This window comes from Rosistilla oblonga (genome assembly GCF_007751715.1).
Classification (GTDB): domain Bacteria; phylum Planctomycetota; class Planctomycetia; order Pirellulales; family Pirellulaceae; genus Rosistilla; species Rosistilla oblonga.
Genome location: NZ_CP036292.1, coordinates 173,015 through 230,685 on the forward strand (window position 1 = coordinate 173,015; position 57,671 = coordinate 230,685).

General features: G+C 56.9%; 31 protein-coding genes, 1 tRNA gene and 2 pseudogenes (2 of these 34 running past the window's edge). 15 read left to right on the top strand and 19 right to left on the bottom strand.

Annotated elements, in window-relative coordinates; translation table 11 throughout:
* Positions 1–2,092: the 5' portion of an efflux RND transporter permease subunit gene (locus tag CA51_RS00590; RefSeq protein WP_145117216.1), read on the bottom strand. 1,184 nt of this gene lie to the left of the window's left edge; the window shows 2,092 of its 3,276 coding nt (coding positions 1–2,092); its start codon is at positions 2,090–2,092; its stop codon lies beyond the left edge, outside the window.
* A gap of 121 nt (positions 2,093–2,213) precedes the next feature.
* Positions 2,214–3,443: an efflux RND transporter periplasmic adaptor subunit gene (locus CA51_RS00595; protein WP_197451492.1), complete on the bottom strand. Its 1,230-nt coding sequence runs from the start codon at positions 3,441–3,443 to the stop codon at positions 2,214–2,216.
* Positions 3,444–4,100: 657 nt separating this feature from the next.
* On the opposite strand from CA51_RS00595, the gene CA51_RS00600 reads away from it, so the two are divergent.
* Positions 4,101–4,174: transfer RNA gene (locus tag CA51_RS00600), tRNA-Arg, on the top strand.
* Between the two features lie 425 nt (positions 4,175–4,599).
* Here the strand turns inward: CA51_RS00600 and CA51_RS00605 are convergent.
* The gene (locus CA51_RS00605; protein ID WP_145117218.1) at positions 4,600–5,421 is read right to left on the bottom strand and encodes a glycerophosphodiester phosphodiesterase; all 822 of its coding nucleotides are present in this window, start codon (positions 5,419–5,421) and stop codon (positions 4,600–4,602) included.
* Positions 5,422–5,592: 171 nt separating this feature from the next.
* Here CA51_RS00605 and CA51_RS26040 point away from each other — a divergent pair.
* The 8 genes and pseudogenes from CA51_RS26040 to CA51_RS00635 form a co-directional block, all read left to right on the top strand.
* Positions 5,593–5,834: pseudogene (locus tag CA51_RS26040) on the top strand (IS3-like element ISBlma5 family transposase); the annotation flags it as partial.
* 861 nt (positions 5,835–6,695) lie between these two features.
* The gene (locus CA51_RS00610) at positions 6,696–7,421 is read left to right on the top strand and encodes an outer membrane protein (protein WP_145117219.1); all 726 of its coding nucleotides are present in this window, start codon (positions 6,696–6,698) and stop codon (positions 7,419–7,421) included.
* 1,532 nt (positions 7,422–8,953) lie between these two features.
* On the top strand, positions 8,954–12,625 hold the full coding sequence (locus CA51_RS00615; protein WP_231745912.1) for an AAA domain-containing protein: 3,672 nt from the start codon (positions 8,954–8,956) through the stop codon (positions 12,623–12,625).
* Positions 12,626–12,870: 245 nt separating this feature from the next.
* Positions 12,871–13,785 carry a ParA family protein gene (locus tag CA51_RS00620; protein WP_145117220.1) on the top strand — a complete coding sequence of 305 codons (915 nt, stop codon included), beginning with the start codon at positions 12,871–12,873 and terminating at the stop codon, positions 13,783–13,785.
* A gap of 459 nt (positions 13,786–14,244) precedes the next feature.
* Positions 14,245–16,350 carry a GNAT family N-acetyltransferase gene (locus CA51_RS00625; RefSeq protein WP_145117221.1) on the top strand — a complete coding sequence of 702 codons (2,106 nt, stop codon included), beginning with the start codon at positions 14,245–14,247 and terminating at the stop codon, positions 16,348–16,350.
* Positions 16,351–16,353: 3 nt separating this feature from the next.
* Positions 16,354–16,512, top strand: a pseudogene (locus CA51_RS26045) (ASCH domain-containing protein); the annotation flags it as partial.
* 27 nt (positions 16,513–16,539) lie between these two features.
* Complete coding sequence (locus CA51_RS26050) at positions 16,540–16,794, top strand: hypothetical protein (RefSeq protein ID WP_231746243.1); 255 nt, start codon at positions 16,540–16,542, stop codon at positions 16,792–16,794.
* Between the two features lie 555 nt (positions 16,795–17,349).
* On the top strand, positions 17,350–18,828 hold the full coding sequence (locus tag CA51_RS00635; RefSeq protein ID WP_145117223.1) for a sulfatase: 1,479 nt from the start codon (positions 17,350–17,352) through the stop codon (positions 18,826–18,828).
* A 1-nt stretch (position 18,829) separates the two neighbouring features.
* Here the strand turns inward: CA51_RS00635 and CA51_RS26320 are convergent, their stop codons facing one another.
* Complete coding sequence (locus CA51_RS26320) at positions 18,830–18,961, bottom strand: hypothetical protein (RefSeq protein ID WP_261343044.1); 132 nt, start codon at positions 18,959–18,961, stop codon at positions 18,830–18,832.
* A gap of 575 nt (positions 18,962–19,536) precedes the next feature.
* On the opposite strand from CA51_RS26320, the gene CA51_RS26055 reads away from it, so the two are divergent.
* Positions 19,537–21,489, top strand: coding sequence for a BPSS1187 family protein (locus tag CA51_RS26055; protein WP_231745913.1), 1,953 nt, complete (start codon positions 19,537–19,539; stop codon positions 21,487–21,489).
* A 111-nt stretch (positions 21,490–21,600) separates the two neighbouring features.
* Here the strand turns inward: CA51_RS26055 and CA51_RS00650 are convergent, their stop codons facing one another.
* The 3 genes from CA51_RS00650 to CA51_RS00660 all read right to left on the bottom strand — a co-directional run bounded on the left by CA51_RS00650 (position 21,601) and on the right by CA51_RS00660 (position 25,976).
* Complete coding sequence (locus CA51_RS00650) at positions 21,601–22,857, bottom strand: M14-type cytosolic carboxypeptidase (protein WP_231745914.1); 1,257 nt, start codon at positions 22,855–22,857, stop codon at positions 21,601–21,603.
* A gap of 880 nt (positions 22,858–23,737) precedes the next feature.
* The gene (locus CA51_RS00655; RefSeq protein WP_197451493.1) at positions 23,738–24,910 is read right to left on the bottom strand and encodes an MFS transporter; all 1,173 of its coding nucleotides are present in this window, start codon (positions 24,908–24,910) and stop codon (positions 23,738–23,740) included.
* 154 nt (positions 24,911–25,064) lie between these two features.
* The gene (locus CA51_RS00660; protein WP_145117226.1) at positions 25,065–25,976 is read right to left on the bottom strand and encodes an HAD-IB family phosphatase; all 912 of its coding nucleotides are present in this window, start codon (positions 25,974–25,976) and stop codon (positions 25,065–25,067) included.
* Positions 25,977–26,216: 240 nt separating this feature from the next.
* On the opposite strand from CA51_RS00660, the gene CA51_RS00665 reads away from it, so the two are divergent.
* Both CA51_RS00665 and CA51_RS00670 read left to right on the top strand, forming a co-directional pair.
* On the top strand, positions 26,217–27,422 hold the full coding sequence (locus CA51_RS00665) for a GntR family transcriptional regulator (protein ID WP_231745915.1): 1,206 nt from the start codon (positions 26,217–26,219) through the stop codon (positions 27,420–27,422).
* A 109-nt stretch (positions 27,423–27,531) separates the two neighbouring features.
* A complete protein-coding gene (locus tag CA51_RS00670) occupies positions 27,532–29,982 on the top strand; it encodes a serine/threonine-protein kinase (RefSeq protein WP_197451494.1) in 2,451 nt (816 codons plus the stop codon).
* Between the two features lie 71 nt (positions 29,983–30,053).
* Here the strand turns inward: CA51_RS00670 and CA51_RS00675 are convergent, their stop codons facing one another.
* The 11 genes from CA51_RS00675 to CA51_RS00725 all read right to left on the bottom strand — a co-directional run bounded on the left by CA51_RS00675 (position 30,054) and on the right by CA51_RS00725 (position 52,597).
* Positions 30,054–32,111 carry a serine/threonine-protein kinase gene (locus CA51_RS00675; protein ID WP_145117229.1) on the bottom strand — a complete coding sequence of 686 codons (2,058 nt, stop codon included), beginning with the start codon at positions 32,109–32,111 and terminating at the stop codon, positions 30,054–30,056.
* Positions 32,112–32,308: 197 nt separating this feature from the next.
* Complete coding sequence (locus CA51_RS00680) at positions 32,309–33,811, bottom strand: S1 family peptidase (RefSeq protein ID WP_145117230.1); 1,503 nt, start codon at positions 33,809–33,811, stop codon at positions 32,309–32,311.
* A gap of 371 nt (positions 33,812–34,182) precedes the next feature.
* The gene (locus CA51_RS00685; RefSeq protein ID WP_145117231.1) at positions 34,183–36,255 is read right to left on the bottom strand and encodes a tetratricopeptide repeat protein; all 2,073 of its coding nucleotides are present in this window, start codon (positions 36,253–36,255) and stop codon (positions 34,183–34,185) included.
* The gene (locus tag CA51_RS00690; protein WP_145117232.1) at positions 36,252–36,833 is read right to left on the bottom strand and encodes a hypothetical protein; all 582 of its coding nucleotides are present in this window, start codon (positions 36,831–36,833) and stop codon (positions 36,252–36,254) included. Before CA51_RS00690 ends, CA51_RS00685 begins: the two co-directional genes overlap by 4 nt.
* A complete protein-coding gene (locus tag CA51_RS00695) occupies positions 36,830–38,407 on the bottom strand; it encodes a serine/threonine-protein kinase (RefSeq protein ID WP_197451495.1) in 1,578 nt (525 codons plus the stop codon). Before CA51_RS00695 ends, CA51_RS00690 begins: the two co-directional genes overlap by 4 nt.
* A 140-nt stretch (positions 38,408–38,547) precedes the next feature.
* The gene (locus CA51_RS00700; RefSeq protein ID WP_197451496.1) at positions 38,548–39,939 is read right to left on the bottom strand and encodes an FHA domain-containing protein; all 1,392 of its coding nucleotides are present in this window, start codon (positions 39,937–39,939) and stop codon (positions 38,548–38,550) included.
* A 221-nt stretch (positions 39,940–40,160) separates the two neighbouring features.
* Complete coding sequence (locus CA51_RS00705; protein ID WP_197451497.1) at positions 40,161–41,990, bottom strand: caspase family protein; 1,830 nt, start codon at positions 41,988–41,990, stop codon at positions 40,161–40,163.
* A 239-nt stretch (positions 41,991–42,229) separates the two neighbouring features.
* Complete coding sequence (locus CA51_RS00710) at positions 42,230–46,048, bottom strand: CHAT domain-containing tetratricopeptide repeat protein (protein ID WP_145117236.1); 3,819 nt, start codon at positions 46,046–46,048, stop codon at positions 42,230–42,232.
* Positions 46,049–46,069: 21 nt separating this feature from the next.
* The gene (locus CA51_RS00715) at positions 46,070–46,261 is read right to left on the bottom strand and encodes a hypothetical protein (protein ID WP_145117237.1); all 192 of its coding nucleotides are present in this window, start codon (positions 46,259–46,261) and stop codon (positions 46,070–46,072) included.
* Between the two features lie 111 nt (positions 46,262–46,372).
* The gene (locus tag CA51_RS00720) at positions 46,373–48,817 is read right to left on the bottom strand and encodes a caspase family protein (protein ID WP_231745916.1); all 2,445 of its coding nucleotides are present in this window, start codon (positions 48,815–48,817) and stop codon (positions 46,373–46,375) included.
* Positions 48,818–49,456: 639 nt separating this feature from the next.
* The gene (locus CA51_RS00725; RefSeq protein WP_145117239.1) at positions 49,457–52,597 is read right to left on the bottom strand and encodes a CHAT domain-containing protein; all 3,141 of its coding nucleotides are present in this window, start codon (positions 52,595–52,597) and stop codon (positions 49,457–49,459) included.
* A 309-nt stretch (positions 52,598–52,906) separates the two neighbouring features.
* Here CA51_RS00725 and ahr point away from each other — a divergent pair, with 309 nt between their 5' ends.
* Together ahr and CA51_RS00735 are read left to right on the top strand one after the other, a co-directional pair.
* Entirely contained in the window at positions 52,907–53,911 is a 1,005-nt protein-coding gene (gene ahr, locus CA51_RS00730; protein WP_145117240.1) for an NADPH-dependent aldehyde reductase Ahr, read from the top strand.
* Between the two features lie 131 nt (positions 53,912–54,042).
* Positions 54,043–54,900, top strand: coding sequence for an SDR family oxidoreductase (locus CA51_RS00735; protein ID WP_145117241.1), 858 nt, complete (start codon positions 54,043–54,045; stop codon positions 54,898–54,900).
* Positions 54,901–54,940: 40 nt separating this feature from the next.
* On the opposite strand, the gene CA51_RS00740 is transcribed toward CA51_RS00735, so the two are convergent.
* On the bottom strand, positions 54,941–55,984 hold the full coding sequence (locus CA51_RS00740) for an AI-2E family transporter (RefSeq protein ID WP_145117242.1): 1,044 nt from the start codon (positions 55,982–55,984) through the stop codon (positions 54,941–54,943).
* Between the two features lie 323 nt (positions 55,985–56,307).
* On the opposite strand from CA51_RS00740, the gene CA51_RS00745 reads away from it, so the two are divergent.
* Positions 56,308–57,671 carry the 5' portion of a bifunctional aminoglycoside phosphotransferase/ATP-binding protein gene (locus CA51_RS00745; protein ID WP_145117243.1) on the top strand. It continues 166 nt past the right edge of the window, so the window shows 1,364 of its 1,530 coding nt (coding positions 1–1,364); its start codon is at positions 56,308–56,310; its stop codon lies off the right edge, out of view.

Here is a 57,671-nt window from a genome sequence, read left to right on the forward strand (position 1 = left end):
TGATTGCAAAGTCGATATCGACGGGGGCTCCCTGCCGCAGCGAAGTCAGGTTGCGGACCGATAGCCGCAGATCTTTGATCGGAGACAATCGCTTGCGGATCTCTCCCATCTTTTCGCGTTGAGTGAAGTTTCCGCGGAACGCAGCCTTCGGATCGCCAGTCAGCAAACCGTCCCACAGTCGTCCAAACGAAAACGTTCTCTCGCGGCTGTCCTGCAATCGCACGAACATCTTTGCGCGGTTGACGTCGCCGTAGCCGCCGGTGCCGACGGTCGTCATCACCGCCTCGATGCCGTCGATCTTGTCGAGTTCCGCCTCCACGCGGTCGATCGTCGCTTGCATCGCCAGCAAGCTCGCTCCCGGTTTTGCCTCCGCTCGAATCTCGAATTCCGATTCGTCGACGTTCAACGGGATGTAGTCGCGGCGCACCCATTGGCTCAGCGGAATGTTCGACGCGATCACCAGCACCACAACAACTAACACCAGCCAGCGGAACCGCAGCGCCCGGGCCAGCATCCACAGATAAGCTCCCTCGATCCAGGAGTAGACGCCGCCACGGGATTTGACCGCCGCACTCTTTTTCGACTTGCCGGACTCGTCTTCGGTCGGCTTGTCGATCGGCCGCAACAGCTTGCTGCACATCATCGGCGTCAGCGAAAAACTGACAAGCATCGAGATCAGGATCGCCACGGTCGCTGTCACACCAAACTCGAACAGCAACCGTCCCGTAACGCTCGACAGGAACGAGACCGGCAGGAAGACGATCACCAGCGAGATCGTTGTCGCCAGGACCGCAAGTCCGATCTCTTTCGTTCCCGTCACGGCGGCTTCCGCCGGCGCCATCCCCTTCTCTTCGATGCAGTGGAAAACGTTTTCGAGAACTACGATCGCATCGTCGATCACCACGCCGACCATCAACACCAAAGCCAGCATCGTGACGTTGTTCAACGTGAAGCCGAACCATTTCATGAACGCAAACGTCGCGATGATCGATGCCGGGATCGCCACCGACGCGATGATCGTCGACCGCCACGATCGCATGAACAGCATCACCGTCAAGCAGGCCAGGATGCTGCCGGAGATCAGGTGGCGTTCGATCTCGTGCAACGCTTCGACGATGTAACGCGATTGATCTTGAATGACTTCGACGCGGATATCGTCGGGTAACAGTTCCTGGCTGCGCGGCAATTGCTCTTTGATCGCGTCGATCACCGCGACCGTGTTCTCGCCGCTCTGGCGTTGGATCTCCAACAGGACCGCCGGCTGGCCGTTGAGCCGAGCGAGCGTGCGGACCTCTTTGGTTCCGTCGGTCACCGTCCCTAATTCGCTCAACCGCACCGCGGTGTCGCCGACCGTGGCGACCGTCAGATCGGGAAACCGGTGCGATTCGGAGATTCGCCCCAGCGTTCGCAGCGACCGTTCGCGTTGCCCTTCGTTCATCAATCCGCCCGGCACCTCGGCGTTCTGACGCACCAAGGCGTCCCGAACCTGCAGGATCGACAGCCGGTGTGCCGCCAGCCGCCGAGCGTCGATGTCGACCTGGATCGCCCGGTCGGCCGCTCCGGAGATTTTCACCTCACCGACGCCGCTGGAGGATTCGATCACGTTTTTGACATATCGATCCGCCATCACGTACAGTTCCCGAGCCGACCGCGGGCCCGAGACGGCCAGCGTCATGATCGGCGACGAATCGAGATCACGCTTCTGCACGATCGGTGGATCGATCCCCGGCGGCAACAGATTGGCGACTCCCGCCACCGCATCGCGAACGTCTTGAATCGCCGCATCGATGTCGCGATCCAGTTCGATGGTGACGATCACAAACGAGCGACCGTTGGCCGAGATCGATCGCAGTTCGTCGATCCCCGCGACCGTCGCAACCGCGTCTTCGATGACGCTGCTGACCTCCGATTCCACCTCCTCTGCCGCCGCGCCGAGATACGTCGTGCGGACAAAGACCTGCGGCATGTCGAGGTTCGGGAACCTGTCGACGCCCAGCTGTGGAAACGCAACAGCTCCAGCGACGACCAACGCAGTGATCAACATCAAAGCGAAGACCGGACGCTTTACGCAAACTTCAGCTAGCCAATACAAAGCTCTCGTTCCCTATGAGCGACTATTTTGAGTGGGGTATTAGCCCCAGAGAAATTACACGGCGGGCGGGATTCCGAAGAGCGTTGAAAAACATCGCCCACCGGTTGATCGTCTTGTTGCGTTAAGGCTTGATCTTCGCGATCCGACCCTGCGACGCGTCGCGCAAGATCACGTCTCCCGATTGCAGCCCTTGCAGAACTTCCAGCTGTCCGTTACGGCGTTTTCCGATCAGCACCTCCTGCTCGACAAGTTCGCCGTCTACAACCTTCCAGGTCTTTTCCGCTCCCGCGAATTCGTTGATCGCCGATTGCGGGACGACCAAGCCGGTGGCGTCGTCGTCGACCACGATCTCCGCTTCGGCAAACAGTCCGCCTCGCAGCTCCTGGCCCTCGTTTTCGATCTCCGCCTCGAAGACCAACGAACGACTCTGCTGATCCAGCATCGGGCTGATTCGCGTGATCGTCGCCGTCCGCGGCTCCGGGACCGATTCGATTTGCAGCCGTACCTGTTGGCCCAACGAAAGTGCCTGAGCGCGTCGCTCGGGAACCGAGCTGCGGAAACGCAGCGGCGAGGTGCGGACGACGACAGCGATACTCTGGCCTACCGAGATGTAGGACCCTGGTGCGGTCAGCCGTTGGTGAATGAAACCCTCCAGCGGCGAGCGGATGATCGCGTCGGTCAACTGGTTGCGGGCGAGCGACAGTTCGGCTTGGTAGCTGCCGATCGCGGCGATCTTTTCGTAGACGCCGTTCAGTGCCGAAGCGTAGCGAGCTTCGGCGACCCGTTCCGCAGCCGCGGCGAGTTCGTATTCGCCTTCGGAGACAGCCTTCTGAACTCTCAGGCTCTCGAGTCGCTTGAGGCTGCTTTGCGCTTCTTCCCACAGCGCCCGCTGCTGGCGGACCGGCGGAGCGTTTTCGGGATTTAATTCGGAGACCGGCACGCCGGCTCGCAACCCAACCGCCGCGCGAGCTTGTTCCAATTGAGCTTCGGTCTGGTCGACCTTCAGTTGAAATTCGGCTTGGTCCAGCGTCACCAACGGATCGCCGACGTTGACATAATCGCCCAGGTCGACATGCACCTCCGCCACACGGCCGGCGACCTTCGCCCCCACGACCGATTCTTCGTCGGCATCCAAACTCCCCTGGCTGCGAACGATCGTCGGCCACGGCTGCAGTGCCACCGTCATCAACTCCGCCTCGATCGTCTCCAGCGGTTCCGGCTTCGGTTCGGACTTCATTGCCGCTGCGGGAGAATCGCAGCCCGTCGCCGCCACCAGCAGACTCAGGCAGGCAGCAACACCGATGCAGTGCGCGCGAGGGGAAACGATGGATGACAGCGTGGGAACATGCATGGCAGGCCGGTGGGAGCGAGGCGGGGAGAGCTTTTGCAGCGGGGGGCGTTCTCGCCGATGGAATCGCAATCGGCACCACATCCCTGCAGTGGGTAATCTTAAACAACCCCGCAAGACGTAAATCAGACCGCGCAAAAACCCAAAAACGGCAAAAAGCGAACCTCTATTTAAATCGTTTAGGAGCGATGAATCAAGCAAATCCCGCCGCGAACTTATGTCCTCGGCTGCACCTGGAGTTACATGCCTTTGCTAGCGATTAGCCCCCTCCCATTGGAAACGCAGTGCCAACTGCCAGGCCCCCCCAGCAGCGAAAATCCCGATTTCTGCGAACCGCCACCGGCGGCAGCGTCTCTTCTGGATCGCAGGCGAACCGAGCAGTTGCGTTTGGGAACCGCCGATCCTAGCGGCAACGGCGGTCATTACGGCACCATCGCTCCAAGAAAATCCGAAATGGGCGATCGAATCGGGGGAAAGCACTGCTTGAGTCGAGGGATTGATGGCAACCTGCCGCGTAAGCGAGGGCACTCTGAAGCCTCGCGTACCCGTCGGGTTACCACTTCCCGCAACGTGCCCGTTTGAAAAAGAGATTTGCCCCAATAGAATCGGGAGTCCGGCTTGCCAGCGTAAATCAAAAAAGCTATGCTTCATCGCAGCAACGCACCCCTAGCTCAATTGGATAGAGCATCGGTCTACGGAACCGAAGGTTAGAGGTTCGAATCCTCTGGGGTGTATAAATGCCCACTCCTGACGTGTCTTGACATGTCTCGGGTGGGTTTTTTCTTGGCTTTTTGCCATCGTGCCCCCTCGGGACACTTCCCGCCCCGGCAGAGTTGTTACCACCGGCGTTACCACCGGCGTTACCACGGCGCGGGGGTCGATTCGCTTCATTTGTGCCGGGTTTCTCGGGTGTTTTCACCGCTTCGGCAAAGTCGGCTTCGGTCGTTTGCAGGTAGTGCGTTTCAGCAACCGCACCGGAGTGCCCGAACCAGTCGTTTAGGACGTGGTTAGCGTGGCGGCCAGGATCTTCTTTATCACCGCGCCATCTATATCAGTCTAAAAAGAGGATCGCGGTGAACGACCATAGGGTGGACTCCTCGTCAGTACAGACGCCTTTCAAGTGATGCTTGATCGCACCTTCGCAAGCAACGTTGCGAAACTACAGTTCACGTTTTAGCGCCAGCAACGCACTGGGGTGATCCGTATAGATACGCTGGACTCCAATATCGAGCAATTTGGACATCATGGACTGATCGTTGACAGTCCACGCTCCGGCTTCCAGCCCCGCAGCTTTGATCTTTTGAACCTTCTCCGGGGTGATAGCGCTGTACTGAAGCACAAGGGATTCAAAACCGTGTTGTTTGGCGATGCGAATGTCGTCGTCGATGTTCGTTCCGGCACCCCGATCCCAGAAGACTGGGATTTCTGGAGCGAGTTGCTTTACCTCGGTCATGAATTGCAGGTTGCCGTCGTTAAAGCCAACCCAACGCTCGGCCTTTAATTCCTTTACCAGTTCAACGGCCTCGGCCACACAATCCATCTTGGGCTGTATCGAGACCCGAGTGCGGTTCTGCTTCATGACCAGCCGCAGTACATCTTCCAGCAGCGGAATACACTGCGCCGGACATTCCTCCACCGTATTGCCGGATCGTCGCCGGAACGCCGTGGCAACATCCACCGCCAGCAATTCCTCGTAGGTTGAATCAGGTACCCTAACGTTTTTGTCGCCAACACGCTCTGTGGTCTTGTCGTGGGTCACAACCAGTCTGCCATCCTTCGTGCGAAAGATGTCGAGTTCGATCCAATCAGCCCCGACTTCCATACCACTCTTGAATGCAGACAGCGTGTTTTCGGGGAAATCACCGGAGTTGCCGCGGTGAGCCGTCACTCCATTTGCAAGAAATTCGTCGGTAGCGTCCACAGCAAAAAACACCTGCCCGAAGGCTAGTAGCAAAACCGATAGGAATTGAGTTGCCGTCATTACTTTTCTACTTCCTTAATCGTGAACCCGGATTCGTCACCTTGATGAAAGAAGATCATACCATCGATCGTGTCTCCTTCGGTGGTCGGGCAGTCAGGGTGGAATGCTCCCTAGCTCCTGATCCACGTACCATGAAAGTCTAAAGCCAGCCCTGGCCGAGGACTTTCTATCATGAAGAAACGACGACACGATCTCGAACAGATCATCAAAGATCTGCGCGACGCAGATGCCATGCATGCCGCTGGCGCAGCCAGTACGGCGGCGTGAAAAGGTGAAGTGGCTAAGCGTCTCAAGGCACTTGATGAAGTGATCAACCGGCTCAAGAAGATGGTGGCCGACCAGACCTTGGATATATTAGATGATGAAGTAAATCACCAAGGGAAGCCGACGCCCCCGCAATCGCGCCGCGCGGCAGTGGCAACGTTTCAACATAAGTTCGCTCTGTCGCAGCGACGTGCCGTCCGCATGCTCGATCAACCGCGATCGAGTTAGCGATTTGAGGTGCCCCCAAAGTCGAAGACTTACGCTTGAACACTGTTCGCGATTCGCAGGGCTGCTTCCGTACGGCCTACGGCCTCACTCCAACAGCACTGCGGATCTTCCATCCCTGCATTCCAACCCGATCTTTCATAACGCTTCGTACAGAAACCTGAGGTACCCCGCTCTGACTCCGATCCCCGTAGCTGGTGCGGTCGGTTTGGGCGGGGGCACGCGAGCAGCCCCGGACATCTTGCTGAGGGAAGTCGGTGCGTCGCGGGTAAGGTTGGCTCTATGTCTGTGACAGCATACTCGGGCTGCTTTCGGTTTGATCCTTTCGGGAGCTGTCTCCCGCACCTCCGTTTCAATTCTATCGGGCGTCGCTGCTGCGCTGACATTGGAAGCTCGGATTGGAAAGTTAGCCGGATGATCGTTGGCCGCATTCTGCGGGGCGTGAGTGAGATCCAAATCGGCTGAAAACCGAGCCGCAGGACTCTGGCTGAAGTGGGGGCGTATTCTCGTGGAGACTTGCTGTGGCCTTCGTCTGAGCGGGTAGCGGTTGCTGTGCCGCGGCGTAGAGCCGGGGTATTTGTTCCACTGGTTGTTTTTGGGTGTCAGGGAGTGGGGGTTGTGCGGGTCAGGACGCGCGCGAACGAAATACTCATTTCGCACGCTTGTTTTCGCGGATTTATATCTAGGTGTGGCAGGATCGCACACTTGCGCGACTGCGGTTGAGCTCGCCTGGACGGCTGGTTCGCGTTAACGGATCGACAACCCTCATTCAACGGAAGGATAAAATGCTGGTACAACTTCATCAAAATTCGCTTTCAAAGTGTCTTGTTGCCCTCGGCGGACTGTTGCTGAGCGTATCTGGCATGTCGAGTTTCGGGCACGCGCAGCAACCGCGATTTTTCGGTACATCGAAATGTGATTCCTATTGCGATGCTGATGGGCGGGAATGCTGTGACTACGACTGGTCGGGGGCCTACGTGGGGCTACAAGGCGGCTGGTCGTTCCTTGACCCGAACCCCGTGGCGCCAAACCATGTTCAAGAGGATTCCGATGGATTTTCTGGCGGTGTTCACGGTGGGTTCAATCGTCAGAGAGGGAAACTCGTCTATGGAATCGAGCTGGACTACACACTGACTGATCTCGATGCCACGGCGCCTTGCTTTAATCCCGCTTTTGTCTGCGGAGCCTCATCTGACTGGAATGCTTCGGTCCGCGGACGATTTGGCATCGCCTTCGACAGGCTGCTGCTGTTTGGCACCGCAGGATTTGCGTTCGCCGACTACGAAGGATTTACTCGATTGATCGCTACTGGCGTCACATACGACGACGAAAAAACGCTGACAGGTGGGACGTATGGTGGCGGCCTCGAGTACGCTGTTTCCGAGCGTTTGCGTGTAAGAAGCGAATATCGATACAGCAACTTCGGCACAGAAGATATGAGCTATGACAGCACGTATACCGTCGACCCTGACTTGCATTCGGTAATTTTCGGAGCCAGCTTCGCGTTCTGAGCATTTGTTTCATGAGCGTCAGAAGAGGCGAAGAGCGGATCGGAGGCAGCTGTTATCCATCGGTCCGCTCGTCTGTTTGCTAGGTGGTTCCGCCAGAGTCTTGGTCGCCGCAGCAAGCAACCGTTTGCCAATCTTTATTGCGTGCCGTTGGGTGATCCTTTATGGAGGTCGAGGCGGTCGATGGTCTTGATGTCCACGTGCCGCATCCGTTGGCAAACCAGCTCTTACGGCATATCGGCATCGGTTAGTCGCTGAGTAAAGGTTCGCCGAAGGTCGGTGGGAGCTGGCGCATTTGGCTGGCGATCCTGTTCTCGAGTTGCCTTCGTCTACGATGGTGATGAACCTCACGCCAATCTTGCTGTCGGTGGTGTCGGCACATCATTCCGTTAGTCGCGTTGTGCGTCGTCCGCGTTCGCAAAGGTGCCAGAGCGCTGCTGAATGCAGTCTGGCACGCGGCTGCGAAACCAAGTGTTGGCGATGCGGGGCTCTCAGCAGCAAACCACTCTCGCTGCGCATACATTATTCTGCCAAATACGAGCTACCGTTTCGGTCTCGGCAGGCAACGCGGCCGCGCAACGAAAGAATGGCGTGAGTCGTCGCGGTGATCGTTTTGCTTTGTGTACGGTAAAGCGTTGGCAGGATGATGAGGACAGAATGATTTCGTTGGGGATTTTTAATTCGACAGGCGTTCGCTTATTTGATTGAGACCGCTTTCGCTGCTCTCCGAATTATTCTGCCCCCATCATTCTGCCAAATATCAATCGCCGTTTCGGTCTCGGCAGACAACGCGGATGCACAGCGAAAGAGTGGCGTGAGTCGACGCGGTAATCGCTCTGGTTTGTGTACGGTGAAGCGTTGGCAGAATGGTGAGGACAGAATGATCTGGATGGGGATTTTCAATTCGACAGGCGTTCGTTTATTTGATTGAGACCGCTTTCGCTGCTCTCCGAATTATTCTGCCCCCATCATTCTGCCAAATATCAAACGCCGTTTCGGTCTCGGCAGACAACGCGGCCGCGCAGCGAAAGAGTGGCGTGAGTCGTCGCGGTGATCTTCTGCTTTGAGAAGGCAGAAAGGGGACACGCATAAAATGCTTGCCTTCTCCATGTCTTGAGGCAGGAATCCGAGAGGGGGCGTGTAATCGCGAACGGGAGGTGGGGAGTCGGTATCGGCCCCCGGGGCGCGATGGCTGTCCCCAAATTGCATCGGACCGCACCGATAAGCGTCCGGCGAATAACGGCTGCTCCTGGACCGCTGTCACGCTTCGAAAGCAGCCAGACCGGCAAAGGTTCGCAAGACGAAAGGGGGCACGAATTTGTGAACAACGCCGGGGTGCAGGGTGTACTGATTGCTTCCCCTCCGCAAGTTGCCTAGGATTTGCGAAACGAGATTGCACGCCATTGGGGTTGCCATCTAAGACTGCATTCGCTGAGTCGACTTAAGCACCTCGGCAAGTAAACGGATGTCCCAGGGGGACCGTGCAACGCAACGTTATTCAAAGTTGGAAAATTTCAGAATAGGCGGATCAAACCATGTCAGTTGATGATTCTCAATGGGGCGCTGGGATCAAAGGCCCGCTTGAATTTTCGCCTGCCAGCTATGCTATCGATTTGAACTTGCCTGATGCCGACAACCAGCTTCTCAGAGACGCTGCCCGGGCTATTCGTCGAGAATACCGCGACTCGTCCAAATGGAAAGAGATGAAATGTCGCAATGTTCGGGGCATTTCGGAAAGTGACACGGGGACGGTGTTCGAATTGCAGATCGGTCATGCAATCGAATTCGACTGGTCTTGGGAAGGGGCGTTGGCCTTCCGACCTTTGCGCACGAAGGATTTCAAGAACTCCGATGGTTCTCTATATCACAATCCGTCACTCACCCCCGAGATCGACGATTCCATTGTCTGGACGGGCGAACTGCTTGAGGTCGACGAAGCTCAAGGGCGGATTTTCGTTGCGGTTGCAGATCCAGAACACCCACCACGACGCGGATCGTTTTACGTTCGCCCATTCGAGTTCCTTCAGTTTCTAGACCGCATCTTCAACGGGCCGGAATTCTGCGACGCACAATCTCAACTTGCCGAGCGATTATTGGCGGCACAAGGAAACATGCATCCACAGGTTGCGGAGGCGAACGATGTCGGGCTACCCTCCCTCGTCGATTGGTGGCAAAAATCATGGAGTGTGCTGTGGGGACCCCCCGGAACCGGCAAGACATATACTACCGGCCAGCAGGTGGCGGCAGTTCTTAATGACCCCACCGAACGCATCCTGGTTGTCTCGACGACCAACCGTGCAACCGATGCAGCCGCGATTTCTATTGGCAGAGCAGCGCGAGAGGCTGGTTTTGATCTCGATGATGGTGACATTTTACGGATTGGCAAAGGAGCGTCACTCAAGAGCTTTGAACGCGAACGTCTTGAGGCAATGCTGCGAGGCACGGAAACGGACTATTTGGCTCAGATCGACGCGTTGGCACAGCGACTTGTTAGTGTGGAAGATTTCGAAGAGAAAGCTCTGATCCGAAAAGAGATAAAAAACTTGCAGGGGAGCATGCGGGACGCCGCCGCACGGAACTTTCTTGACGATAACGTCAGGGTTGTGGTCGGTACTTCATTCAAGGCGATATCCAGCCTCTGCTATGAAGAAGTCAAAGAAGACTTTGGACGTGGGAACGCCCCCTTCACGACGGTGTTCATCGATGAAGCGGGGCTGATGTCGAGAGTTGCGGTTGCGGCATTGTCGCTTTTGGCAAGTCGTCGGGTGGCACTTGTCGGCGACTCAAAACAGCTTGCTCCTATCAGCCGGATCAGCCGCATTCTCGAACCGGCGCAAGGCAACTGGCTGGCCCGAAGTGGCCTGAGTCATCTCGACAATATCAACCGCGCGGTCGATGGCGTACATGTGCTCAGCGAACAGCGGCGGATGCACAGTGATGTTTGCGATGTCGTTTCCGCTTTTCAGTACGATGGGTTCCTGACGACGGCACCGGAAGTAGACGAACGGGCGTTCACCTTACCCAGCACACTTGCCGAGCAACCGCGTGCCATTTGGTATGTATTGGATGATGACACCGATGATATCCCATCAATTCGCGCTGGACGGGGGCCGGGCAATCGAAGCTGGGTGCGTACGGCCACGATCAAAGTGCTAAAGAAGCTCTTCGCCGACAAAAGCCTGCGGTCGGCAAACGGCCTGTTCATTTCACCTTTCAAGGCTCAAGCGAAGTCGATTCATTCGTTTTTTGTTAAGAACGAAATGGACTCATGGATGGCGTCCACGGTTCACAGCCAGCAGGGTTCAGAAGCAGATATCGTGATCTTTGATTCTGTCAACGCTGGAAGCTATGGATGGCCGTTTGATGAATGGAAGCGTTTGGTGAACGTTGCGTTGAGTCGTGCTCGCGAATCGATCATTGTCATTTCCAGTCGAGCAGAAATGGAGGAGCCGTATCTGCGCCCGTTGATGCGACATCTCTCACCTAAATGCGTACGCAGGAAAGGGAACCGTCTTTCATGGGATGATGTTTCAGTCGAGACAGAGTTCAAGTTGCCAGAGCAAATCGCTGAAAAGTCTGCTGACTACAAAGTAGAGGAGCCAGTTTCGATTGGGGGGCAGCTTGCCAAACGAAAGGAACTTCGGCCCGTGTTGTCCCACGAGCAGGAGAGACTCTGCGGACTGGAGCTGGACGGCAAGCCAAGGCTGGTGCGTGGTGTTGCTGGTAGCGGTAAGACGGTGGTGTTGGCGCACTGGTTGATGAAGACGGTCAAGCGTTTGCAAGACGAACCAGACGTTCGCATCTGGGCTGTGTTTGCGAATCGATCGCTTCAATCGCTTATCGAAACGTCAATCCATCAGGAATGGGACAAAGAAACGAACGGCAAGCCGTTTCCCCTAAGCCGCGTTGAGCTTCATCACATTCGAGAGATTCTCGACGTGATGCTGAGGGACGTTGGGCTTAACGCTGAGAGTTACGGGTTCGAGTATGACGATGCTGCTGCAGCATATCTTGAGCATGCTTCGGCGTCCGACATTCGCCCCCGATGTGACGCTCTCTTCATCGATGAAGCACAAGACATGGGGCCAAACACGTTGAAGTTGCTGTCTGCCATCGTCAAGCAACAAGACGAGGAAGACGAAAACAGCCGAGCGATCAACATCTTCTACGATAACGCCCAAAATATTTATGGCCGGAGCACGCCCAAGTGGTCTGAGTTTGGCTTGGACATGCGTGGACGATCCACTGTGATGAAGGAGAGCTTCCGTAGCACGAAGCCCATCACGGAATTTGCGCTTAATGTGCTGTACCGACTTCAGTCACCTGAATCGAATCCTGACCACAAGGAACTTGTCACAAGAGGGCTGGTTGAGAGAACGATACGAGGCGATTCTGACTGGTGGAATGTTCGCTTCAATCAAGTGGATGGTCCAAAGCCAAAATTCAAACAATACGGAAACCTCGAACAGGAATTTGATGCAATTGGTGACTACTGCCGTGAATTGATTGTCGATCACGGGGTTCAGCCATGCGACATCTGCCTGATCTACAACGGAAGCAATATCCCCGGCTGGCTCAAGAGAAGGACTGCTCCAAAGCTTGGAGGATTGGGCGTGGAGTTGTCTGTGCAGCGGAACAGGCCATACCAGCGTGGCAATCACGTTTTGCTGGCGACCACATCTCACTCATTCAAAGGTTACGATTCCGAAATCGTGATCGTGCCGGGCGTTGATCAGTACAAAGCAAACGGCGTCGGCGTGCTGGCAAACAATCTCTACGTTGCAATGACCAGAGCACGTTCGGTACTGACGATGTTCTCTCAACGCATGAACGACCCCAACTCGCAATTGCTTTACGAAGTGCTTGGCGACTGCCTCGATCAACTCGAAGAGCGACCTGACGTCGAAACGGATACGAGCGGCCAAGACGACCTTTTCGATATCCTTGATCAAATCGGACACAGCCACCGCACGTGGCTGACAGAAATCTGGAACAAGCACGGCATCTCGCAGGAGCCACTGCAGACCGACAAAGGCGAGATCGTGGCTGATCCACTCTTTTCATTTCGAGTCGCCACGCAACGTTACGCCTGCTTTGGAAAGCAACCACCACGGAAACGAATTCGCCAACGACTTGAAGATTTTGGAATAAAGTTGGTTGAGCCGGGCCAAGACGTCATGGACTCTGCCAATGGAGAGAAGCCATGACGGAAACAGGATCCTCCACGGCGCGTGGTCGAATGGGTTCTCCTGCGTTTTGAGTCTTAAAGGCGGTTTGCAGCTATCAGGATGGGACCTACTCGCTCGTTTGTCTCAACGGTCGCTTCCTTGATCCAGTTGCCCAGTCCCCAGTTGCCTCACGCATCTGCTATCATCGCTCGTTGTTTTGGTGGGGCATGTCCGTCAGGTTGATGGGCGAGGTTTGTCGATGTGGGTGCTAGGAGGAGCGGAGGATGGCGGTGATCCTGTTTACCAACTTAAAGGGTGGTGTGGCGAAGACGACCAACGCTATCGCGGTTGCCGAGTGTTTGGCTTCTTCGGGCAAGCGGACGCTGTTGATCGATGCCGACCATCAATGCACCGCCAGCGAGTTGTTGCTTGGCGAACAGGCACTGATCGAGCTGGATCGGAAGAAGCGGACGCTGCACGATCTGTTGTCGGAGATGTTGAAGCCGGAATTTGAAGCGAAACAGTTTGATGCCTACGTGAGGCCGAGCGCTTCGAACATCGGCGGCGGGATCGAAGACCTGTCCGTCATCCCCTGCTCGGTCCGGATCGACGACTTTCAAACCAACTACGCCAAAGGGGGCCACGGGTTCCATACCTGGCAAGACTTCCGCAAGTTGTTCAATGCAAACCGTCTGCAATTCCGCCGCTGGCTGAAGCAGTTTGCGTATGTGATCGTCGACTGTCCGCCAAGCCTCTCGCTGCAGGTCAAGCTGTTCCTGGGGATTGCCGACGGCTACGTCGTCCCGTGCCAGCCGAATCGATTATCGATCCGCGGCCTGCTGTGGCTCAGCGACCGAATTCAGAACTACCGCTACAAAACCGTCTGCCTCGGCACGTTGTGGTCGATGTGTCGCGGCAACGATCGAATGCACAAAGCGATCATCGAAGGGGCCGCCAATAATCACGCTCAGCTGCGCGACTTGCCCACCCCCTTCGAAACGACGGTCCCCTTAGCAGCCAACATCGCCCACGCTGGCGAACTAACTGACAAGCAACCCAAGACGTTCCGAGCGAAATACGGGACCGAGTTTGGCAGGATCTACGAGCAGATCTGCGAAGAGCTGATGGAGCGGGTCGAGGCGTTGGAATCGGAGCGAGCTGAGAAGCGGAGAGGTAGGCCAGTGACGGCTAGGGCCTGACCGAAACGGAGAAGCTTCGTGAGTCGGCCGGCCACGTTTTTTTACATGGCGTCGATATAGCACTTTAGGCGAGTTTCCTCGACCGCACCCTCGTAGTCGAAAAGTGCCTGGACCCGAAAGCACCGGTGTTAGCGAGGAATGAGCGAGCCGAGGGTAGCGTTTTTGCAAGCAGGATCACCGTCACCTGGACGATGCTTCAGCTCCTGATCGGCTGCACTCGCCTCTCCGGCACAAAAGATATTCACACGTTCGAAAGACGATTAGAGCGTATCGACGATGACGCACGACATTTCCTTCCCTGCAAGCGATTCTGACGCGTTCATTTAGTTGCATCCGTGGTTTGCTAAGTGACGTTTAACGTTCACTGGTGGCTGCTTGCTTCACTCGCAAGCATTACACTAATGTTCCATCAATATCGAAAGTCGGAAGCCAAAAGTTTGAGCTAGTGGGGGCAAGGTTTTGACGGATCACGAAATTGTTGTTCGTCCAATTGAAACGGCTGACGAACTTGATGCGGTGAAGGAAATTTACCGCACGCAAAAGGCACTCTTGGGTTTCTTTCCTGATGAAGCGTTTCAACAGCGTGCCGATGCCAAACAGATTTTGATCGCGTGGTCCGATAGCGACGCAGCTGGCTACGTGTTGTTCGCGACCAATCAGCGGTATGAGGTTCGGATCACTCATCTATGCGTGAAGCCTGATTATGGAAATCGGAAAATTGCAAAGCAGTTAATCGCGGCGTTAGTGGAGGCATACCCGAACCGTTCTCGCATCCGCCTCAATTGCAGAGTCGATTACGAAGCCGCCGGCAGATACCGTCGGATGGGTTTTTCGGAGCTGCGTCGTTTTCCAGGTAAAAAGCAAGGTGGCAGCGAGCTCATTGCTTTTGCGCTGGCAATAAATGAAACTCCTCTGTTCGACGCACTAGACGAGCCAAGCGAAACAGCAACCGTTGTGTGTGACACGATGGTTTGTATCGACATTGAGGATCAAGACCGACCGCACCACAAAGCAAGCAGCGGGCTACGAGCTGATTGGCTGGTTGATGAAATCAATTTGAAAGTTACGCCTGGAATTTTTGCTGATCTCGGTCGTCAGGCGGAGCCGCTACGGAGCGACATGATTTCGGCCGTGAAGACCGGTTGGGACCAGGTGGCAGCGGATCATCTGGAGGTAGAGCGACAGTTGAGGGAGGTCCGCCAGATCATGGGCGAGCCAAAGGATGATTCAAGTGCTTCGGATCAAAGGCATATCGCCATTGCCGCAGCCATTGAGGCCGCAGCATTCGTCACTCGTGATGAGGAAGTCCTGAGCTTCCGCGAACAAATCCAAAGCTCGCTTGGTTTACGCTTGCTTCCGCCTGCCGAGTTTATAACCGAATACGATGCGGTGCTGAACTCGCATCGCTATCAATACCGTGAACTGTCTCGATCCGGAATCGAACGACGCCGAGTAGCTTCGATAGACGAGTTTGATCTGAAGTGTTTTATCGACTCAGCAGGTGGCGAGAGTCTGAAAGTGTTCCGTGCTGAACTAATCGCGATGCTCGCCGCTCCACGTGAGTGGGAGATTTATCGTGTTTGTTCGCGAAGCGATGAGTGTATTGCGTTGTTCGCCATTCGAATTTTGGACGGCGGCGCCCGTGATATCCAACGACTTCGCTTGAGTCGGCGTCTAGTTGGCACTCGTTTCGGTCGCATCCTTGCGGAGTACTTTGCCGATCAACCGCTCGGGGCATGGCGAAGCGGACAGCGCAGAACAGTAACGATTTCGGATCGTTTTGCGACGCCGCTTGTTTTGGGTGCATGTTCGCGGCGGGGCTGGTGTCAAGCCGATGGAGCGCTGTGGAGGCTTTCGTTGCCAGGACAGTGGAGCCAAGACAGTCTGAGTGCTGAACTTTCGGCGATGAGTGATTCGGGAATTGTTCCGGTGGAGTTTGCAGAACAGATTTCAAGATCGGTTGATATCGATCACAATCGCTTAGGCAACGAAGTTGAAACGCAGCAACTTGAGCGTTTGATTCATCCAGGCAAGGTCACTTTCGGTCAACTACCAACATGGGTAATACCGATACAACCCCGTTGGGCACAGGAGCTTTTCGACTTCCGGCTCTGGGATTTGCCTCTTTTTGATCCAGAAACATCATTGGTAATCAACCCGGACTCGGCCTATTACAAGAGCCCCCGGCAGGGGCCTAGCACCCCATTTGGACGGATTTTGTGGTACGTCAGCGGTGACAAGCGAAAAGGTGGTGGTCGGGTTAGGGCATGCTCGACTTTGACCAAACGTGTCCAAGGTACAGTCAAGAATCTGTTTCGTGAGTTTCAACGGTTCGGTGTCTACGAATGGCGTCATCTGATGGAAAACTTCAAAGACGCCGACGCCCAAGGCTTGGCAATTGAATTCACAAGTACGGAGTTGTTCGAGACCCCGATCACTTTCGAGGTCGTAAACGACGTTTTAGAGTCTCACGGTATGAAGCGACAACAGTTCATTTCCGCCGTTCTGATCCCCGATTCTGCTTTTCAAGAAATCTATTCGCGATCCACACAACGTGAGCATTGACCTATGTTGTTTCTGTCTATCCATCCAGAGCACGTCAAAGCGATTGTTGAAGGCCGCAAGACGGTTGAGCTTCGCAAACGCAAACCAAGCATTGACCCTGGATCCGCGGTAGTCATCTACGCGACAATGCCGAAGTGTGAAGCGGTCGCGGTCGCCACTGTCGAGGCAATTCAGGTTGGGGAACCAACGATGATTTGGCGAAATTGCGGCAAGCTGACTGCTGTTTCAGTGCAAGCGTTCAACGACTACTTCGACGGTGCTGGCAAAGCGGTCGGCATTCACCTGTCGAGTATCGCTGTTTTTAAAGAACCCGTTTCTCTTGGGGAGCTTCGCCAGCGTTGGGGCGGTTTTCAACCGCCCCAACAGTATCGCTATCTTGACTCAAAGCAACAGAAGTTTATTACAGCTCGAGAAACGACTGTTGGCGGTTGTCCGCTTTCCTAGCTATCTAAGATCGCTTGTGAGTGCATGGTGGCATTCGCGGTGTTGGCGTGATTCGTGGGCCGGGTTTGAGTCGTGGAGTTCTGTCGTCGCTCCGCGACTTTAGGTTGTAAGGGGGCCCCGTTACCTGGGACTTGCGTCCCAGGCTTTATCCTGCCATGGCTTCGCCATTTTGCGATTCGCGGGCCCGTTTGGGCGTTGTGGATCTGCGCCCCCCGTCGGGGGCGGCGATCGATTGTTGGTTGGATTTCCGGTGGTGTTCGCTACGCTCAAACCACCGGCTACCGTTTGGGATCCCGTCGGGATCCGGTGGGGGCGAGCGATTCGTCCGTTTCGGCTGAAGCCTCGATTCCAGCGGGTCGCTGCGCTCGGGCCATCAACTGCCGTTTGGGATTCCTGCGGGATCTGGTGGGAGCGAGCGACTCGTCCGTTTCGGCTGAAGCCTCGACTCCAGCGCTGTATTGGTTTTGTAGGAATTCGTTTTGGGGAATCGGGCGATGTACAATCTCCTCTGTGCCTGATTCCTCCCGAAATGAAAATCATCTTATGGCGGTAACGATGCAGCTTTTGAAATTTGTCGTTCGCGATTCGCTCGCGCTGTGGGTTCTTGTCTCGATATGCGTCGGCTTTGGTGGGTTCGCTCGCGCTGCCGACGACGCTCGACTTCCCAATGTCGTCGTCTTTCTTGTCGATGACTTGGGCTACATGGATATCGGAGCGAACAACCCGGACTGTTTTTATGAGACGCCGAACATCGACGCTCTGTCGAATACCGCGATGCGTTTCTCCGATGGGTACGCGGCCAATCCGGTCTGCTCACCCACGCGATACAGCATGATGACGGGCAAATACCCGTCGCGCGTCGATGCCACCAATTTTTTCTCCGGCAAGCGAAGTGGCACCTTTGAACCGGCTCCGTTAAACGACAACATGCCGTTGGAAGAAGTGACGGTCGCCGAGGCGCTGAAGACCAAGGGCTATGCAACTTTCTTTGCCGGGAAGTGGCATCTGGGAGAATCCGAAAAATATTACCCTCAGAACCAAGGCTTCGACGTCAATGTTGGAGGCCACAGCAAAGGGGGGCCTTATACGGGTAAGAAATATTTTGCACCGTTCAAGAATCCGCAGATGGCGGTCGAGAGTCCGGATGGGGACCATCTGCCCGATCGCTTGGCTCGCGACACCGCGCGATTCATCGATGCTCACAAAGCGGGACCCTTTTTCGCTTACTTGTCGTTCTATTCGGTTCACACGCCGCTGATAGGGCGTCCCGATCTTGTCGCCAAATACAAGGCGAAGGGGGCGAAGGTCAACGGGCAGGAGTTTGGTGACGAAGAGCAGGTCTTTGGCGATCAGCCGCGGAAGGTTCGGATCTTGCAGAAGCATGCGGTCTATGCCGCGATGGTCGAGGCGATGGACGAAGCGGTTGGCAAGGTGCTGGCGCAGATCGAAGCGTCGGGCGTGGCCGACAATACGATCGTGATCTTCACGTCGGACAACGGTGGCCTGTCGACTAGCGAAGGTTCGCCGACCAGCAACCTGCCGCTGCGTGGCGGGAAGGGCTGGGTGTACGAGGGAGGGATTCGAGAGCCGTGGATCGTTCGCTATCCCGGAGTGACGGAGCCCGGTTCGGTCAGCGACCAGCCGATCTGTTCGATCGATCTGTTTCCCACGGTCGCAGCTGCCGCAGGAGTCGAGTACCAACACGCGGTCGATGGAGTCGATCTGATGCCGGCGCTGCGAGGCGGTTCGCTCGATCGCCAATCGCTCTACTGGCACTATCCTCACTACAGCAATCAAGGGGGCATTCCGGCGGGCGCGATTCGCGAAGGGAATTTCAAATTGATCGAACGCTACGAAGATGGCCGCGTTCATCTGTATGATCTCAAGTCGGACATTGGCGAGCGGAATGATCTGGCCGCCGAAGATCCCGACCGCGTCGATCAAATGCGCCGTCGGTTGCACGCGTGGTACAAAACGGTCGACGCGAAATTCCTCCAGCAAAAAAAGAATGGCCCCAAACCATGGGCTCCGTAATTTAGTGCGCCGGTGAATCGGTCGTCGGTGATTCGATTACGCGATCGTTTCCGACGGTGTTCATCGCGCGGCGGTTGTGCTGGACGCGATGGATCCCGAAGGGATGCAAGAAGGTAGCCGGAGGTCGTCGCACAGCGGCGTGCCTCCGGAACGTGAGGCCCCGATGCGCGATGATCCCGGAGGGATCGTAGATCGATGTTTTTGCCACAGAGAGCCCAGAGGCCACCGAGGGTTGCGGCGAGCGAATTGGGATGCGGGGTTCGTTTAGGTGTTTTGTTTTCAGCTCCGTTTGTGAATCGATAATATCATTCGCGGGGTGTGATGCGCGTGCTGGTTTTGAGGCGTGGAGTTCTGTCGTCGCTCTGCGACTTTGCGTTGTAATGCGGGGCCCCGGTACCAGGGACTTGCGTCCCTGGCTTTAACCTGCCATGGCTTTGCCATTTTGTGATTCGCGGGTTGGTTTGGGCGTTGTGGATGTGCGTCCCCGTCGGGGGCGGCGATCAGTTCTGCGATATGGACCGGTGGTGTTCGCTGCGCTCAAACCACCGGCTACCTTCTTGAGAATCCCTGCGGGATTTCCGTTTCGGCTGAAGCCTCGACTCCAGCAAACGGGGCGTCTCCAATTGGGATCGGTTTTAGTTATCATTGTTGGACCCCGCGGGGGCTCCGCACCACTCTCCTTTCTCCTACCCCACAGCAGACGACACTATGTTTCGAGCACGCATGTTCTTTTGGCTCTTCGCCCTCACCACGATCGGGATCGGCGAGTCGGTGGGTGCGGATCCGAAGACTGACGATTCGCCCAAGCACGTTCGCATCCTCACGATCGGCAACAGTTTTACTAATAACGCAACGCGTTATCTGGATGAGATCACCGAGGCGGCTGGCCACAAGCTGACTCACAAATCGCTGACGATCGGCGGGTCGCCTCTGGAGCTGCACGCGGCGAAAGCGATTGCGTTTGAGAAGGATCGCAGCGATCGCTCGGCCTTCTATTCGAAAGGCGAGAGTTTGCAGCAGGCGTTGCAGAGCGAGGACTGGGATTTCGTCACGATCCAACAACTGAGCGTGCGGAGTCATGACGTCGAGACGTATCGTCCGTACGCGGCCCAGTTGGCTGATATCATCCATCGCTACGCGCCGCAGGCGAAGCTGTTGGTGCATCAAACATGGGCTTATCGAAGCGATGATCCTCGCTTCCGTCGTTCGCGTAAATCCAATGGCGGACCGACGACGCAGCAGGCGATGTACGAAGGGTTGAGCGATGCGTACCGGACGATTGCTGCCGAGCTGTCGGCGAGCCGGATTCCTGTCGGCGATGCGTTTTGGATCGCCGATAACGATCCCAAATTTGGGTATCGCGCGGCGGAGGACTTCGACGCCGGGAAACTGGAATACCCCGAACTGCCCGCTCAAACGCATTCGCTGCACACCGGATACCGCTGGAACAATCGCGATGGCAAACGAACGCTCGGAATGGATGGCCATCACGCCAACTTGGCGGGTGAATATCTGGGAGCCTGCGTTTGGTTCGAGGGCTTGTTCGCCGAGAGTGCGGTCGGCAACGGATATGTTCCCGAAAAGCTCGACCGCGAGTACGCCGCGTTTTTGCAAACCGTCGCTCACAAGGCGGCTCAGCAAGGTGGCGATGTCGTCCGTGGCATCCCCGCAGAGCCGAAGATGGTGAAAGATCCGTCGCCGCAGCGGTATCAGTTTCGTGTCCGCGCCAGCGAGATCGATTCGCGAACCGGGGAATATCCGGCGATCGGTTTTGTTTCGGGCACCGACGAGAAGCCTGCCGATTTGGAGTTCGCGTCGGTCGATACTCGCGTCGCTCCCAAGGGCAAATTGGCGATCTGGTTGATGGGGCACAACGGCGGACTGTTCGAGCGTTGGAACGAATATGGAATCCATGCGATCGGAGTCAGTTACGCCCGCGGATGGTTCGGCAAGCTAGCTCAGCCCCAACCTTCGGATGCGTATGCCCGCGGACGGATTCGGTTGGAAGCAGCCACCGGATTGGATTTCAGCGATGAATTGGATCTGTTGCCTCCCGATGGAGCCGCCGAGCGAGCGCGTCAATTGTTGTTGTGGTTGTCCAAGGAGAATCCGCAGGGGAACTGGCAGCAGTTTCTGGCCGACGGTGGATCGCGATTGCGTTGGGACAAGATCATCATGACCGGCGCGTCGCACGGCAGCACCACCGCCGCTCGGTTCGCCAAGCATCAACGCGTCGATCGGGTTGTGATGTTGTGCGGGCCGCGAGACCAAGATCAGGATTGGCAGAGCTTGCCCTCGGCCACTCCCGCCAATCGATTCTTCGGGTTCACTCACGTCCTGGATGGCGGTTGGACCGGCGACCATTATTGTCGCTCTTGGGAGATGTTAGGCATGAATGCGTTTGGCCCGATCGTCGACGTCGATTCCACTACGCCTCCCTACGAGAACTCGCGCAGCTTGATCACCGCAGCGGATGTGGGAGGAGACGCAGGCCGCGCCCATGGCTCGGTCACTCCCGGTCGCTCTTCGCCTAAAAACGAAGTCGGCAAATTGAAGTTTGATCCCGTCTGGCGTTATTTGTACACGCACCCCGTCGATGAAGTCGGCGTGGCGACCGAAGAAGATCCCGGTTGCAAACGCGTCCACGTGAAGTACGACTGACCGGCCGCTCGGTGCCGCTGCTCGGTGCCGCTGCTCGTCTGCGTCGCGTTATGCGCGGGCACTTTCGGTTGAGGAGCGAGATCGCTTATCGATCGTCAGTCGCCCGCGAGGCTACGGCTTCTTGGGTTGTTTGGCCAGGAACTGTTGCGTGGCGATGGCGAGGTTTTCGCCGACAGCTTTGTAGCCCGTCGGCGTGCTGGTGGGAGAATTCCAGGCCGTTTCCAGGCAGACGCTGACTGTGTTGGGATTGCCGTTCAGGCTGACCCAGTTCGTGCTGATCTGTCGCCACAGTGGATGATAGGTCGATCCCGTCACCCTCGGCTTGTTGCTCATCGGAATCGAAGGCTTGATGCTGCTGATCCGTTGGTGAGCAAGTTCCATGAAGTCGTCGGTTGAATCCGCAGCCTGGGGCTTCAACAATTCCCGCGACGGGACGAAGAAGAATGTCGAATCTCCGGGGCCTGGGTTGTGGAGATCGATGAACAGATCCATCCGGTTTTGGTCGATCAGTTCGCCCACTTTTTGCTGAGCCGCGAGGATTTCGTTCCAATGAGGCTTGGCCGCCCAGTCGCGGTTGTGGTCGCGCGGGATCGCGTTTTTACCGCCGTTGCCGGTCGCTGTGTTGTCGATGTCCATGATCGGAACCAGATAGACGTCGGCGTGTTGTCGCAACCAAGCCGCTTGGGGATCGTCGCCAGCCAACCAATCAGCGAAACCCTCGGCGACCCAGCTGGAACCACTCTCCCAAGCATGCTGCCGAGCCTGGATCCAGACGCCAAAGCGCTGCTCCGCCGTGCGCGTTCCCTCGTGGAAGTGGAGCATCGGAACCTCGCGATCTTCGCGCGATCGGCACAACTGCATCGCTTCGACGTGCGGTGAGGCTTCGCTTAAGCGAGTCGCAAGTCTTTCGGCAGTCTTGGGTGTGTAAGGCGGTCCCCAGGCGACGTACACCGACGATGCATCGGGGGTGAGTTTGTAGGTCATGATATGACCGTCGCGCTGCCCCGGATCGGTTTGTTGCCATGTTTTGCCGTCGGTCGAATAGGTCGCTCGCTTCGGCATTGCCCAGGACGCCCCCAGCGGTGGCTGATTGCCGACGGTAGCTGTCGAGCCACGCAGTTGGAGCGTGATTGCTTGTCCGGGTTGGATACCATCGATGCGAAAGTACCACCAACAAGGCCAACCGCGAGCGGGATCTCCGCCGGGCATAAATCGAATGCTGCCAGCCGCCGGATCGATTTCGACCTCCGCAACCGATCCCCCTTCGAAATCAGCAGCGACCGACAGCAGGTCGTCGGCGAAGAGTTGCTCGCCGGCAATCGCAAGCGACAGGAAGGCAAGCGGGACAAGAAGTTGTCGCGGGTTCATCGGTGGGGACTCCATCGTTCTCTCGGCCCATCAGGCCGATGCATTCATCGGATTGTGAAACGCGTAACGATACCATCGGTGAACCCAAGAGTCGAATTATCCCATCGAAGCGGCGGTGAGAGTGTGGGCCTACGGTAATCTCAGCGTGAGGTGATCCCGAAGGGATACGAGATGGTAGCCGGAGGTCGTCGCGCAGCGGCGGACCTCCGGAACCTGAGGCCCCGAGGCGCGATGAAGAACGATCCCGAAGGGATGCAAGATGGTAGCCGGAGGTCGCCGCACAGCGGCGCACCTCCGGAACCTGAGGCCCCGAGGCGCGATGAAGTACGATCCCGAAGGGATGCGAGAAGGTCGCCGGAGGTCGCCGCGCAGCGGCGCACCTCCGGAATCTGAGGGCCCGAGGGAGATGGTCCCGGAGGGATCGCAGATCGGTGGTTTTGCCACAGAGGACTCAGAGGCCACCGAGGGATACAGCAAGCGGATTGATGTTTTGTTTTCAGCTCCGCTTGTGAATCGATAATATCATTCGCGGTGTTGGCGTGATTCGCGGGCCGGTTTTGAGACGTGGAGTTCTGTCGTCGCCCTGCGACTTTGCGTTGTAATGCGGGGCCCCGGTACCAGGGACTTGCGTCCCTGGCTTTAACCTGCCATGGCTTTGCCATTTTGTGATTCGCGGGTTGGTTTGGGCGTTGTGGATGTGCGCCCCCGTCGGAGGCGGCGTTCAATTGCGCGATCTGGTCCGGTGGTGTTCGCTGCGCTCAAACCACCGGCTACCGTTTGGGGTCCCGTCGGGATCCGCTGACTCATCCGTTTCGGCTGAAGCCTCGACTCCAGCCGTTCGCTTCGACAACCTGCTTGCCCTCTAGGTGGCCGAGCGTGATCATGCGGCGCATCGATCGTGTTGGCTGTTGTCGTCCGTTGCGGTGGCGCGGGGCGTTAGGGTTGTCGCCAGCAGAACCGCCGCCAGGGTTGTCACCGACAGGCATCCCAACGCGATCCGGAGGCTGAACAGTTCAGCGACGAATCCGATCAACGGAGGTCCCAACAGGAAGCCGAAGTAGCCGATCGTCGATACCGTCGCCAAGGCCACGCCTGCCGGGACGTTGTCCAGCCGTCCGCAGGCACTAAAGACGGCCGGAACGATCGTTGCAAAGCCGCCACCGATCATCGCAAACCCCAACAATGCCAACGCGAGATGGGACGAAGTGACGACGATCAACAACCCTGCCAACGCGACGAGCCCGCTGATCCGAACCTGATTCATCGGCCCCAGCCTCATCGACAAGCGATCGCCGGCAAACCGTCCCGCCGCCATTGCGATCGCAAAGGTCGCGTAGCCCGTTGCGGCAAGCCCTTCGCTGACTCCCAGAACTTGGTTCAATAGCACTGCGCTCCAATCGGCCATCGCGCCCTCCCCCGCCATGATGCAAAACGCAATCGCGCCCAACAGGAGCAAGGCCCGGTTTCTGCCGCGCGGCTGGGACGGTGCTCCGGTTTCCTCGTCCCGCGCGTCCGATGCGGCGGTTGACGATTCGATCAACAGGCGGGTAACGATTGGTACGATCGCAAGCGAAAGGAGCGCCGAGACCAGGGCAAAGTGCAGGCCAGCCGCGAGGCCCCAGAGTCCAATCACGCTACCCGCGATCGCGCCGGACAATCCGCCGACACTCCAGAGCGCATGGATCGATGAATTGATCGGCCTCTGCCACCGCCGCTCCACCTCCACCGCTTGGACATTCATCGACACGTCCAACATGCCGTGCCCGACGCCAAACAACAGCAACGCGATAAAGAACGCGGTCAAGCTAGGCATCAACGCCACCAGCGGCAGGCCCGCGATGTAGAGCAGCAAGCTGATCGCGACAACGCGACGACTGCCCCAACGCGAACAGAGCCAACCGGCGGTGGGCATCGCAACGACAGCTCCCAACGCCACCATCATCAACGCAACGCCTAAAGCAGCGTGCGATAGTTGGAACTGAGACTGGATGGCGGGGATTCGCGTCGCCCAGGTCGCATACAAAAAACCGTTCAGGAAAAACAATCCACGCACTGCCCAGAGAGAGGCCGTTAGCGGATTTCCCGACTCGTTACGCACAATCCATTGAGGTACGGCGATATTGTTCATAGGAGAATCGAATCGTGGATCCAAATTGGTGTTGATAATTGGCGACGCCAAATGTTGGTCGTCGACGAAGCATCCATGCTCACGAGGCGGCAGCCGCGGACGACGCATCTCGGGTGTCGGCATCGGTCGGCAGAATCGTCAGCCGATCGACTTGCGATTTTTCCCAACCCTGGACATCCAACCCGCTCGCTTCGAACAGCTCGCGAATCTTCGTCCGATCGGTCCAGCCCATCACATCTTCCAGAATCGGGATCAAAACGCTGAAGGCGTTGTCGCTCAGAACCGTCCGGCGGGCGATCGGGGCAAGGTGTTGGTTTTCGGAAACCGCGATCGTGTACCCGTCGCAGCGATTGACGTGCAGCATCACATGGACATCGGAACTGCCGTCGCCGACGTAGACGATCCGGTCCCAGCTGACTCCCAGCTGCGATTGCAGTTCGTCCAAGGCGGTCACCTTGCCGTAGCCCGCCGTCAATTGGGCGACCGAGCTGATCTCGCCCGAATCGGGGTCGAAGTTCAACCGGGTGCCGAAGATCCGATCGGCTGGCACGATTCCCTCGAGCGCCGACCGCACCACCTCTTCCGGCGATGCGGAGACGACATAAAACGTAAACCGATGGCCGTCGATGCCTCGATCGAGCAGGTCCATCAAAGGAGCCAGGTTCTTTTTCAGCCGAATCCGCCGTCCCGCTTCGACCAGGTGTTCGCGGCGGACCTGGCGGTAATCGGGATCGTGCAACAGCAGATAGGTCAGTTCGCCCCCCTGTTGAACCAGGTGGGAGCTGGCCAGTCCTTTGACTTTGCGTTCAAAGTCCGGCAGCCCCAGCATCTCGCTCAAAACTTCCCCCGAATCGTTGAAGCTAAGTGTCTGATCAAAATCGCTGGCCAACAGATAGTGCTTGGCTCGTCCTCCCTTTGCCGGTTCGGGCAGCTCGCTGCGCGTGTCGCTATCCAAATGGAAACGATCGGATTGGGTTACCGCGATACTCATCTTTGCCTCCGTTGAGGTGGTGTCTTCGATTACGTGGTGTTGCGTCCCTACGTCGGCAATCCTACGCAGGTGACGACCGGTTACCATGGACAGACTCGCCGAGAATGTCACAATAGCTGTAAGCACGTGCTGGCAACCTGTTAGTGACAAGCCCTTGAGGTCAGTTTGTGCCGGATTCACATCCAATGACATCTTTTGCAATCAATGCTTTGCAGGCATTCGGGAAACGTAAGGGGAATCGTGGCCGATACAAAGTACCGTCAAATCGCCGATGAATTGCTCGCCGACATTACAGCTGGGAAGTTCCAACCCACCGGTAGGTTGCCAAGTGAAACGCAGCTTGTCAGGCGTTTCGACGTCTCGCGTCCGACCGCCGCCCGGGCCCTTCGCGAGCTGCAGAATCAGGGGCTGATCGAACGGCGAGCCGGTTCGGGAACGTTTGTCCGTCAGCAGGCGGCGGTGGTCGAAGAGGGGCAACGAGTGATCGGGCTGCTGGCGCCGGAGATCGGTTCGACCGAGATCTTGGAAGTCATCTGCGGCGACATCGCGCGACTCGCCCGGCTGCATGACTGTGCCTTGCTGTGGGGCAGGGAAGGAGTGCACCCCAACGTCAACGAAGCCTTTGCCGATCCGACCAACGCCCAATCGGTGACCGTTGGTGCCGATCCGATCGAAGCTTCGCGACAGCTGTGCGACGCGTTCATTCAGCGGGGTGTTCCGGGAGTCTTTTTTGTTCCGCTGGAGCACCATCCCGACAGCCAAAACCTAAATTTCCGAATCACCGATCGATTGCGGCAGGCGGGGATCGCTGTCGTCTTGGTCGACCGCGACATCCATCCCTTCCCGCAGCGCAGCGAATTCGATCTGGTCGGGATCGATAATTTTGCCGCTGGATTTACCGCGGCATCACATCTATTGAAGCTCGGTTGCAACGGGCTGCTGTTTTTGGCGCCGCCGCAAACGGCACCGACCATCGCTCAACGAATCGCCGGAGCGCGGGAGGCGGTGATCTCCCAAGAGCCGTCCGCCCGCCCGCTGCAGGTTGCCCGGTTCGAACCGGACGACGTCGATGAGATCGAAAAACTGATCGCCCGGTTCCGTTTGGTGGCCGATGCGTCGGCCGCTGACGCTCGCGATCCACTGGACGCCATCATCTGTTCCAACGACCGCGTTGCCGCCACGTTGATGCAAACGCTGGCGAAGCTGGGGATCGAAGTGCCCCGCGACATCCGGCTGATTGGATTCGACGACGTGAAGTATGCGCAACTGCTGACCGTCCCGCTGACAACTATCCGGCAACCGTGCCGCGACATCGCGATGGTCGCCTTCCGATCGATGCTCGACTGCATCGAGAAGGTGGTGGTGCCGCCGCGTCAGTACCTGTTGGCAAGCCAATTGATCGTCCGCGAATCGTGCGGAGCCTACATGAAACCGCAGCCAATGTGACTCGTGCCGGCGTTTCGAAGCGGGCGTTGGTGCGAGGAAACAATGCAAAACACGGGTTGGGATCGCGAACACGCCCCTTTGCGAACTACAATCTCTTGGGAGAGACATGATGAGCGATTTGATGAAAACAACCGACAGCAGTGCGACCGACGAGGGTTCGACGGCGATGCCAGAACTGGAGCAAACCTTGGCGCACGATGGAGCGAGCCCGTCGGCGGGGGGAGACGCGGACACTGCGAAGGGGACCAAACAGAGTCGCGATTTGGCGTTTGCCGTTGCGCTATTGAAGATGGGGCACGCCAACGTGCGAACTCTTGCCGGAGCGGCGAAGAGTTGGACGACGCACGGCAATCTGTCGTTGGCCGATCATTTGTTCGAGCAGAAGACGATCTCGGCCGACCAGCGAACGGCGGTCCAACGCCGCTCTCAACAGATGCTGACGTCGATCGCCAAACTGGATCGCGATGCTCGCAGCAACGGCGCCAACGGAAACAAAGACCCGATGACCAGTTCGGATCGCGAGCGGCACTGGCTGGCTCAACTGGATCCCAACGGCAAGGTCGCCAAGTTGCTGGGGATCGCCGATACGTCGGTCCTGTCGCAGGACGAGGTCCAAGATCGGCAGGTCGGTTCGCGCTACACGTTGCTGCGTAAGTTGGGGCAGGGCGGTCTGGGGATCGTCTGGCTGGCTCGCGACCAAAACCTGCAGCGTTATGTGGCGGTGAAAGAGATCTCCCGCGAAGTGGCTCCGGGCGATGTCGCTTTGGACCACTTCCGCCGCGAAGCCGAGATCACCGGCCGGCTGGAACATCCCGGGATCGTTCCGGTCTATCAATACGGCGAGGATGAAGCGACGGGCAAGTCGTTTTACGTGATGCGGTTTCTTGGCAAGCGGACGATGCAGGATGCGATCGCCGAATACCACGAACGGCGCGAAGCGGGAAACGACGACCCGATGATGCTGCACCGGTTGCTGTCGGCGCTGATCAATGTCTGCAATTCGGTCGGGCACGCGCATTCGCGAAAGGTGATCCATCGCGATCTGAAGCCGGAAAACGTCGCTCTCGATGAGTTCGGCCAAGTGACCCTGTTGGATTGGGGCTTGGCGATGATCAACGACGCGTCGGGGATGTACGAAGTCAACGGCCGGACTGAACCGGGCGATTTGCACAGCGTCGGTTCGACGCAGGTTGGCCGCGTGCTGGGAACGCCCCTCTACATGGCTCCCGAACAAGCGTCGGGGCGGCTCGATGAAGTCGATGAACTGACCGACGTGTTCGCGCTTGGCGGGATGCTGTACGCGATCCTGACCGGCGTCGCGCCACATCAGTCGGCGATCGAAGACGCAGAGACGGGGAGCAGCCGTTCGGACATCATGTCGCAGATCGTTGCTGGCGAAGTCGTCCCGCCGATCAAATTGGTGCCGTCGGTGCCGCCGGAATTGAACGCGATCTGCGTCAAAGCGCTCTCGAGCAAGCGGTATCTGCGCTACGAATCGGCCAAGGCGTTGGAGATCGAGATCGAGCGATTTATCGCCGGGACACCGGTGCATGCCTACAAACCTCCCACCAAACAACGCCTCAAACGCTGGATGGCCGATCATCCGACGGCAACGCAGTCGCTGTTGTTGGCCACTTCGCTGCTGTTGATCGGTGGGGCGGCGATCGCTTACACCGCGCGTCAAGGCAGGTCGGCGCTGCAGCAGGCTCGTTATGCTTCGGCTCAGGAATTCACACGCGAACTCGAAGTGAATTTGAACTTCGAGACCGAGGGGATGGTCCGCAACCTGCACTTCGTTTCCGAGCTGCCGCTGATGGAAGCTGTCGTTGCATCGCATCAAGGTGGCACCGCAATCGCTCCGCAGCCGGACGGATCGATGGCCGAAGTCGGGCCAGTCGAATTGCTGAACCGCCAGGCGCATCTGTTCGGCGGTTTGCTGAAGGCGAACCCTGCCTACTTGGTCGCGTATTCATGCATCGAAGAGGAGGGAGGGGGGATCCGCGAACTGATTCGATCCGAACGCAGCGGAGTCGGGCGACGCGTCTTTCGTGTGCCCGAGCGAGATCTTTTAGCACGCGAGGCGAGCGAGCGCGACGAGGAGGGAACCCAAGTGATCCATTCGCTGCGTCCCGACGACGTGGTGCTGATCACCAACGACCAAATAAGCGAGAACGTGCCGGTCAACAACCGATCGCCGTTGGTCGTCAGTGGCGTCCAGGCGACCTTCGACAGCAACGGCCTCCTGTTTGGCTTGAACATTATCGAACTCGATCTCCGCAGTCGCTTGGAGGAACTGTTCACCGCCGTCGCTCCCGAACGGGTGACGATCTACGTGACCGATGTCGCTGGCAGTATCGTGTTGCAGTTCCACAATGGACGCGTCCAAGCTGTCGATAACGCTTCGATTACCGACGAGTTTACTCAGCTGAAAACCTTCTTCGCCGAAGGTGCAACGGCCAGCGAATTTGGTGATGGCTCCAAGGTCTTCGCCCGCCGAGTTCAGCTGGGCGGATCGCCAAAAGCTCAGCTGGGAATCATCGCCCACATCCAGCAAAAGTAGCTGCCCGCCACGCTTCGTTGCAAACCATCGCCGAGCACCGTTTGGCTGACCGGTGAGTTTGCATTGCGAGGTTAGTGGGCAAGATGTGGGATGGCCAAGTAGTGCACGTATCCGACGTCGCGCGGCCATTGCGATCGCCACTTGGCGAGCACGCTACCTGCAGATCCGGCCGCGAGTGATTCGGCGCGACCGATCACGCGGCTCGGTCCACCCAGCATCGCCAAGCTCGCCTCTTGGTTTTCCGACTGAGAAGTATCGGTGGCGGGCGGTTGGTAGGCCCGGCCGTCGGCCAACGCAAACCGCAGCTCGGGGAGCGAGGGGAACGCTTCGATCGAGAAGTCATTTACCAAGCGTTCCGGTTGGTCCAGCGGTTCGCTGCGGGTGACCAGCACACAGATCTCCATCCCCGATGGGCCGGAGATAGGGAAGACTTGGCCTTCGGTGGAAGGGAGCGATATGCGGCTGACCGGATGATTGGGAGGCCCGTCGCTATCGATCCATTGCGCTGTCCCGTCGCTGCCGATCCAATAGGCATAGACGTAGCGTGGTTCTTCGAGAGTGACATCGATCCGCACGCGATCACCCTCCTTGATCGCACTTTGGAACGGCGCTAGTTCGACACCGTTGGGCTCCTTTGCGACTTGCAGGTTCCAGGTCAGTTGCACATCGCGATCGGCGAGTATCGGCGGAACGTCAAGCGCTGGATTGGCGGCGGTGTTTGTCGGATCGATCGAAGCGGTGGAGTCCAGGCTCATTCGCGAAGGCAGAAATAAAGCAGCTCCCACGAGAGCGATCGCGACGACTGCGGCCGCCGGTGCAAGCCATCGCGAGCGAGTCGGCCGGTGGGAGTCGACCGGCGATGCATCGGATGATTTCAGCCAGTCCGCCAAACGCTGCTGGACCGCGGCAGCTGTCGCAGGCCGCTGGGAGGGCTTTTTTTGCAAACAGGCCAAACAGATCGCATCGATCTCCGATGGGATCTCGGCACGCAGTTTCGACGGCGGCTGGATCGGCCGTTCCGACATCAGTTCGGCAATGGTTTGCATAACGGAATCGCCTTGGCACGCGGGGCGACCGGTCAGTAAAGCATGCAGGACACCGCCCAGGCCAAAGACATCGGTCACGGCGGAAACCGATCCACGCTTGGATTCAAGCTGTTCCGGCGCCATGAAGCTGGGCGTCCCCAGCACGGCTCCGTCGACCGTCATCTGGTGCTCGCTGTCCGCCAAAAGTTTCGCCAACCCAAAGTCGACGACCATCACACGGCCATCGCGATGCCGCATGATGTTGCTGGGTTTGAGATCGCGATGGATCAACTGGCGTGTGTGCGCGTAATGAACGGCCGCCGCCGCGTCGCGAACGATCTCGGCGGCGGAGCGGACATCCAAAGGGCCCTCCGACAACTCATCCTGCAAGCTTTGGCCGTCGACTAAATCCATCACCAAGAAATAACCGCCATCGGGACAGCGACCGACCCCATGCACCGATACGATGTTCGGATGTTGCAGCGATGCGGTAACGCGAGCCTCTTGCAAAAAGCGGTCGACCAATCTTTGCGGCGCATTGTTCGTGCGAAGCATCTTGATCGCGACAGGCTTGTTCAAGCTCTTTTGAATCGCTTGGAAGACCGATCCCATGCCTCCCTGGCCCAGGCAACGCTGCAATTCAAAGTCATCCAGGCTGAGCGGTGCGGGGTTGAATTCCGATGTGTCGCGTGCCGAATCGTTTGCAACCGATCCGACGATCGTGCCAAACACATCGGCCTCGGCATCGATCCCCGACGGGACGGACAACTGGCGATCCACATCGGCCTGCAAATCGGGGAAGCGGCTGACAAATTCCTCTCGCAGCCCGGTCGCTCCGCCACGTGCACGGAACTCGCCAAGGACCAGTTCGGACCGCAATTCGGGTTCGCTATCGATATCGGGGCAAAGCTTGAGGTACTTCTCGGCGGCGATCGAATCACCGCGTGCCCAGCGGTATTTTTGATCGACAAGAATCGCATCGGCGCGGTCGCGTTGCGAGCAGTCGGCGATCTGCACCAACATTCGATCGAGCGACGGCGGATCGGTTGCGTTCTCCCAATCGTCGATGATTTGAGATAGCAGAGATGGCTCAAGCGAACTCATTGCTAGAACGACGCTCCTCGTTTGTAGTTGAGGGCGAGATTTCGAATTGCTTCACTCAGCCCGTTCGGAATCTCAATCAAAGCACTATACCATCGTTAACGCGATGGGACGCAGCGGCTCTTTGGATCTCATCCGCCTGACGCGCGTAGCATCAGGCGACGTCTGTTACCAAGGCGACATTCAGAGACTGCTTCGGATCACTTCTTGGAATCAGCAGCCTCCGCAGGAGCGGAGTCCGCTGGCGAAGCCTCTGTTTCCGGCTTCGCTTCTTCCTGCGGCTGTGCGTCGGGTGCTGTTCCTGCGGGATTTTTTGTTTGGGACATTACCAAGACCTTAAACCGTTCCTGAAGCTTGGCGTCTTGGAAGACCGTCGGGTCGAACATCCGTTGTTCCTTCGAGTCGATCTTTTCCCATCCGTTTGAATTTTTGGCAATGGTTAGATCGCTGAATCCGTTTTCATCGACGTCGGTCAAAATCAGGTCGAATTCGCCATCGTTATCGCGATCGTAAAAGACGCGATTGTTAGGCATGAGAGCAAGGGCGAACTCGCACTCGAATTGCTTCCGATCCTGTTTACCAGCCTTGTAGTCCTCGATGAAATTTGCGGGAGTGTCGCTGTCCAAGTCGACGACAACTCCGGTGAATGGAGTTTCATCGTCGATTGAAAAACGCCAGGTTTCGTAGACGTCGTCATCGTCCACGTCCAAGAAGTCGCTAGTCGCGGCGGGGGGCCAATAGTTTGGTTGGAAGACTTCCGACTTTTCAGGTCGGTTTGCTGTGAATTCCTTGACTTCGTCCAGATGCACGTGGTAGCTGAACTTGTCTAGGTTGACCTGTGAGTCCTTTTCGCTTGTCGGGATCGCAAAGTTTACCGCAACCAATTCGCCGTCGTTGTTCAGCAACGGGCCGCCAGAGTCGCCTGGATTAATTCCACAAGTCGAAAGCAACGCCTTCCGCGGTCGGCTTTGGCTGAGCGATTTGGCAAACGATTGCTTGGCATCGGAGGCCATCACCATCTGCGTCATGACCGTGTCGATCATATCGTGAGGGTACTTGGCGATACCGACAACTTCACCGCTACGCACAGACCAAAATACGCCTCGCTTCGGATGCCCGATGGTGATGCAGTCGGTTCCAGGAGTTGCGTTTTTCGCGGCGAACGCGATCGGTTTCAGTTCTCGTCCCTCGGGGACAGCCAGCAGTTTCAGAAGCGCCAGATCCTTCTCGGGGCTCGCTGCATAAACCAGCGCCGGAGAGGCCTGCTGGTTTAGCGTCATCATCCCATCTTCCAAGTCGCCGAAGTGGATAAATGCATATCGGCTAGCCGTGCCGATATCGATTCCGGCCGATTCGATCACGTGGTTGTTGGTCAGGATCCAACCGTCGGAATCGACGATGAATCCCGTCCCGTAACCGCCTCCCGCACGTACAACAACGACGGAGGGAGCGATCTTTGGAAACACGCTTGCCGCGGGGCCACGACTCGCTTGACCGAGCAGTGCGCCCAAGCCCTTGGGAATCGGTTTTGCATTCAGATCGATCGGTCCGGAGCCCGGTTGCAACGCGGCCAACGCTTGATCGGCATGCACCGGCAACGATACGGGCTTCCCCGTCTCCTCGTTTGCACTCGTCGTCGATGTCGACATCAACGCCGCAAGCGACATTAAAGCGAGGTTCTTCTTCCAGCTGACTTTTTTCATGGTGTCGGTCTCCAAAGGTAGTGATGGGGAATGCGTTCGTCTGAACGCGACTTAGCCCGCCGGATTGCAAGGCACTTCAAATGCTTCGCCTGAACGGTATCAGGACGGATCAGCATCGATTGTCGTACGGCGGGCTTCAGCCGCATCTAATGGTTCCGAATTCAAGCCGAAGTCGATAGACGGCGGTTTGAATACTTAGTTTCGAATTGCTGCAGATCGCCTCTGCAACCTTTCCTGCGAGCCACTCCCGTTCCTGAGTGCCGGAAGCAAAGTGGCTCGTGGGCTTACAAGCGTGTGATGGCGAGTTTCGCAATCATTACGTTTTTGATCGGAGTGTCGAATCCGATCTACTGACAGTTATCGAATCGTCTTTAGTTTTGAGTAATCTGGTCGCCAATCGATACGTCCAGAGCAACTGCCCCTGGCGTAGCCGGACTTGCAACCGCCGTCGTGGTCGCAAGCAGTTTCTCTAACTGTCGGAGTTCTTTATTGCGACGTTTTTGCAACTTTCGGTTCGGTAAGATTGCCAGCACCGAAAGGGCGACGATGATGCTGGTAGTGAGTGTTAGGAACACCCACAGGAACAACGAGTATCCTCTTTTCTCGGCGTAGTAGGCTGCGACGATGCAGAAGATCACGAGCCAAAACCAATCGCGACCGCTTGCTGATGCATTCCCAGACGCGCTCTCATCCAGCATCGCATCGCTTGTGGCAGATGGCAACGCTGGGGGAGTGGGCTCAGCGGGTGCCATCGCTGCGACGTCGGGCATGACGCCACTGGATTCTTCTGTGGTTGCCTGGTTTGCGAGTGCTTCGTTCATCGTCGCGATGTTAGCGTTGACGGTGCCCAGTAGAGCGTGGTCTGGGGCCACTTCGAGCAAGATTTCGCGGGCGCGATTAAGAAACGTTAATGCTTTGGCTGGGCCAGAGACATTGGCGTGATACACCCCGAAGCGATTCCCAATATCTGCATCGCGAACATCATACGGAAGTTCCAACTCACGCCGCAATGAATAACACTTGTCCAACGCCTGCATCGACTCAAGTGCTTGCCCCCGTTCGGTCTCCGCAATCCCCAGCGAATACAACAGCTCTTGCTTGAGAATCTGGTCAGGGAATCCTGATTTTTCGTTCGAATCCAAGCCGGCACGATAGCTTTCCGCGGCGGCTGCGGGTTGTTCAAACGCTCGTTGGAACCGAGCAAGTAGCATCCATGACTTTGCAATGTTAGGATGGTTTTCACTTAGCATCTGCTGTTCGATAGCGATCCCCTCACGGATGGCTTCGGCGGCTTCTTGCGGTCGATCGCCAATCCCCAGCAAGGCAGCTTCGTGAAACTTGATCGAAGCCATCGGTGATGAAACTTCACCAAACACAGCTGCATCCTTCTGCAATTCCTCTAGTCGTTGCATCGCTTCGTCCAGTTTGTCCGCACGAGCTGCTTCGCCGTTTTCGGCGAGCTTTTCATTCCATTTGGAAATCGACGCGATGCGATCGATCCGCTGCTGCATCGCCTGGATAGCATCCGGCTTCTCAAGATGCTCCAACAGGACCAACTGATGCGTTAGGAGATTTTGGTAACTATTGGAATCCGGCCCCATCAGCTTCTCTGCGGCTTCGATCGCAAGCGTGTTCTCGATCAACGCCTCTTCGTATTTCTCTTCCGACTCCAACGTGATAGCCAACCGATATCGGCTGTTGATCACCTCTAGATGGATCGGCCCCAGTGCACTTTCAATCAAGCGTAGCGATTCCTGCCGATACGGAAGCGCAGCAGCCGGTCCACGATGAGTTTCCAGCTGAGTTGCCAACCTGTCAGTGGCTGCCGCGACCACGGCAGACTCGAGTCCTGCAACGACCTTCTGGATCGCAATGATCTGTTCAAGGTTGGCGATGACGTCATCGAATTGTTTCAATTCGCTATTCACAGTGACAAGCGAATTGAGCGTCGTAATCAGCCGAGCGTCATTCTGGCCGCCTTCTTCAATTCTCAGTGTGAGTTGCGTTTGTAAAGATTCCAATGCGACTTCAAAATTGTTCGATCGATATGCCGCTATTCCCTGGCTTGTCAGCATCGCGTCTCGATTAGGCGCATACACGCTAGGATCGAAAGCGTCTTTCACAGCTTCGAGCGCCGCGAGAGCGGATTGAAAATGTGTTAGCGCTTCGGCAGGTCGATCTCGATCGATATCGATGAGCCCCAGCATGTTGTTGGCATTGGCAATGAGCATGCCGGGGTCGGCCAATTGCTCGGCGACGTCGAGTGCTTGCAGGGCATAAGGCTCTGCTTCATCGAAGCGTTTTTCGATGCGTGCACGATCAGCCAAGATAAGGATCTCGTTGGCTGCCTCACGCTCATCGGCATGACAAAATTGGCAAAGCGTTCCCGTGACGACCTGGCTTAACACCGCCAAAAGGATCGCGAAGATTGGTTGTCGGATCATGACGTGGTTGCTCCAGTTGAATCGGTTTGTGCAAAAGCAGTCGCTGCCGTTTGATATTCTGTCAAACGGTTAGAAAACATTTCCATGTTTTCGCTAGACGTAGGGGCGACGCGGCAGGCGAATTGAGATTGTTTTCCCGAGGGAAGCGAATACGTCACATAGTGTGTGGCGCGTCCAAACATCAGGATGATCAACGGGACGATAACAAAGCCGAGGATCCCTAACACGATTTGCAGGACTGGATTTGATTGCTCCATGCCAGCGAAAAGCAATCCGGCAACTCCCAGGAACCAAAGCAACAAGAACAGGATTTTTAGAAGTCCAAGCGACACCCAACGTCCCGTTGTTCGGTACTTTGTGATCCGCGCATAGGGCACCGTTCGCGTTGTTCGTTCGGTCAAAAGCGCCGTGTAGAATTGAGAGATGAATGGAATCCTGAACTTGGGCAGGTCGCCACACACCACGATCGCGGTTTCTTGGAAGTTGACATCGCCCTTTCCGGCAAAGTCCAGACGCTTACCAAATATCGAATTCCATAACGACATGCGTGGTATTTGAAATTTAACGTTGAATTTCATGATTGCACTCCCAGTTGGTTAGCCGACTGATCGCGCAATTCGCGAAACTCGAAACAGTAACCCGCGACGGCGAGGAACGAATCACAGACTCCGATGGCTTCCTGGTACAGCCGTAGTTCGAAATAGCTGTGTGCCAACAACATGCCAGCTTCCATGTTGTAAGGGTCATCATCGAGCATCAACTTGGCCTCAACCGCCGCTTGTTTTACTTGGTCATTCGCCAGAAGTGTCTCTGCGTACTTTTGCCGAACACCGAGGTCTTCGCTTCGTTCTTGAGCCATCGTTTCCAGGATTTTGAGCTGCATGCTCGAATCGCCTGCGTTTTCAGTAATCGATCGCCGCAGATCACGCCCGCGTTGCAAATATCGGATTCGTGAAAAGAGGTAGCAGGTCAGTGGGACAAAAATGAGCGAGAAAACAACCGATGCGAGCATTCCGATGCGAAGGGTGCCGTCGTCGATTTGAATCCCTCCTTTTTGTAGTCCAGCAAGCATTGCTGGCAAAACAGCGTCACTTACGAGATGCCCAAGAACGAGCGTCAATAGGCCAAGCACCGTATAGATCAGCGACCGTCCCCACTGTTGTTTGAAAAACGCCGCTCGCTGTCCTGTATAGAACAACCACAGTCCCAGCAGAACGATCACCGTCGATGGAACCATCAGTGGTCCCGCCCAAAAGATCGCACTGATCACGCAACCAATCGTGCATAAGCGAATCTTGCGATTTGTCTGGTCGTCGATGGTCAGTTTGTGGTCATTCCCTTGCTTCAGTTCGCCGGTCGAGGGTGACGATTGATCTCCCAGCAGCTTCAAAAGCTCGGCCGGAGATCCAGTTCGAGTGGACAATTGCTTTTCCAACAGCCCGTAGATAATTGTGGCTAGCTGATCATCGTTCGAATTTCCCAGTATGTCTTCGAGCGGGACCGGAGTCTTGTAAAAGACTTCCGACGCCAATTCTTTGACGGTTTCGCCGACAAACGGCAAATCGCCAGTAAGCATTTGATAGGCCACCACCCCCAATGCCCAAAGGTCCGATTGGGTCGTCGCGCGTCCACGCAACTGCTCCGGAGCCATGAACTGATAGGTGCCGCCGGTGTTTCGTGAAACTTGAATTCCGTCGGCGACGCGGCTGATCCCAAAGTCGGTCAACACAAAACGTGGGACATCGCGTGGTTGCCCGTCATCGGAGGTGATAACCAGGATGTTCGCAGGCTTGATGTCGCGGTGCAGGATTCCTGCCGCATGCGCATGTTGAAGTGCCGACGCCATTTGACGTAGAAACTCGCGAACCTCAGCGGCACTGAACGTCCCGTGCTGCTCGGCGTATTCTTTTAAATCTCGCCCATCCAAGTACTCCAGTGCGACAATCAATCGATCGTTGTCGATGAAGAAATCTAACAGTCCGACGATTCCCGGATGCCGAAGCTTGGACAGAATCTCCGGCTCCATCAGCAAACGATCCAAGTTGCCGCGGTTTTCAACCACTTTTAATGCAACCTTGGTTTCGGGAGCGTCGACGTGATGGGCGAGGTAGACCGTTCCGTGAGCCCCTTTGCCAATTTCTTGCCGAAGCATATATGGCCCAATCTTCCGTTCGGGCGGGGGCGCACCGCGGTTATCCAAATCAGGTTTGTCGGGCATCGTTGCAGTAGTCATGTTCACCTTGTCAAAGTTGTTCAAGTCATTGATTTCAAATTTGGTTTGTCGTGGGCTCGTTATTCAATGGTGACCAGATCACCAACCGAAGCGTCCACGACAATTCCTGGATTGTTGTAAGGCGTCATCTCAACTTCGGTTTGCACCGCAGAGGCTCCGATGAACTCTTCGCGGCGAATCAGTACTTCCAGGGTTAAGACGCCGCCGATCATCAGTCGGTCGCCGGTTGCCAATAGTGAGGGCTGATCGTTGGAGAGTCGGCGACCGTTGAGATGGGTGCCCACTGCACTTCGGTCGATTGCGAAGTAGTCATTTCCAATTCGGTGGATTTCGAGATGTTGCCGACTGAGCTTGCGAGTTTTCGCTTCGGAACCGGGGACCCGGATCACAAAGTCGTTTCCTTCTTCGGGCCCTTGGCCCGGCTTGCGACGCTGACGACCGACCCGAACGATTTTTGCACTCCGCGGGGCATGGTATGCGTATGGGGATCCGGCAACCTGCAGATACAGTTGACTGAAGAGTCGATTGGCCGAAGTTTGCGATTCGCTGGAGGATGCATCGGACGGGCTTTGCTGTTCCGTCAACAGCGCGACCGCGTCGGGAAAGCCAGGAGCGACGCGAAGGACTTCGTTCGCCAGATGCTTCCCGGTCTCGATGTCCCCACCGGCAGTTGCCTGTTCGGCACTCGCCATGTGCGTCTGAACCTGAAACAACCATTGCGCCCGTTTTGCTTGATAGCCTGAAAACGCAATTCGGCGTTGGTTGCGATACTGATGAATGTTCCAAACATCGACGCCGTAAGCGAAGGCCGAACAGAGCGAGAACAATAGCAAGATCGGACCATATAGATCCATGATGCCTAGCGATGCCACATACTCAAACGCGGGCAAACGACGCTGTGTTCGCATCTGGTACAGCACGGCCAAACGCAGTTGCGCCGAGTCGTTTGTTATCACGACGCTCAAATGGTTGCCGCCACTCTCTTGAATTTGCGGATAGGTCGCTTCTCGCCATTGCTGGATTCCAATCGCTTCTTCGGAAACGATTTCCAACGGCAAACGATTTGCCAAATCACTCGCCACCTGGATGTCGCCGGGGGAATCCGCAACCAGATAAACTTTGACGCGTTCGACGAGACCCGACGGTAGCGTGGTCCAGTGCGTTGAACTCGCTTCGCCGGAATTCGAGAACGCCTGCTCGCAATCGTCCGACCACGATTGCAACCAAGCCGTGCGGTCAATGCGAAACGCAAATCCCAGCAATCCGGTCACGACGATCGTTGCAAGCATCAACGCCAGTCGGTGTTTGCGGATTGCGGGTGGCAGTTCGTCTTGCTTCGGCGGCAATACGGTAGGGATGTCAAACGCTGGCAGCGGGCTAGCGCCGGGCCCGATCGCTGCATCGCTTTGTGTCTGATCGCCTTCTTGGGTCGGCCCATAATTCGATTGCAAAACTCGGCGGCAACCCGAGCATCGCACCGCGTCTGCAAGGTTTGTCTCGCCGCAATGAGAACAGGTTTGCGGTTGGTCGGTGCCGTCTTGTTCCGGTTCAGCCGTAGGACCAATCTCAATTTTCAGCACTCTCCGGCATTGAACGCAGCGGACAGCGTCAGCTTTGTTTTCCGATTGGCAATGAGGGCAAATCGCTTCGCCGGCAGGTAGGGACGCAGACATCAACTGTGTACCTCAATCGATAATTCACCGAGGAGAAAATTCTGTTGTTCGCCTATCGATTGCCCCTCATCATTCGATTCGTCCAGATTCATCCGCCAGCGAATCTCCTGTTTCGAATCGAGGATAAACCCCGAGTTCTTTGCTTCTTCCGGCAATGCGGCTCGATCGCAATCGCGAAGAATCAAAGCCAGCGGCATCCGATCTTCGCTTGCGATACACCAACGGGATGTTTCCTCTGCTCCTTCGCCCGTGGCAAACCAAGCAAATTGCTGCTTCTCAGCGTTTGCGGTTTGAAACAACAATCGCACTTCGTTAGCCAGTTCCACATGCTCGCCCGAATTCAATTGCCGCTTCCCGGAAATGGGCTGGTCGTCGACGGTCGTACCGTGGCGAGAGTTCAAGTCTTCGAGTGCGATCGATTGGTTCTGTCGATTGATGGTCACGCGAGAGTGCTGGTTGCTGACGTTTCTTGAAGCTCCTGGAAGCGTAAAGGAACAATTCGGGTCTCGGCCAAAAACTGCTTCCGGTCCAAACGCACAATGGGCTTCCCAGTTAGCTCCCGCCACAAAGACAAGGCACTTCTTCGTTTCCTCGGCTGAAACAGGAACTGCCGGCGTCGTCGGATGAGTTGTCACATCAGCCGACGACGGGGTGAAGGGGAAGGGTTGGGCGGTGTTGATCGGCGGCTGTGTCGACGCGAAGGTGGTTGTTGGTTGCGATGTCATACGACGCAGCAGCAAAGCAGTCGCCGCGAACACAAACATCGCGATACCGACCAACAACCACCGATAGGAACGCCCGCTTGTCGATTGGCCCGCGGGGACGGTAGCCACAACTGGCTCGGGCATGGCGGATGTTGCAAGCTGCATCTCCGCAGTTCCGACTTCCAACCCGGTGGGGAAGAAATAGAAGTCCCCCTCGCCGTCAAGCCAGCCGCCTCGGGGATCTTGCCGAACGTTTTCCAATTGTCGAATGCGGCGTGGAATAAATGCAAAGAGCTCGCTGGCGGTGAACAATCTTCGATCTTCTTCCGCACCGGGGCCATGTTTCAACGCATCCAACAGCACGCTGGTGAACGGCGAATGATCGCTGGCACCTACAGAGTCCGCTGCGACCTGTGTCGCCTGGGCGGCTGCGATCGCTTGCAAAGCCGGGGCATGGAACAACGTTTCACGCAGTCCGCGATTAACTCCCGCCGATCGAGAGCTGTGGAAGTTGAACACCTCACCCGAATGACAACTATCGAGAATTACCAGCTTGTGTCTCGCCAAGCAGTAGTCCTGCAGCATTCGCATCATGTCATCGATACGCAAGCAGGTGACTGGATCGACACCTTTCCCTTCGATCACGTGTAGGTCCGATGGATACAGCATCCCGACGTATGACTCTTCTTTCTGGCTGTACCTTTGCTGTCGCACGCCATGTCCGGCGTAAAAAACGAGCACGCTGTCGTCTTCATGCACGATCGAAGGATCGCCCAGGAACGCGGAGCCGAATTGGCTGCGGATCTTTTGCAGCGTGGCATCCTGGCCGAGCAGCAAATGCACGTTGGCGTCAGCGAATCCGTAGTGATCGACCAACATGTCGCGAACAGCCTGGGCATCCTGTTCCGCCGTCTCCAGACGCGGCACTTCGATCTGCGCGTCGGGATCGAGCGAGTCGTAGTTGATGCCAACGATAACCGCATGCTGTTGCCGATAACGCAGCGGTTTGACACCACCGCGCCGTGAGTCGGCGTTACAAGGCAGTCCGCCCAGCAACGCCAGCAGGATGACGTTGCAGACACACGACCTGATGAGAGCGAAGCTACGGTGTGCTATCCGTCTCATCTCGATATCTTGCTTTCTGTTGGACAAGTAACACTTGACGGTGTCAGAGTATGCGCCAAGACGGATTTTCTGTAGCAAGATCCAGTCCTTTCTCTTCAGCCCCGATCGATACATGTTGGCGTCACCAGATTTCAGACCTTGGCTTCGATCGCTTGCCCAGCCGCCAACGGCCGAGAAATCATTGCGTTTTAGGGTGCGCAACCAACTTGTGAAATGTCGCGTTAGTCGCTTGAACCGATTCATCGCCAATCTCCACTCAGTGAAAACGCGGCCCAGAATTGGGGCGATAGGCGGTTGGGGTGTGTTTTGTTTTTCGCCGGGCGGACGCGGCGGTCTCCGCGAAACGATTCGTTATCGAGGACTTCTTCGGGGTGATTTAGTAGATGCAACTGAGCCTCACGCAGCGCGTCGAGCTTGCTCATCTTCTTTTCCCATAGATTGCGATAGAAGCGTTCCATCAGCAACTTTGTCGCCACGTCGCCAACCTGCCACAAACTGGCGACCGTCGATCGTGCACCGGCAACTTGAAACGATCGCTGCACGCCCAATAAGCCCTCGCCGCCAGCAACTTCGCCCAGCCCCGTTTCGCATGCGGAAAGGACCACGAGGTCGACGTGATCCAAACGCAGTGCAGCGATTTCATCCGCAGTGAGAATGCCATCGTCTTGGTCCAGTTCCGGTTTTCGATTGGCACCACTAAACGCCAGTCCCGACAACAATCCGGGGTTAAAGCCACGAACGATCTGGTCTCGTTCCGAAGCGAGCCGTTGCATGTCGCTACGTTTCGCGTCGCCGGCCAATGCAGATTTCTTATCCGCAGCGGCGAAGAATCCGTGAGTTGCCAGATGCAACGTGCGATACTGTGGCGCTGCTGCTCGAAACGCATGCTCGGTTGCTTCGTCTTGACCAAGCGACTTGATATCTGCGGAACTCGCATCCGCCTGTTGGCTGAAGACCGATTTAATCGTCGCGATTTCGCCGACAGTTCCGGGCAGGTTGGCGAAATGTGTATCGGATCCGCGAACCAATGCTGTGCTCAAGGAATTTAATGCGATCTTCTCTGCCTGGTTCGACTCGGCGTCGTAGTTCACGTCGCCCATCACAAGCAAGCTGTTTGTCGATTGCTCGGGAGGTTGACCAGCGACCAACGAGGGCAACAGTTGGGGGACGGGAATGAACGCGAGCCGATGGTCCTCGACCAAATACGTGTCCGGCTTCTTCCCAGGCAGGGCCTGCAGTGGAAGTCGCCCTAAAACGCCATCGACGGAAACCAACACAAGATCGGTGATCCCGAGGTGCTTTTCTAGCGGCTCCCAGATCGCTTTGCGTAGGCTCTGTCCCGCCGCAACTCCGTCTCGGGAAGTTCCAAACGATTGTCGCCAAGTGTCGATTGCTTCGCTGATAGGAGCGACCGGGCCTAGATCCAACAATGCGATCGGTTGATCCTTGCGGATCACGAATGCTATTAAACTCCGAACCCAACGATGGTCTTTGTTGGTGATTTCATCGGGGTTTGGGCGTGAATACTCAACGAAGTCCACAAGAGTTGCGTCGGGTGGAAGTGCGGTGAGCAAATCCTCCAGCGCAACGGGATCTTGGGCATTGCGGAACGTCACGCTTTGCTGACTCAATTCCGCCTCGAGTTGCTCTTTCTCTGCCGTCAGGTCTGTGATTTGACGCTTCCACGAATCTTGAGTTTTGGGGTCGGGGAAGATCCGCGACAACGAAGCCAAACGTGTGGCGGTTTGCTGAAGATTTTTAAATAACGGAGCTAGTTCTTCATCGTCGACAACGGTTCGCATTTGCTGTTGCCGCACCGATGTCGCACCTTTCCAACTGAGGACTTCGCGAAATGCGCGCGTCTGAAATTGTTCAGCATCAACGACCATCGCGAGATACGAGTCCAATTGATAACGGATACTACCGGCCATCACCAATTGCTGACGCTCCGATTGGATGATCGCGGCAGTATCTAGCCCGGCACGTGCAGCGTGCAAACTGTTTCGAAACAGTGGGTCGGCGAGTGCGAAGTCTTTACGAGTGTAGAATATCGCAGCGAGATCATATCGTAATCCGAAGGTTTGCGGATGTTGATCTCCTAGGATGGTTGTTGACGTCTCAATGGCTTGCCGGAGCAATCGCTGAGCAGTTTCCAAATCGCCCGTCCTAGCGGCGAGTAAGGCCAAACCGCGTGTCACACTCAGATACTGCTGGTGTTCGTCACCGAATACTTCTAGGACCAAATCGCGGGCGCGTTGTAAATGAGTTTTCGCCTGCTCGTACTCACCGACATCGAGATAGAACTGCCCGATTTGGACAAGTTCCTGCACATACTTTGGATGCGATTCACCGAAGTTCTGTTTGTAAACAGACAACGCATCCTGGAATGCGGCCTCTGCCTTCTCAGTTTCGCCCATGGAAGCCAAGGTTGAGGCAAGATTGGATGTGCTAGTTACACTATCGGGATGTTCATTACCGAGTATTTTTCGGACGATCGCATTGGATTGCCGATAGAGCCCCGCTGCTTTGGCCCCATCCCCCATCCCTGAATAGAAGCTGGCGAGACTGTCGAGGCTCTCGGCGTAATGGACGGAATGCTCGCCAAAACTCTGTTTGCGAATTTTGAGTGCCTCTTGGAAGAGCTTTTCTGCTTCGACGAAATTCGCTTGGTCGAGCCGCAAGGTCGCCAATTCATCGAGACAGGTAGCGTAGGTCGGGTGCTGCACGCCAACGACTCGGCTGTTTAGCAATTCGATAGCTTGTTGCAACAATTTTTCAGCTTGCTCAAAATCCCCTTCGACCCTGCACAGGCTGGACAAATCGCTCAGAGCGCGAGCGTAGGATGGATGTGATTTTTCACGAGCACGTGATAGCAGATGCAGTGTTTCTTCGAGCAGTTTGCGAGCATTATCGTGATCACCCTTGGTTCGATAGTTCCTGGCAAAATCATTCAGGCAAGCCGCGTAATTAGGATCTTGCTTGCCTTGATTTCGCTCAATGAGTGCGAGCGTTTCCTTGTACGCCGCTTCCGCCTTGGTGTATTCCCCTCGATTGCTGTAAACAATCGCAAGATCGCCGAGCATGCGTTGGTACTCGGGATGCTCTTTGCCGACCGTGTTTTCGGTGATCGTTAACGCTTGATTGTAGAACGCTTCGGCTTCATCAAAACGTCCCATCGCCATGTAATTGCGTGCTAAGTCGCCTAGTGTTTCCTGCACGCTTGCATCGGCTTCACCGACAGACTGCATGAGAACCTCTAACGCCTTTTCTAAGCTTGTTATCGCACCCTGGTATTCGCCACGGCTGTTTGCCAGTAATGCCCATGTGATGAGGCAACTGGCATACTGAGGGTGTTGGTCGCCAAAGAGAATCTCGCGAATACGGAGCGCTTCGCGGGCAAGTGGTTCGGCGGCTTGGTAGTGATGGATGGTCGAGTACGCAAGCGATAACCTTTCCATCGTTTCGGCAGTCTGCGGATGCATCTCACCTAGTATCGACTTCTCGATCTTAAGTGCCTTCTTGCCTGAATCGATCGCTCTAAGATAGTCTCCGGCCTCTTCAAAGATTCGTTGTTCCTGACGCAATTCCTCCGCTTGCTTGAGGCTCTCGCGTTGTTTCGGTGTAAGTTCCTGATAGATTTGCACGTCCTTGAGATGCAATCGAGTTTCTGCGGTTCGCCAGTCATTTTCCCCGAGGGCTGGTTCGATGATTTGCAACGCTTCGGTGAGCGATGTCTCGGCACCAGCAAAATCATCGACGCGACGCTGAAGCTCTGACAGCATAACTAACAGTTGAGCGGTATCGACACTTGGTCCGCCAGTAATCCGTCGTTGCATGGTGAGCAACCGCTGCATCGTTTCAATCGCCTTGTCCAGTTCACCATTCACTTGGTGCTGCTGGGCCTGCTGCATTAAACCCTGCATCGTCTCCAGTGTTTGCTCGCTTTCTACTTCGCGAAGCTGAGCATGGACTGTCGAGTTCAGGCACATCGTCGCAGCGATAGCAAAGACACAGGCGAAATGCCACAGCGAAAACTTAAAGCGGAACGGTATGTTCATCGGAATGGACTATCTCCAATCTCACACGAAGTGAACGGGGGCGGTAAATAGTTGAGCTGTCTGGATCAATTCCTGAATCGCCGTGGCCGATTTTTCGTCGATCCCAATCACCGGTTGGGCGTCTGCAGAGGTAAACAGGAACGCGGCGAAGACGAGTGTCAAACTTCCGATCAACCGCTGCGTAGATGGCATCATATTGTGTCCGGTTTTCATTATTTTCGATTTCTATTTTCTGTTACCGCATTGCGACGTCGTATTCCAAGTTGCAGGCGACAAGCGGTTTGTATGTTCTGAAGTTTGCAGCGGTCCGTTGCCGGGGTGATCTTATTCGGCCGTGCCGATAGTGAACTGAGGTTGCGGGACCACTTGCCATGGAACCGCGGTGGCTCCCCACGAATCGTCGTATTGATTTTTGGGACGCCGTCGACGACCGAAGCCGCCGCGCGTCTTGAATTCGGTTTGTTCCAGCAACAGTGTCTCCAGCGGGGAGGCGGAGTTTCGCGTTATCGGCAATCCACCTTGAGCCAACAGATGAAACTGATTGGGAGTGCGGGTTGCTAAGACGATTGCCCACCGCGAGCCGTAGATCGGTTTCTCGTCCTCTTCGCCGTTGCAGACAAAGTAGCCAGGAACCACCAGCGATTCGCCCGGTTCCAGTTTCTGTTCGCCTTCGGCCGCAGCACCCGCTTCGGGCTGCCAGGGATGGATTTGATCGATCCCCATGTTGCTGTCGACGTGCAACACGGTCACGTAGATCGGTTTCCCGGCAGCTTCCTTGTTGATGATGCGAAAACCGTACTCGTCGCCGTCGTGCATCACCAATTTGTCCGAGTGGGCGATGTCGGATGTCTCGGGTTCCCAGACGCTTGATTGGGTGATGTTGTAGTCGGCGTCAGCCTTTTCGACTGCTAATAGTTCCAACGCGACATCGACGGGTGATTGACCACCTTGTGGAAGTCCCGATGTGGAAGTTTCCTGGCGACTGGCCAACGCGATCAAATTTCTTGCCCGAGTGATCCGCCGCAAAGCGTCTTGCAGTTGTGCGACGGTTTCGCTGCCGCGCCGCAGGTCAAATGGTCCCCATCCGCCGATCAGACTCTTCGGTACTTCGTCGTCGCGGTCTTTTGCCACAACGTCGGGAACATGCGACACACCCGTTGCCGGGAAGATTGCTGCATAATTGCCGTCGAGCCTCAACAGGTAATCGCAGGCCGATTCGTCGCCGACCCATTGCAGCCAAGCGGATTCCTGTTTCCGCACGGCGGACAGCAGCGACGTCCGCACAACCTCTGGCAGATCAGCGTCGTCGCTCATCAGCGGGCGACTGTCCTGCGCCGTGTCGAGCGATCTGACGACGCGGATCTTCAGGATCGCGTCGCCATGTTCATGGTGCCGCTCGATCGCAAACGCTTTGCGAAAATCAGCGGGCAGACGCAGCGGCGTTTTCTGCTGGTCTTGCCACTGAAAGGCTCGACACGTCGCCGAACCACCTTCAGCCGTTTCGACCTCGATCCAGCCGATCGAATCGCCGTTGCTGGAGGCGTTGGGCGTCGCATCCCACTGGGCCGAATCGGGGGATTCATACAATTCGAACAGCGATCCGGCCGTCACCCCGTGCAGCATCCCCGCCGTCATCAAGACTTGCTCGCGATCGCCCGGTATCGATTGGACGGGCCAGATGGAAGGCCGATCGAGCCCGACGCCATCGATGATCGTCTCCTTGAGCGAATTTGGGTCGCCGTATTCCAGCGTAGGCGTTGGGGCCTGAGCCACCGAACCGCTGCTGCGGTAGCGAGCCACAATCGCTTCGCGCAGCAGGTCGTACGACAAATTGGAGACCGCCGATTCTTGGTTCAGGACTTCGACCAGGAACCGTGTCAGCAGGCCATACGATTTGTCGCCGTCGTGGTATTCCGGTTCGACCTCCATCGATCGACAGGCCGAAAGAAAGACAGCCCCGGCGGGGAGTCGTTTCGCTTGAACTCGACGTTTCTTGGTTGTCGATTCGGGGCGCAAATCGCGTTGCAGTTTGCGGACCTTCGTCACCCCGCGGGCTCCCGTGCCGCTGTGGCAACAGTCCAACACCATCCACATTTTCGCTCGCCCATCGCGGCAGATGTTGTCGACAAAGCGATAGATCTCGTCGTCGCGAATGTCTTGTTCGCCACCCTGTTGGACCGCATCGTAGGGAACCAGCGTCTCGTCGAGTCCATCCTCTTCATCGCAATCGGGGTCGCCCGACGGTTGGTCGAGGACCTGGGAACCGTGCCCGCTGAAGTGAAAAACGACGACGGGCGTCTGGCCGCTGTCGACTTTGGAGACGCGTTCTTGCAGCCGCGCCATTTCTTTGCGAATCGCGGCGCCGCTGGCTTCCGCGTCCAACAGCGTGACGATGTCCGAATCGGCAAACCCGAATCGACTTTGCAACATCTGCTGCATCGCCCGCACGTCGTTTTCACAACCATCGAGGGTTTCGCGCAGATGTTCGTATTGGCCAACGCCAACAAGCAGGGCGAAGCGTGGGCGATCGCTGGGCTCGGCGATCGCCAGCGAGGCAAACGACGATAGCAACAGAAAGATCAAGGGTAACGCGAATTGCAAGCGACACCAATCGCAACGCATCGACACTCCCGCCGTCCTCTCGCTACGTCGGTCTCCAAACAAGAACGCGAGTCCGGCGAACGGCACCGCGGCGATCGATGACTTTCTCGACACGTTTACAGGCTGATTGGCAGCCTGACGCGCTTGGACGACCGAATGAAATGACACTTTCTCAAACTTAAGCAAAACCACAAACCCTCTTCTTGGCAGTCGCGAAGGGAGGCCGAGGAGCAGCTAGCCCCCGGCTTGTATATCCTGAACTGTTGCTTGAACCGGACCAAACTTCTGAAGATGCTTGTGGCACCAGCGCAGCAGACGGTGGCTTCACGGGGGCGCGGCAAGCGACGGGTTGGACGCAATCGGGATGGAGCCTGATTTGGCACGAACGGCGAAGCTGATTTGGCGTCCGGTAGGGCAGCAGGTTGGGAGCGGACAGTCGGCGGCAAGAGCGTTGGCCGCCAATTTCGCTCCAGGACCAAAGGCGAAGGTCGCGCTGCCGTTTGGAGGTTCGGGCGGAACCATCGTCGTATTGCACGACGAGCGACGGAATCGCGGGCTCCACGGTCATGCCTGTCCCTGCTTTGTTTCGACTTAGAGCCTGGTTGCTTCCTGCTGCACGCCGGTTCTTGGCGATGCAAGAGCCCGCGTCACCGCCCGCCGGCGGCAACCACAACCACCAACTCGCCCGAGTGAATCGATACTATACTCCAAACAGGGAGACTGGGAGCGCTGGGATGATTGTTTTTTGGAGATGAGCCAAGCGACTGGCTGCGGTCCAAGCTTCCCGTTATTCAACGCGCTCGACGGCTAGCGTTCTGGTTTGGCGTCGAAGCGGACTAAGTCGCTTCCCGCGGCTGTATAGACGGCCCAGAAATAGGGGTGGATCCAGACCTCTTTTCGGCCGCCGCTGCGACGATCGCGAAGAAACGATCGCTGAGCTCCAGCCAGTGCCGACGCGACCGGAATCCCTTGATTCAGTTCGGCGAAGAACGCGTTCATCAGCAGCGGGCCCGTTGCGTCATAGACATCCCATTGGCCGGAGACAACGGCATTGGCACCCGAGGACAAGAAGGCGCGTTGCAAACCAAACAGGTCATCGCCGGGCAGCGGCGACCGATCCGCCAACCCTGAAAAACAGGCGCTCATCACCACCACGTCCGCTCCCACTTCGTTGGCGAACACTTCGGATGCCGTCAGGTGCCCGTCGGCGACCTCATCGGCATGGCACAACAAGAAGCTCGACATCGGCGCATCGGCATGATTCATTCCGTGCGTCGCCGCAAAGAGCATCCCCGGTTGATGCAGCAGCTTCACAACTTCGGATTCCAAAGCCTGATCACCCGTTACGAAAGTTTGCATTTGGTCGCCGAAGTGTTCCTTCAGATTTTTCAGATCCTGTTCCACTCCAGGCAGCGAGGCCGCGCCCTCGAATTCCGCGATCCCGATTGCATGAACCTTCTGAACCCGTCGATCGCGATCGCGGAACAATGCCCACGATTCCAACGACGGGGCGTAGGTGATCGCGAGATCTTGTTCGATCAAAAACTTTGGCATCACCGTCTCGAATCCATCCGCCTTGTGAACATCGACTTCGGTGACCAAAGCTGCAAATGGAAAGTAGTGCAACACGTGATGCGGGACGATTACAACGGTCTCGGCGGCAGTCAGCTGATCTTGAATCGACGGCGGTATCAAGATCGAATAGTAGTCGGCCAATGCGTCTTGCCAGCTGCTGTCGAAGCGGCCCTCGGATTGGTATCGAGCCAACATTTGCTGAGCCGTGAAATTCATCCCCTGCAGAAATCCAGTGACCTCGGCGATCAGTTGCCTGGAAGCGATCGGACTGCCGTCGCCGTCGACCAGCGGCAAGGCTTGAACTTCTCCCGCGGCAATCACAAAGACCCAGCTGTTTTCGCTCCCCAGAAAATACTCCAGCCCCACCACATCATCGGGCCACTGCTCCAGTAGCTCGTCGAGTTCCGGACCGTTGTCGTCGATCGCCGCGGACGCGTCGAGGTTCTTTGACATCAGTACGTCCTGCAGCGATCGCGCTTTGCCCAGTTCAGCAAACCGCAGGGCTTCCATCGCATCGCCCTGTTGGATCAGCAGTTCGACGATCTGTTCATTCACATAGGCTCGTCGTGCAAAGAACCCTGACCGCGTCGCTCCACTCCGCCCACTGTCGAACCGCTCTCGCAGAATTTCGGTGAGCAATTGAGAGATCATCAAAGAGTTCAGAGGCGTATCGGCAGGGTTCTGCTCCGCCGCCGACGAACCCAAACGCAGGCTCATCATGCCGAGCGTTCGGTATCCGCTTTCGATTCCGGGTAGATATCCAATCGCTGTGTAAGCTTTCAGAGCGTCTTGCAGATGGCGACGGCATGTATCGGCGTCTTCATCGCGAAAGGCTAAGTGAGCGAGGATCTCCGCCGCGGCACCTCGAGTCATCGCGTCGGGATCGTTCTCGCCAGCGGCGGCGGCAGATTGCCGAGCCGATTCGACGATCCGATCGTGGCCGACGCGGCTGAGTTCGGCTTCATCGCGGCACAACGTTTGGACGATGTCGGCTAACAGAACGTAGGCCCGGGCGAGATTGACTTGCGTCGCCGCGATCTGTCCCGGCGGCAGCGACTCCGCAAGTTGGAGAGCTTGCTCATATTGTTCGCGTGCCTGTTGCCACTGGCCGACCGACAGCAACAGCGGGCTGCTGACACCCGAGGCAGCTTGGAAGGCGTAGTTGTACAGGCGGTCTTGAGAACGCAGCAGTAGGAAGTTGGCATAGTTGTTGTGCGCGCGAAATCGGTCGGACGCGGGTGCTTCTTGCAGGCATTCGATCGCTTTCGCGAAATGTTCATCCGCCGATGCCGCAGCGGTTGTATCGGCCGCGGATTCCGAAAGGATCGTCGCGGTATAGAGATTCGCCAGACCTTGCGCACGTCGGTCCTCGCTCTCCTGGAGCAAGGGTTGCAGCATCGTTGTCGCTTCTTGCCAACGATTCTGCAAGATCAAGGACCGGGCTTCGTCGATCGTATCGATCCCCGTCGGTTGTTCGACCGTCGACACGGGCTCTTCTCCTTTTAACTGGCGGAGAATCCTATCGTTCCATTCTCGAAGGTACTGCGTCCAATCCTCTTGGGAGACTTGTTCGGTCAGATCCAACGCATCGCACAGATAAGGCTTGGGCTTTCCATCCTCGTCGATCGCCGACAGCATTTCGCCGATCGTGAGAACGCGAACCAGCGGATGTGATGATTCGCCCAGCAGGTCGGCCAGCGTCTCGGATCGCGCCAACATCCACTGGGCGGTCTCCTCATCTTCGACAGTGAACGACGTATTGTTCTTGCCGTCGGCGTATCGCAACGAATAGGTGCCCGGTGGCAGGCCGTCGGCGAACTGCTGCGGTAGATCGGGAATTTCAGCCCACGACAACTTCGCGACGCCTGCGGCAAGCGGGACTTCCAGCAAGGGTTTGTTCCCCTGGTAGATTGTGATGGAGTCTTCGGGGAAAGTGATCTCACCTTGTTGCGGCCGCCGACGCAGAGTCAGCTTTCCATCCAAGTGCCGCCCTCCGTGAGCGGGCGTCAAAAATCCTTCCCCGCGAATCACCACCTGCCCCACGATCTGGTCCAAGGAAGATCTGGGGTTGGCATCTGCGGAAGCTGCCACAGGATTCGAATCCCGCGTCATCTGGATGTCGAATGATCGCGTTGCCGCAGCCAATGGAGCGGTTGCATCGGGGGAACCGATCAACCATCGATCGATCCCGTTCTGGCTCCAGATCGTCAGCGCCCCGCTGTTTTGATCGAGCGCTTCCGCGCGCGGCAACGTCTCCAACTGGACATCCTTGTCGCCCAAGCGAAAGACGATCGCGAGATCCTCTTGCCCGACCGCCGTTTGGATCGTCAGCAGGGATAGAAATCCCAAACTCCAAATTTTGCAGTGCTTCATTGCAGCCCCTCTTTGATCCCTTGTTCTCTACGCACACCGCGACTCGCAACGATCCTCGTCCAGTGGAGATGCGATATCGCGATCGATCCGGACAGCATTCTTTCCAGAAACTCGCGATTCCAACAGACGCCTTGTCGACGCAGACGGTCATGCCGCATCGTAACACCGATTCAACGTTGGCGTTGGGACGCACGGTGCGATGGCGACAGTCGCCGCGATGTTTGTATGAATCCCAGTTTTGGTTTGCTATTTGCATTACATTGCATTTGTCGATCTATCGTTATGCTGGTTCAACCCAAGGATACGTTCATGACCACCATTCACGCTTATGCCGCGACCAAGCCCGGCGGACCCTTTGAGCTTTTTGATTATGACGCCGGGGACGTTGGGCCGGACGACGTCGAGATTCAAGTGGAGTCGTGCGGCATCTGTCACAGCGATCTTTCGATGCTCGACAACGATTGGCAGATCACTCAGTTCCCGTTTGTTGGTGGTCACGAAGTCATCGGTCGCGTTGTCGCTTTGGGATCGCATACGCTGGGCCTGGCCGAGGGCGATTCAGTCGGGCTGGGGTGGACCAGTCGCAGTTGCATGCACTGCGACGAATGCTTGTCGGGGGCTCAGAACCTTTGCCGCGATGCTCGAGGGACGATCACGCATCAACACGGCGGGTTCGCCGATCGCGTGCGTTGCCACTGGGGCTGGGCCAATAAGATTCCCGAAGGAGTCGACGCTGCATCGGCTGGTCCGTTGCTGTGTGGTGGCGTGACGGTGTTCAGTCCGCTTGTGCAACACACCCTGTCGCCGACGGCTCGAGTTGGCGTTGTCGGTATCGGCGGGCTGGGGCACATGGCGCTGCAGTTCTGCGATGCGTGGGGATGCGACGTCACGGCGATCTCGCGTGGCCGCAGCAAAGAGGAAGAGGCTCGGAAACTGGGAGCGGATCATTTCGTGGCGACCGAAGAGGATCCGAAGCTTCAATCGCAGGCGGGTAAGTTCGATCTGATCCTGAACACGACCAACGCTGCGTTGCCGTGGGACGCCTACATCGCCGCGCTCGCTCCGGGTGGAGTCCTTCACACGGTTGGTGCCGTAGCGAAAGTCGAAGCGTCGGTCTCTCCAATGATCATGGGGCAGAAGTCGTTTTCGGCGTCGCCGACCGGCAGCATCGTGACGACGCGTTCGATGTTGGACTTCGCCGCCCGACACAAGATCGCACCGATGACGGAAGTCTATTCGATGAGCGACATCAACGAAGCGTTTGAGAAACTCCGCAACGGATCGCCTCGGTATCGGCTGGTGCTGACTGCCTAGCTAAAGTCGCCACGTGGCGGCTGATTTGTGCTTAGATAAAAATGGATCGGTCCTGCATTCCGGGGGGCGGCGATCGCTCGGATCGGGAGAAGGGCTGTGAAAGTGAAACCGACGATGTCAAGGAGCTTCTGATGAATCAAATTGCAGTAACGGCGGCCAGTGGTCAGCTGGGAGCGGAAATCGTTCGAGCGACGGTCGAGGTCGTCGGCGCGGAGAACGTTGTCGGGTTGGCGCGAACGCCCAGCAAAGCCGAGTCGCTTGGCGTCGAGATCCGCCCCGGCGATTACGAATCTCGCAGCGATTTGGCAAGCTCGCTGCAAGGCGTCGGCACGGTGCTGCTGGTTTCCGGGATGGACGCCCCCGACAAACGGATCGGTCAGCACCGCAACGTGATCCAGGCGGCCAAAGAAGCTGGCGTCCGCAAGATCGTTTACACCAGTATCCAGGGAGCGGAGCAGGGGACCGCCTTTTCGCCGATCGTGCAGAGCAATCGGCAGACGGAAGCAGACGTTCGCGGCAGCGGCCTTCTGTGGGTGATCGGCCGCAATGGAATCTACATCGAACCGGACGTCGATTACATCGAGACCTATAAACAGCGAGGCGAGATCGCCAACTGCGCCGGCGACGCCTTGTGCGGCTACACAACTCGCAGCGAATTGGCGTTCGCCTACGCACGGATGCTCACCCAGTCCCAGCACGACGGGCAAACGTACAACCTGCACGGCGAAGCGATCACGCAACAGCAGCTAGCGGACTATTTGAATTCCGCTTTCGGGACCGATCTGAAGTTCCGCGAGATGTCGGTTGCGGAGTATCGCGAAGAACGAATCGCAGAACTCGGTGACTTCCTGGGCAACGTGATTGCTGGGATCTACGAGGGGATCCGAAACGGAGCTGCCAACAACAAGAGCGACTTCGAAACAGCAGCTGGCCGCGCTCACCAGAGCTGGGCCGATTATTTCGGGCAACTTACAGATCGCAACGGGTAACCGGGTCCTCACGAATCGAACCGCAACGCTGTTTTGGTTTCTATTGTTCCGCAGAGGAGGGCGAGTCATCGTCTTGCTGCCGATCGTCGATGTACAGCGTTTGCACGAGTACCATCACAACGACAACCATCGGGGCTGCCATCATCACGCCGAGGATCCCGACGACAACGCCCATCAGCAACTGAGCCGCTATCGTTAGGACCGGCGGCAACGAGACCTCCCGCTGTTGAACGATCGGCGTGATCAAGTAGCTCTCGAAGGTTTGCAACACCACGTTAAACATCAGCACATACAGCACCATCTGCGGGCCGACGTTGACCGCCAACAGCATCTGCGGAACGGCGGCCAACAGGGGACCGATGTTGGGAATGAAAGTCAGCAGTGCTGCGAGTACGCCGAGTGTGATCGGCATCGCGATTCCAAAGGTCCACATTCCGATCGCCGTGGCGATCCCCACGATCGCCATCGAGACAAATCGGGCGACGATCCAGCGTTGCAGCGAACCGTTCATCCGATCCAGGACCTTCTGCGTGCGCTCCCGTTTCGCCGGCGGCATCAGTTTCACCAGGCCGTCGCGGTACAGATCGGGATCGTAGGCGGCGTACAACCCGACAAAGAAGATCACCATCGCCGCTGTCATGCCCCAGCCCAACGATTGCAACCGCTGAAGCACCGCTGGGACGATGTCGCTGCTCGACTGCGTCAGTTGCTCTTCGATATCCGATACATCGGGCAGATGCTTCTGCGCCCAGGCGTGTTGCTCCAATTGCTCGTTTGCCGTTTGCGCGGCCGATTGCAATTGATTCCACAGTTCATCGGCCCGATCGGCCACCTGCGATCCCAACTGGAAGATCCCCAATCCGATCGCGAGCAGCAACAGGCCGACGATCATTAGGTAGGTAGTGCGGTAGGCGAGCGAGAACTTGTTCGCCGACCAGGCGCTGATCGCATGCACGAAGACGCCAAACAGCAGCCCCGCCAGAATCAACAGGCAGACGTTTAGCGTTGGGACCAATAGGCCGGCGGTCGCTAAAACGAGAGCGAGCAACAGTAGAGCAAACAGAGTGGTTTTAGCGTTGGGCATTCGATTGGGCACTTCCTGGGGGTGAGCTTTCCTGTGACAAGTCTCACTGCAACAATTGCGCCATCGCTCGATCGGGCAAAGATTTTGCTGCGGTCGGCGAGAAAGATTGCTCCGTCCTCTTCCGACCTGATTGCCAACAAATCACCGACGCGTTTGGCCCGATTCTTGCGACCAGGGGCTGTGGGAAGCTCGCCGCATGCGTGTCTGAGGAGAAACCTGCGAAGCGAGCGACGGATACCGCGATTGCACCGGAACCGTAAGAGTGATGCAATGAGAAACGCATCCCTCCCCACCTCACGCGAGCCCACCACGGAGACGACAACATGCAGGCTGATTCATCAGGAACCAACCCCGATCTGATCGACGCGTTGCGGTCGGCGGAAGTTTACGACGACGCCAGCGGGCCGCCGCAGGAGATCCAGACGCACATCTCGTTTCTGTTTCTGACCGACGCTCACGTCTACAAACTGAAGAAGTCGGTCGACTTCGGGTTCTTGGATTATTCGACTCTCGCCAAGCGACGGGCGGCTTGCCAGGCGGAGGTCGAATTGAATCGCCGGTTGGCGGCCGATATCTATCTGGGCGTCGTGCCGGTCGGCCGCGGCACTGACGGAAGTTGGAAGATCGGCGACGGTGTCGAGCCTGTCGAATGGTTGGTCAAGATGCGGCGTTTGCCCGACGAGCGCTGTCTGACTCAGATGATTCAACGCGATGATTGGGGAGACCGAGACATCGCGCCGATCGTGGCGATGTTGAGCGGTTTTTATCGTGGCTTGCCGCCGGTGCCAATGCCAAACTATGCCGCCTGTTATCGCCAGCATGTTGTCGACAACGGCAAGGAACTGCTCGACGCAAAGCACCGCTTGCCGCGAGCGTTGGTTCGGCGAGTGCAAGCGGCTCAGTTGCAGTTCATGTTTCTGCATGGCGATGCTTTGCTGCAGCAGCGTGCCGCCGATGGCCACGTCGTGGAGGGGCATGGCGATCTGCGAGCCGAACACATCTATTGGACGCAGACGCCGGTCGCGATCGACTGTATCGAATTCAGCCGCGAACTGCGACTGGTCGACACCGCCGACGAGCTCAGCTTCTTTGCGATGACATGCGACGATGCGGGCGTTCCTGAGTTGGGGGAAGCGGTGCTGCGGCGCTGTTGCCAAGCGTTGGGAGATGTCCCCGATCCGCTGCTGGTGGCCTTCTATCGGTGCTACCGCGCTTGTGTGCGAGCAAAGGTGGAAGCGTTGCGATCCGATCAAACCGCGGAGGCGTCGGGATCCGATTCCCAGCCAGGAGCCGTGCGGTTGATCGAGCTGGCCGACCGATACGCCCAGCAATTGGGAAACCCGCCAGCCGTGATCGTTCGCGGGCTCAGCGGCACCGGAAAGACAACCGTTGCCAAGGCGCTTGCCGAGAGAATTGGAGCGGTCCATCTGTCGACCGATGCGTTGCGGAAGGCAAACTCGCCGGACCATGATGTGAACTACGACGCGCAGTCGCGCCAACAGGTCTACAGCGCGATGTTCTCCGAGGCGGTAGAGCATCTGCAAAACCGAGTTCCGGTCGTCGTCGACGGCACGTTTTTGCAAGCCGATCTGTTGCGAGAGGCCCAGCAGCGGTTGGCCGCAGCGGGTGACAAGGTCGTCGTCGCGACATGTGTCTGTCCCGAAGAGGTTGCGATCGACCGCATCCG

Excerpts from the sequence above, each read along its gene's own strand:
- CA51_RS00595 (WP_197451492.1), bottom strand. The coding sequence starts at position 3,443 with ATGCATGTTCCCACGCTGTCATCCATCGTTTCCCCTCGCGCGCACTGC.
- CA51_RS00605 (WP_145117218.1), bottom strand. The coding sequence starts at position 5,421 with ATGACGGCAACTCAATTCCTATCGGTTTTGCTACTAGCCTTCGGGCAG.
- CA51_RS00610 (WP_145117219.1), top strand. The coding sequence starts at position 6,696 with ATGCTGGTACAACTTCATCAAAATTCGCTTTCAAAGTGTCTTGTTGCC.
- CA51_RS00615 (WP_231745912.1), top strand. The coding sequence starts at position 8,954 with ATGTCAGTTGATGATTCTCAATGGGGCGCTGGGATCAAAGGCCCGCTT.
- CA51_RS00620 (WP_145117220.1), top strand. The coding sequence starts at position 12,871 with ATGGCGGTGATCCTGTTTACCAACTTAAAGGGTGGTGTGGCGAAGACG.
- CA51_RS26050 (WP_231746243.1), top strand. The coding sequence starts at position 16,540 with ATGATTTGGCGAAATTGCGGCAAGCTGACTGCTGTTTCAGTGCAAGCG.
- CA51_RS00635 (WP_145117223.1), top strand. The coding sequence starts at position 17,350 with ATGCAGCTTTTGAAATTTGTCGTTCGCGATTCGCTCGCGCTGTGGGTT.
- CA51_RS26055 (WP_231745913.1), top strand. The coding sequence starts at position 19,537 with ATGTTTCGAGCACGCATGTTCTTTTGGCTCTTCGCCCTCACCACGATC.
- CA51_RS00650 (WP_231745914.1), bottom strand. The coding sequence starts at position 22,857 with ATGAACCCGCGACAACTTCTTGTCCCGCTTGCCTTCCTGTCGCTTGCG.
- CA51_RS00660 (WP_145117226.1), bottom strand. The coding sequence starts at position 25,976 with ATGAGTATCGCGGTAACCCAATCCGATCGTTTCCATTTGGATAGCGAC.
- CA51_RS00670 (WP_197451494.1), top strand. The coding sequence starts at position 27,532 with ATGAGCGATTTGATGAAAACAACCGACAGCAGTGCGACCGACGAGGGT.
- CA51_RS00675 (WP_145117229.1), bottom strand. The coding sequence starts at position 32,111 with ATGAGTTCGCTTGAGCCATCTCTGCTATCTCAAATCATCGACGATTGG.
- CA51_RS00680 (WP_145117230.1), bottom strand. The coding sequence starts at position 33,811 with ATGAAAAAAGTCAGCTGGAAGAAGAACCTCGCTTTAATGTCGCTTGCG.
- CA51_RS00685 (WP_145117231.1), bottom strand. The coding sequence starts at position 36,255 with ATGATCCGACAACCAATCTTCGCGATCCTTTTGGCGGTGTTAAGCCAG.
- CA51_RS00690 (WP_145117232.1), bottom strand. The coding sequence starts at position 36,833 with ATGAAATTCAACGTTAAATTTCAAATACCACGCATGTCGTTATGGAAT.
- CA51_RS00695 (WP_197451495.1), bottom strand. The coding sequence starts at position 38,407 with ATGCTTCGGCAAGAAATTGGCAAAGGGGCTCACGGAACGGTCTACCTC.
- CA51_RS00705 (WP_197451497.1), bottom strand. The coding sequence starts at position 41,990 with ATGAGACGGATAGCACACCGTAGCTTCGCTCTCATCAGGTCGTGTGTC.
- CA51_RS00710 (WP_145117236.1), bottom strand. The coding sequence starts at position 46,048 with ATGAACATACCGTTCCGCTTTAAGTTTTCGCTGTGGCATTTCGCCTGT.
- CA51_RS00715 (WP_145117237.1), bottom strand. The coding sequence starts at position 46,261 with ATGAAAACCGGACACAATATGATGCCATCTACGCAGCGGTTGATCGGA.
- CA51_RS00725 (WP_145117239.1), bottom strand. The coding sequence starts at position 52,597 with ATGAAGCACTGCAAAATTTGGAGTTTGGGATTTCTATCCCTGCTGACG.
- ahr (WP_145117240.1), top strand. The coding sequence starts at position 52,907 with ATGACCACCATTCACGCTTATGCCGCGACCAAGCCCGGCGGACCCTTT.
- CA51_RS00735 (WP_145117241.1), top strand. The coding sequence starts at position 54,043 with ATGAATCAAATTGCAGTAACGGCGGCCAGTGGTCAGCTGGGAGCGGAA.
- CA51_RS00740 (WP_145117242.1), bottom strand. The coding sequence starts at position 55,984 with ATGCCCAACGCTAAAACCACTCTGTTTGCTCTACTGTTGCTCGCTCTC.